Source organism: Streptomyces misionensis (assembly GCF_007896895.1).
Taxonomy (GTDB): domain Bacteria; phylum Actinomycetota; class Actinomycetes; order Streptomycetales; family Streptomycetaceae; genus Streptomyces; species Streptomyces misionensis_A.
In genome coordinates this window covers 20425-77570 of sequence record NZ_VOGW01000187.1, presented here as the reverse complement: position 1 = coordinate 77570, position 57146 = coordinate 20425, and the positions used below count along the sequence as shown (strand labels likewise).

Genomic DNA, 57146 nt, shown 5'->3' with positions numbered 1-57146 from the left:
CTCGTTCCGCTGTCGCTGCGGCACTATCTGGACGGCAATATCGAGGGCGTACGGGCCATGCACGCTCCCGATCTGGGGTAGCGAGTCGTCTGCGGCCGGCCATGGCGAGACGATGTTTCACGTGAAACACTCCCGGTCGGCCGCGTGCCGCCAGGCTGTCCGCGGACTGTACGTACGGCTACGACATGACCAAAAGCGCGTGCGTCCGCATCGAAACGGGTGGACGCCGGGGGTCTGCTTCGGACAGCCTGACGTGCGTGCCAACTCCTTCCCTCGACGCTCTGCCCATTCGCCGTCTGACGCTTCGCGATCTCACCGCCTGCGCCGACCTGTCCGAGGACCGGGGGTGGCCACGCGAGGAACACAAGTGGGGCTTCCTCCTCACGGCAGGACGGGGCTTCGGCATCGATGACCCCCAGGGCGGCCTCGTCGCCGCCTGCGTCCTCACCGAGTACGGAACCTGGGAGCGGCCGGAACTCGGCGCCGTCGGCATGGTCCTGGTCGCCGAGCGTCATGCTCGCCGCGGCGTCGGACGCCGCTTGATGCGGCATGTGCTGTCGGTCATGGACGGAACGCCGCTGACCTTGTACGCCACGGAGAACGGCCGCCCGCTCTACGAGGAGCTGGGCTTCAAGGTGACGGGACGGGCGGAGATGCTCATGGGCCGCTTCACTCCCGGCGGGCCGGAGCCGGAGGTGCCGACACGTGCCGCCACCGCGGAGGACCTGGCCGGGATTTTGCGGCTGGACGAGGAGGTGTTCGGCGCCGACCGGACGCCCCTCATCGCCCGGCTGCCCGCCTTCGCGGACCAGCTCCGGGTGGCGGAGGTGGACGGCCGGATCATCGGTTACGCGGCCGCGTGGCCGAACATGGACACCCATGTCGTCGGCCCGCTGATCGCCCGGGACACGGAGACCGCCCGGGCGCTCATCGCCTCCCTGGCGGCCGATACGGATCGTCCGCTGCGTACCGACATCGACGTACGCCATGAGGAGCTGCTGTCGTGGGCCGGGGCGCGGGGCCTGGCGTCCGTGGCGTCCAACTCGGTGATGACGTACGGCATCACCGAACTGCCCGGTGACTGGACGCGCCGGTTCGCCCCGCTGACGGTGGCCGCCGGCTGAACCCCTGTGGGACATGGACAGGCCCCGCCGCTGGGAGCGGCGGGGCCTGTGATCGTCCGGGACGTGCGATCAGGCGAGGGCCCGCACGGCCGCGGTGGCGAAGCCGTGGTCCTGCTCGGGTGCCCCGCCACCGACGCCGACCGCGCCGATCAGCCGGCCGTCCCGGTGGACGGGGACGCCGCCCGCGATGAACAGCAGCGGCCGGTCGAGGGCCGTGGGCAGCGTGTGGAAGAGGCCGCCCGGCTGGACGGCGCCGACCAGGTCGGCGGTGGGGGCGTTCAGCTGGAGCGCGGTGTAGGCCTTGCGCGTGCTGGTCTCGCCGGAGATCAGCACGGCCCGGTCGTCCCGGCGGAAGGCGAGCAGGTGACCGCCCGCGTCGAGAACGGTGACGCTGACGGTGACGCCCGCCTCCTCGGCCGCACGGCGGGCCGTGGCGACCAGCAGCTCGGCGTCCTCGATGGTGAGCGGGGCGACGGCGGTGGTGGTCATGGACGTGTCTCCTCGGGTGGTGCGATGGGGGCCGCACCGGGGTCGGCGCGGGTGACGGTGGGTGGCTCAGTGGCGGGCGGCGGCGTGTCGGCCGCTGGGGGTGCTGGAGGCGGCCACGGCGCCCCGGGCGGTGTCCCGGCGCTCCAGGACGGCCGAGAGGACGGCGAGGACCAGGGCGGCCGCGGCGAGCACGGCACCGACCCAGTTGGGGGCGGTGTAGCCGAAGCCGGCCGAGATCACCAGGCCACCGAGCCAGGCGGAGAGCGCGTTGCCCAGGTTGAAGGCGCCGATGTTCACCGCCGAGGCGAGCGTGGGCGCGCCGTGCGCCTGGTCGAGGACGCGCTTCTGCAGCGGCGGAACGGTGGCGAAGCCGAGGGCGCCGATGAGGGCGATGGTCACGGCGGCCGCGATCTTGTTGTGGGCGGTCAGCGTGAACAGGGCGAGGACGATGGCCAGGGCGCCCAGCGAGACGTACAGCATCGGCATCAGGGCGCGGTCGGCGAACTTGCCGCCGACGAGGTTGCCACCGACCATGCCGAGGCCGAACAGGACCAGCAGCCAGGTGACCGAGCCGTCGGCGAAGCCGGCGATGTGGGTCATCATCGGCGCGATGTAGGTGATGGCCGCGAAGACACCGCCGAAACCGAGGACGGTCATCGCCATGGCGAGCAGGACCTGGGCGTTCTTGAACGCGGCCAGCTCGTGCCGCAGGTGCACGCCCTCGGGGCGGGGCAGCTCGGGCACCAGCTTGGCGACGCCCGCGAGGCCGATCACGCCGAGCGCGGCAACGATCGCGAAGGTGACGCGCCAGCCGACGTGCTGGCCGATCAGGGTGCCCAGCGGGACTCCGACGACATTGGCGACCGTCAGACCGGTGAACATCATGGCGATGGCGCCGGCCTTCTTCTGGGGTGCGACCAGTTCGGCCGCCACCACCGAGCCGATGCCGAAGAAGGCTCCGTGGGCGAGCGAGGCGACCACGCGGCCGATCAGCATGACCGCGAAGACGGGGGCCAGCGCGGACAGCAGGTTGCCGGCGATGAAGAGGCCCATCAGCAGCATCAGCATCCGCTTGCGCGGGACCTTGGTGCCCAGCACGGTCATCAGCGGGGCGCCGATGACCACGCCGAGCGCGTAGCCGGTCACCAGCAGGCCGGCCGTGGGGATGGAGACCCCGAAATCGCCCGCGACCTCGGGCAGCAAACCCATGATCACGAACTCGGTGGTGCCGATTCCGAAGGCCCCGATCGCGAGGGCCAGAAGCGCGAGAGGCATGTGGGGGTACACCTTCCCAGTCGGTTGCATGAGCGCTTTGCGTTCCATCACGATAATTGCAGACGCTGGCTAAATGCAAGAGCGGGCAATCACGGCATTGGGCTATCCTTGAGGCAGCCGCTCCGGGACGGAGGAACACGCCAATGACAGCGACGGACCCCGCGCTCACCGCCCTCGCTCAGGGCTGGTGCGCCCTCTCTGCGCTGCACGGGAAGATCGAGGCGCACATCGAGCGCGCCCTCCAGGCGCAGCACGACCTCAGCGTGCGCGAGTACTCACTGCTCGATGTACTGAGCCGACAGCACGACGGCGAGGGCGGGCATCTCCAGATGAAGCAGGTCGCCGACGCGGTCGTGCTCAGCCAGAGCGCCACCACCCGTCTGGTGACCCGCCTGGAGGACCGCGGCCTGTTGGAGCGCTATCTGTGCCCCACCGACCGGCGCGGCATCTACACCAATGTCACCGAGGCCGGCCTGCGGCTGCTGGAGAAGGCGCGCCCCACCAATGACGCCGCCCTGCGTGAGGCCCTGGACAAGGCCTCGGAGAACCCTCAACTGGCCCCGCTGGTGAAGGTCGTGGAGTCGCTGAACGTGCCCGCGTAGGGTGCGGGCATGGGAGATCTTGAGATACGGGCGGCGACCGCCGACGACCTTCCGGCGATCATCGGCATGCTCGCCGACGATCCGCTGGGCGCGCAGCGGGAGTCGCCCGACGATCCCGCGCCGTACCAGGCGGCGCTGAAGCGGCTGGATGCGGATCCGAACCAGCATCTTGTCGTCGCCGTGCGCGACGGCCGGGTGATCGGGACCCTCCAGCTCACCACCATCCCCGGTCTTTCCCACCGGGGTGCGACGCGTGGGCTCATCGAGGCCGTGCGCATCCATGCCGATGAACGCGGCAGCGGTCTGGGCACCGAGTTGATCCAGTGGGCCGTCGACACGGCCCGGCGGCTCGACTGCCGGATGGTGCAGCTGACGTCCGACAAGTCCCGCCCCGACGCCCACCGCTTCTACGAGCGGCTCGGGTTCACCGCCTCGCACGAAGGCTTCAAGCTGCGCCTGTGACGGCTTTCGCCCCGCTCGGAGCGGAGAGGGGCCCCGCGTTTCACGTGAAACGCGGGGCCCCTCTGCGCCGACGGGTCAGTCGAGGCCCCGCCAGCCCTCCGGGTCCACGCCGCCGGGCACCGGGGCCTCGGGGTCGTACGGCTGCCGGGTGAACACGAACGAGCCGAGGTCGAGATGGCTCAGGGAGCCGTCCGGCCGCCGCACGGGCCGCAGGAGCTCACCGGCGTAGTAGTCCTCGAGTCCTGTCCAGGTGCCGTCGCCGTTCGGGCGGAAGCGGGAGCCGCGGCCGCCGCCGGTCAGAGGAGCGAGCGAGAGAAGACCATCGGCCGTCACCCGCAGCCCGAAGGCACCGGTCCCCCAGTACCACTGTCCGGCCAGTTCCAGAGCCGCCGGGTCGACCTCACGCAGCGGGCGCCAGGGCTCGGGGATCCTCGGCTCCGCCTCGGCGACGATCCGCAGGAGATCGGCGCCCACCGTCCCCAGCGACGGCCCGCTGGTGCAGTTGGTGAGCACCACCGCGGCCAGGTCGTCCTCCACGCTGATGGTGAGGTTGGCCAGGAAGCCGGGCAGCGAACCGGAGTGGCCGACCAGCAGCCGCCCGTCGCGGGTGGTGAGCTGCATACCGAGGCCGTAACTGACCCCGTCCACCACATCGGGGGCCTCGGCCGGCGCCGCCGGGGTCCGCATCTCCAGCACCGACTCCGCACTCAGCACCCGCTCGTCCCCATGGGCGAGAAAGACCGCGAACCGCGCCAGGTCCCCCGTGGTCGACCACAGCTGTCCGGCGGACGCCATGCGGCCGAGGTCCTCCGCCGGCTCCGGCAGCAGCGCGTCGGCCCACGGATGCACCGCCCAGCCGCCCGCGTGCGGGGCCTGCGGCTGAGCACTGGTGCGGTGCAGGCCCAGCGGTTCGAGGATCTCCCGGCGCAGCACCTCCTCCCAGGGGGCGCCACGCAGCTCCTCCACCAGCGCGCCGAGCAGCGTGTAGCCGGTGTTGGAGTAGTGGTGCAGCCGGCCCGCGGGGTGCAGCAGGGGCTGCTCGCCGAGTACGTCGCTCAGCTCGGGCCGCAGTGAGCCCGGCGTCCGCTCCCACCAGGGCCCGGGGGACTCGGCCGCCACCCCGGCCGTGTGCGCGAGCAGCTGGGCGATCGTGGCCTCTCCCACGGCGGTGCCCGGCAGATGCTTCTCCAGCGGATCACCGAGGTCGAGCACGCCCTCGTCGCGCAGTCGCATCACCAGCACGGCCGTGAAGGTCTTGGTGATGGACCCGATCCGGTACTGCACGTTCTCGTCCGGCGCGTGCCCCTCCACCGAGCTGCGCGCCCCGTGCCATACGGTCCGCCCGTCGCGCACCACGGCGGCGACCAGCGACGGCGTCCGCCCTTCGCGCTGGGCGACGGCGATCCTGTGCAGCAATGCGCGCTGCGTCCCCGGGAGCAGCGCGTCCTGTGAACTCGTCATCCCCCCAGTCCATCTGCTGGAACGCCGTGCGTCGAATTCATTTCCGGCGCGGAGGCACCGGGGGCATGGAGTCCGGTCAGGTCTGCGCCATGTCCACGAAGCGGGAGTAGTGGCCCTGGAAGGCCACCGTGATGGTGGCCGTGGGTCCATTTCGGTGCTTGGCGACGATCAGGTCGGCCTCGCCCGCACGCGGTGACTCCTTCTCGTAGGCGTCCTCGCGGTGCAGCAGGATGACCATGTCGGCGTCCTGCTCGATGGAGCCGGACTCACGCAGGTCGGAGACCATCGGCTTCTTGTCGGTGCGCTGCTCGGGACCACGGTTGAGCTGAGACAGCGCGATGACCGGGATCTCCAGTTCCTTGGCGAGCAGCTTGAGGTTACGGGACATGTCCGAGACCTCCTGCTGACGGCTCTCGGCGCGCTTGGAACCGCCGGACTGCATCAGCTGGAGGTAGTCGATGACGACGAGCTTCAGGTCGTTGCGCTGCTTGAGCCGGCGGCACTTGGCCCGGATCTCCATCATCGACAGGTTCGGGGAGTCGTCGATGTAGAGCGGGGCGGCCGAGACGTCCGGCATACGGCGGGCGAGCCGGGTCCAGTCCTCGTCGGTCATCGTGCCGGAGCGCATGTGGTGCAGGGCCACCCTGGCCTCGGCGGACAGCAGACGCATCGCGATCTCGTTGCGGCCCATCTCGAGCGAGAAGATGACGCTCGGCAGGTTGTGCTTGATGGCCGCGGCCCGCGCGAAGTCCAGCGCGAGCGTCGACTTGCCCATGGCGGGACGGGCCGCGATGACGATCATCTGACCGGGGTGCAGGCCGTTGGTGAGCGAGTCGAAGTCGGTGAAGCCGGTGGGCACGCCCGTCATCTCGCCGCTGCGCGAACCGATCGCCTCGATCTCGTCGAGGGCGCCCTCCATGATGTCGCCCAGCGGCAGGTAGTCCTCGCTGGTGCGCTGCTCGGTGACGGCGTAGATCTCGGCCTGGGCGCTGTTGACGATCTCGTCCACGTCACCGTCGGCCGCGTATCCCATCTGGGTGATGCGCGTCCCGGCCTCGACCAGACGGCGCAGGACCGCGCGCTCGTGGACGATCTCCGCGTAGTACTCGGCGTTGGCCGCCGTCGGCACGGTCTGGACCAGGCTGTGCAGATACGCGGCGCCGCCGACCTTGTTGATCTCACCGCGCTTGGTGAGCTCGGCGGCGATGGTGATCGGGTCGGCCGGCTCGCCCTTGGCGTAGACGTCCAGGATCGCCTGGTAGATCGTCTCGTGCGCGGGCTTGTAGAAGTCGTGTCCCTTGAGGATCTCCACGACGTCGGCGATGGCGTCCTTGGACAGCAGCATGCCGCCCAGCACCGACTGCTCGGCGTCGAGGTCCTGCGGGGGCACCCGCTCGAAGGCGGAGCCGCCGCCGTCCCAGGAAGCGTTGTCCCGGCCCCGGTCGTGCTGCTCGTCACGGCCCCGGCCGCCGTCGGGACGCCGACGGGAGGCCGGCAGACGATCACTGGGCCCGCTGTCCGCCCACGGATCGTCCAAGGGCTCGGAAATACTCACCGAGCCACCTCCTCCCGTCCGCGCGGCGGACCTCGCCGTGGCCTCTGTTCTACGGCACGACACTGACAAATCGAGAGGCCCGACTCCGCTTCTGGCGCGTCGGTTCATGCCGGTTCCCGGGCCTCGGAGAGAACGGCTTCCGGGTCCGGGAGAAGGAGCGGGCGCCGGACCACGGTAGGCCCGTCGGCAGCGTCAGCCAATCTGGTTATCCACAGGCCATGTGGACGACCGGCCCGATGCTGTGGAGAACTCGCCGAAACCTGTGCACGACCCGGTGGACAGCCCTGTGAACAAGCCCTCGCCCTCGACAGCAACACCTCTCTGACCTGCGAGTTCGACATCCACCGGCTGTGCAGAAGAAAAAGTTTCCCGGTCGGGCCAAGATCGCTTCGAACGGTGCGCGAAACGAAGGGAGTCGAGATCACAAGTAAGGGGCAATCGACAATTGCATCTCTTACCTGTGGACGATTACATTAGCGCCCATGACCCAGGCTCCCGAGATCCCCGAGGCCACCCGACGACGGCACGACCGAGAGATCGTCGCGCTGGCCGTCCCGGCCTTCGGCGCCCTCGTCGCCGAGCCGCTCTTCGTCATGGTAGACAGCGCGATCGTCGGCCATCTCGGCACCGCTCAGCTCGCCGGTCTCGGCGTCGCCTCCGCCCTGCTCACCACCGCCGTGAGCGTGTTCGTCTTCCTCGCCTACGCCACCACGGCGGCCGTGGCCCGCCGCACGGGCGCGGGTGACCTCCAGGGTGCCATCCGCCAAGGCATGGACGGCATCTGGCTGGCGCTGCTGCTCGGGAGCGCCGTCATCGCCGTCGTTTTTCCCCTGGCCCCCGGCATCTTGGATCTCTTCGGCGCCTCCTCCACAGCCGCCCCGTACGCGACGACGTATCTGCGCATCTCCTCCCTGGGTATCCCGGCCATGCTCATGGTGCTCGCCGCCACCGGAGTGCTGCGCGGCCTCCAGGACACCAGGACCCCGCTCTATGTCGCCGTCGCCGGCTTCATCGCCAATGCCGTTCTCAACGCGAGCCTGGTCTACGGCGCCGGGCTGGGCATCGCCGGCTCGGCCTGGGGCACGGTCATCGCGCAGTGCGGGATGGCGGCCGTCTATCTGGCCGTGGTCGTGCGCGGCGCCCGTCGGCACGGGGCCTCGCTCCGCCCGGACGCGGCCGGTATCCGCGCCTCGGCGCAGGCCGGCGTACCGCTGCTGGTCCGCACCCTCTCGCTGCGCGCCATCCTCATGATCGCCACCGCGGTCGCGGCCCGACTCGGGGATGCCGACATAGCCGCCCACCAGATCATCCTGTCCTTGTGGAATCTGCTCGCCTTCGCACTGGACGCGATCGCCATCGCGGGGCAGGCCATCATCGGCCGTTACCTCGGTGCGAGCGATGCGGAGGGTGCCGGTGAGGCCTGCCGGCGGATGGTCCGGTGGGGCATCGCGACCGGGGTCGTACTCGGGCTGCTCGTGGTGGCCACGCGGCCGCTCTTCCTCCCGCTGTTCACCGGCGATGCGGTGGTCAAGGACGCGGCGCTGCCCGCTCTGCTGATGGTGGCGCTGTCCCAGCCCATCTGCGGAATCGTCTTCGTCCTGGACGGAGTCCTGATGGGCGCGGGCGACGGGCCCTATCTGGCCTGGGCCATGCTGCTGACTCTGGCCGTGTTCGTGCCGGTGGCCCTGCTCGTCCCGGCGCTCGGTGGCGGACTGACCGCGCTGTGGGCCGCGATGACGCTGATGATGACCACCCGCATGGCGACCCTGTGGTGGCGCAGCCGCTCGGGCCGCTGGATCGTGACGGGCGCGACCCGCTGACCGTTTCACGTGAAACATCGCCCTCGCGCCCTTCGCTCGAGGACATCACGCAAAGGAGAAGGGCCGCACCCGCGATGGGTACGGCCCCTCTCTCAGCTGCTCAGACCGAGCACGGCGGTCAGCCCGCGACGACCTCGATGTTGACCTTGGCGGCCACCTCGGGGTGCAGACGCACGGACGTCTCGTGGGCGCCCAGGGTCTTGATCGGAGCGGACAGCTCCACACGGCGCTTGTCGACCTCGGGGCCACCGGAAGCCTTGATCGCGGACGCGATGTCGGCCGGGGTGACGGAACCGAAGAGACGGCCGGAGTCGCCGGAGCGAACGGCCAGGCGGACCTTCACGCCTTCGAGCTGGGCCTTGATCTGGTTGGCCTGCTCGATGGTCTGAATCTCGTGGATCTTGCGAGCACGACGGATCTGCTCGACGTCCTTCTCGCCACCCTTGGTCCAGCGGATAGCGAACTTCCGCGGGATCAGGTAGTTGCGAGCGTAGCCGTCCTTGACGTCGACAACGTCGCCGGCGGCACCGAGGCCGGACACCTCGTGGGTGAGGATGATCTTCATGAGTCGGTCACCCTTCCCTTAGCGCGCGGTGGACGTGTAGGGCAGCAGCGCCATCTCACGGCTGTTCTTCACGGCCGTGGCGACGTCACGCTGGTGCTGAGTGCAGTTGCCGGTCACGCGGCGGGCACGGATCTTGCCACGGTCGGAAATGAACTTCCGCAGCATGTTCGTGTCCTTGTAGTCCACGTACGTGACCTTGTCCTTGCAGAAAGCGCAGACCTTCTTCTTCGGCTTGCGCACAGGCGGCTTCGCCATGGTGTTTCTCCTGTGTGATCAAGAAGTGTGGATACGAGCCCTAGAAGGGAGGCTCGTCCGAGTAGCCGCCACCGCCGCCGTAACCGCCCTGGCCACCGCGGCCGCCACCACCGGAGGTCTTGGTGACCTTGGCCGTGGCATTGCGCAGGCTGGGGCCGACCTCGTCGACGTCCAGCTCGTAGACCGTGCGCTTGACGCCCTCACGGTCCTCGTAGGACCGCTGCTTCAGCCGGCCCTGCACGATCACGCGCATGCCTCGCTGGAGCGACTCGGCGACGTTCTCCGCCGCCTGGCGCCAGACCGAGCAGGTCAGGAAGAGGCTCTCGCCGTCCTTCCACTCGTTGGTCTGACGGTCGAAGGTGCGGGGAGTGGACGCGACACGGAACTTCGCGACCGCCGCACCGGACGGGGTGAAGCGCAGCTCGGGGTCGTCGACAAGATTGCCGATGACCGTGATGACGGTCTCGCCTGCCATGGGGGAACCTCTCGGCGGGTTTGCTGCTGGCTGCTTGCTGCTACTCGAATCCCGGGATCAGCCGAGCGAAAGCTCAGTGGGTCTCGGGACGGAGGACCTTGGTCCGGAGGACCGACTCGTTCAGGTTCATCTGCCGGTCGAGCTCCTTGACGACCGCAGGCTCGGCCTGCAGGTCGATGACCGAGTAGATGCCCTCGGGCTTCTTCTTGATCTCGTAGGCGAGACGACGACGGCCCCAGGTGTCGACCTTCTCCACCTTGCCGCCGCCATCACGGACGACGGACATGAAGTTCTCGATCAGCGGGGAGACCGCACGCTCCTCGAGATCGGGGTCGAGGATGACCATCACCTCGTAGTGACGCATGTGGAACCCACCTCCTTTGGACTCAGCGGCCACGGTCGTTCCGTGGCAGGAGGGTCGTAATGCGTTCGCAACGGTATCGGCCGCCACTGACAATCAGGGGTTTCCACTGACGATCAGACGACGATCACGGGTCGGGAGGATTCCCCGCCGTGGATCCGGGCAGACACCGGTGCAGACGGTACAGACTACCCGCACACCCGCTTCCGGTTGAAATCCGGCTGGGAGGGCCGTCAATCTGTACACCTCGGGTGTGTACGGCGCTACGATGCGCCGCCTTCCGCAGGAGGTGCCCCATGGCAGAGGCCTTTCAGCCGAACACCGCCGGATCCCTCTTCGCCAGCGACGGCAAGACCCATCCGCTCCCGGACACCCTGATGGCCGTGACGCTGGTGCTCGGCCTGCTGTCCTTCATCACCGCGTTCTTCCCCGGCCTGCATCTGCTGACGTCCTGGGCCGGCCTGGTGGGGATCCTCACCGGCGCGTACGGGCAGTGGGTCTCGGTGACCACCCGCGAGCGCTTCGGGCTCGTCCTGGGTCTCGGCGCCGCCGGAATCGGCCTGCTGATCGGCATGTCGAACGGCGGTCTGTTCGGCGGGCTCTTCTGACCCGTCCCCTTGCGGGCGGATCCTTCTGAGCCGTCCGCCCGGTCGGGGCGCTCACCCGGGCAGTAGGCTTCGGCGCGAGAGCCGGAGCCCCTGTACCCATGGGGACACACCAGCCCGAGGAGCGCCCCGACATGAGCCTGACCCTGAGGACCATCAGCCGCGAGCAACATCTGGCCTACATCCAGAGCCTGCCGTCGGCGAGTCACATGCAGGTCCCGGCCTGGGCAGACGTGAAGGCGGAGTGGCGTTCGGAGAACCTCGGCTGGTTCGACGAGCGCACCGGTCAGCTGGTCGGCGTGGGCCTGGTCCTCTACCGCCAGCTGCCCAAGATCAAGCGCTACCTCGCCTATCTGCCCGAGGGCCCGGTCATCAACTGGTACGCGCCGAACCTGGACGACTGGATCCAGCCGATGCTGGCGCACCTGAAGCAGCAGGGCGCCTTCTCCGTGAAGATGGGCCCGCCGGTGATCATCCGGCGCTGGAACGCCGAGACGATCAAGAAGGGCATCCAGGACCAGGACGTCAAGCGCCTGCGCGACCTGGAGGCCGACTACATCGAGCCGCGCGCCTTCGAGGTGGCCGACAAGCTGCGCCGCATGGGCTGGCAGCAGGGCGAGGACGGCGGCGCCGGCTTCGGCGACGTGCAGCCCCGCTACGTCTACCAGGTGCCGCTGGCGAACCGTTCCCTGGAAGAGGTCCACAAGAACTTCAACCAGCTGTGGCGGCGCAACATCAAGAAGGCCGAGAAGGCCGGCGTCGAGGTCGTCCAGGGCGGTTACCAGGACCTCGCCGAGTGGCAGCGGCTGTACGAGATCACGGCCGTGCGCGACCACTTCCGGCCGCGCCCGCTGTCGTACTTCCAGCGCATGTGGACGGCCCTCAACACCGAGGACCCCAACCGCATGCGGCTGTACTTCGCCCGGCACAACGGCGTGAACCTCTCCGCGGCGACGATGCTGATCGTCGGCGGCCACGTCTGGTACTCCTACGGCGCCTCCGACAACATCGGCCGCGAGGTCCGCCCGTCGAACGCGATGCAGTGGCGGATGCTGCGCGACGCCTACGCGCTCGGCGCCACCGTCTACGACCTGCGCGGCATCTCCGACTCGCTGGACGAGTCGGACCACCTGTTCGGCCTGATCCAGTTCAAGGTCGGCACGGGCGGGCAGGCCGCGGAGTACCTCGGCGAATGGGACTTCCCGCTGAACAAGCTGCTCCACAAGGCGCTCGACATCTACATGTCGCGCCGCTGAGCCGCCGGCGTTTGATTCCATAGGGTTCACAGCACTCACACCACCGATACACCTCAGCCACGAGAAAGGGTCCGGGTCCGGCCATGGCGCTCACGCTCTACGTCGACACCGCGCGCTGGCGGGCGCACCACAAGCATGTGCAGGAGCAGTTCCCGGGCCTGGTACCGGTCTGCAAGGGCAACGGCTACGGCTTCGGGCACGAACGGCTGTCGGAAGAGGCCACGCGGCTCGGCTCGGACCTGCTCGCCGTCGGCACGACGTACGAGGCCGCGCGCATCAAGGATTTCTTCAGTGGTGACCTGCTGGTGCTGACGCCCTACCGGCGCGGCGAGGAGCCCGTGCCGCTGCCCGACCGGGTCGTGCGTTCGGTCTCCTCGATCGACGGCGTGTACGGCCTGGTGGGTGCCCGGGTCGTCATCGAGGTGATGTCCTCGATGAAGCGGCACGGCATCAGCGAGCAGGACCTGCCGCAGCTGCACCAGGCCATAGAGAACGTCCGCCTCGAAGGCTTCGCCATCCATCTGCCGCTGGACCGCACCGACGGCTCGGACGCCGTCGAGGAGGTCATCGGCTGGATGGACCGGTTGCGCGCGGCCCGGCTGCCGCTGCACACGATGTTCGTCAGCCACCTCAAGGCCGACGAACTGGCCCGGCTCCAGCAGCAGTTCCCGCAGACCCGGTTCCGCGCCCGCATCGGCACACGGCTGTGGCTGGGGGACCACGAGGCGACCGAGTACCGCGGTGCCGTCCTGGACGTCACGCGGGTGGCCAAGGGCGACCGGTTCGGCTACCGGCAGCAGAAGGCGGCCTCCGACGGCTTCCTGGTGGTCGTGGCGGGCGGTACGTCGCACGGGGTGGGCCTGGAGGCCCCGAAGGCCCTGCACGGCGTCATGCCGCGCGCCAAGGGCGTCGCCCGCGCCGGTCTCGCCACGGTCAACCGGAACCTCTCGCCGTTCGTCTGGGACGGCAAGCAGCGCTGGTTCGCCGAGCCGCCGCACATGCAGGTGTCGATCCTGTTCGTCCCCTCGGACGCAGCGGAGCCCAAGGTCGGCGACGAGCTGGTGGCCCATCTGCGCCACACCACGACGCAGTTCGACCGCATCGTGGACCGCTGAGGCACGAGTTCGCGAGAAGGCCGTACACGGCGCTCCGTGTACGGCCTTCTTCATGCCCTGGAGGAGCGTTCGCTCAGAGCGAACCACCCTGCTGGGACGGCGATTCCGGCCTGCCCCAGTCCACCTGCGGCGCCTCGTGGTGAACGGCGTGCCGGGGCGGACGGGCCGCCGCGCCCAGGACGAAGACGTCATCCGCCCCGTCGAGCACCCCGCCCGAGGGGTCGTCGTCCCCGGACCTGCGCACCACGTCCCGCTCCGGCTTCAGGATGTCGCGGACGACGACGGCGCACAGGTACAGCGTGCCCAGCAGGTGCAGCACGATCGCCCAGTGGTAGCCGTGCGTCGGCAGGCCCTTGTGGGCGTCCCCGCTGGTCGTGTACGCGAGGTACATCCAGATGCCGAGGAAGTACGCCACCTCGCACGCCTGCCAGATCAGGAAGTCCCGCCACTTGGGCCGGGCGAGGGCCGCCAGCGGTACGAGCCACAGCACGTACTGCGGCGAGTAGACCTTGTTGGTGAGGACGAAGACCGCGACGATCAGGAAGGCCAGCTGGGCGAAGCGCGGCCGGCGCGGGGCGGTGAAGGTGAGCACGGCGATACCGAGGGCGCACAGCACCACCAGCGCCGTCGCGGCGGTGTTCACGAAGCCGGTACCGGGCGGGTTGCTGGAGTTCTGGGACCAGATCAGCCAGAACGAGCCGAAGTCGACGCCCCGGTCCTGGCTGAACGTGTAGAACTTCGACCAGCCCGGGAAGGCGAACAGCATCACCGGCAGGTTCACCACCAGCCAGGCGACCGCCGCGCCGGCCACGGCCTGCCCGTACTCCCGCCATTTGCCGGCCCGCCAGCACAGCACGAGCAGGGGGCCGAGCAGGAAGACGGGGTAGAGCTTGGCGGCCGTGGCGAGCCCCAGGAGGACGCCGAAGGCGACCGGACGACGGCGGGACCACATCAGCATCGCGGCGGCCGTCAGTGCCACCGCCAGCAGGTCCCAGTTGATGGTGGCCGTCAGCACCGCGGCGGGTGCCAGGGCGACCAGGAGGCCGTCCCAGGGGCGTCGGCGGTGGGTGCGGGCCACGCAGACGGCGAGGACGGCCGTGCAGACCATCAACATGGCGGCGTTGACGAACCAGTACCACTGCTCCTGGTCCTGGATGCTGCCGCTGTGCGGGGTCAGCCAGGAGGCCACCTGCATGAAGACCCCGGTCAGCACCGGGTATTCGAGGTAGCCCATGCCGCCGGAGAGATCGTCCGGGAGCTTGTCGAAATAGGGCACGAGGTGGTCGGCGAAGCCACGGCCCTGGTAGAGGTGCGGAATGTCCGAGTAGCAGGCCTTCGTGTACTGGGAGCTCGCGCCGAAGAACCAGGCACTGTGGTAGCACGGTGCCTTCTGGACCAGGCCGAGGGCGAACATGCCGATCGCCACCAGTGCGACGACCCGGACGGGCGTCCACCAGGAGGTCCTCAGCCGGGCGTAGCGCCCGATGGGGCCGCCGATCAGCTCACTGCCGACCGCTGCGACCTCGTCCTCCCTGGTCGGCCGCACCGGCTCCGAGGGGGCGGATCGCTCCGGCTCGGGCTCGCGCACGCCCGCGGGTGTCATCTCTGCACTGGGCATGGACCACATCCTGCCGTACCCGTCCAGGAAAACGCGGAGGGCCGCCGCACCTCGCGGTGCGGCGGCCCATGTTTCACGTGAAACGCATATGGCGGGCGATATGACCGCCAATCGGCCGGACGGCCGGGTCAGCCCGTCGGGTCTCCCCAGAAGCCTCCCGGGCCGGTGCCCCGGTTGTCTCCGTTGGGATCGGTGGCCGACGTCGAGGGAGACGGACCACCGCCCCCGCCGGGGCCGCCGTTGCCGTTGCCGTTGCCCCCGCCGTTGCCATTGCCATTGCCCCCGCCGTTGCCATTGCCGTTGCCGCCGTCGCTGCAGCCGAAGAAGCCGCAGGTCTGGCTGTTCGACGGGCTCGGGGAGGGCCCGCTGTCGCTCGGCGACGGGCTCGTGCTCGGGCTGGAGGACGGGCTCTGCGTGATCGACGGGGACGGCGTCGGAGTCGGCTCGGGGTTGACGACCATGCCGATGGGCTGGGGCGCCGGGAAGGTCAGCGCCGGCTGGCCCTGGAGCGCCTCGGCCATGTAGTCGTGCCAGATCTCCGCCGGGAACGAGGCACCGTGGATCTTCTTCTGGCCGCCCGTTCCGTACATCTCCAGGAACGTCCGCTGCTTGTTGTTCGCGTTGTCGTCCAGACGGAACATGCTGATCGCGGTGGACAGCTGCGGGGTGTAGCCGACGAACCAGGCCGACTTGTTGCCGTCGGTGGTACCGGTCTTGCCGGCCACCTCACGCCCGGGCAGCCGGGCGCTGGTACCCGTGCCCTTGTCGACCACGGTCCGCAGGACGTCGGTGACGTTGTTCGCCACGTTCGGGTCGAAGGCGTCCTTCGGCGCCGCCTTGTGCGTGAAGACGACCCCGTCCTTGTTCTCGACCCTGTCGACCGAGTACGGATCGTTCTGCTTCCCGCTGGCGGCGAAGGTGCCGTAGGCCCCGGCCATGCGGATGGCGCTCGGGTCGGAGGTACCGATCGAGAAGGACGGGTAGTTGGCGCTGGCCAGGCTGCTCTCCAGCACACCCGCGTCGAGCGCGGACTGCTTCACCTTGTCCAGGCCCACGTCCATGCCGAGCTGCACATAGGCGGAGTTCACCGAGAACTGCATCGCCTCGCGGAGGTCGATCTTGTAGTCCGGCGGGTTGCCGACGTTGTCATCGCCGTCGTTGGTCTGGAGCCACTCCTTGCCGTCCTTGTCGGTCCAGACCGTGTGGTCGTACTTCTCGATCTTCAGCTTGTTCTTGCCGCTGTACAGGCTCTTGGGGGAGACGATCGTGCGCTGGTCGGACCCCTGGTCCGGCGGGCCGTGCGGGTCCCGGACACCCCACTTCATCGCGGCCGCCAGCACGAAGGGCTTGAACGTCGAACCCACCTGGGCACCGGTCGAGTCGGCGTTGTCGGTGAAGTGCTTGGTCGCGTCCTCACCGCCGTAGATGGCCTTGATGGCACCCGACGCCGGGTCCACCGAGGCACCGCCGAACTGGACGTGGGTGTCCGTATCCGGGCGCTGCTTGGGCTTGATGTTGGCGTCCCGGACGTTCTTGACGGCGGCTTCCAGCGCGTTGACCTTCTTCTTGTCGAAGGTCGTGTAGATCCGGTAGCCGCCCTTCTGCAGATCGTCCGCGGTGACGTGGGTCTTGTCGCTGTTGTTGATCAGGTAGGACTTGGCGAGGTCGACCAGGTAACCGACCTGACCGCTGAGCCGGCTGTTGGACCGCGGGTTCTGCCAGTGCGGCAGCGTGCGGTACTTGTCGCGCTCGGCGGCGCTGAGGTGGCCGTACTTGACCATCTTGTCGAGGGTGTCCTGCATCTGCCCCAGGGCGCGCTTCTGGTTCGCCTGCGCCGTGGCGTTGGGGTCGAGGGACGTCGCGCCGGCCGGATCGTAGTAGGTGGCGCCCTTCAGCATCGCCGACAGGAAGGCGCACTGGCCCGGGTTGAGGTCCTTGGCGTCGACGTTGAAGTAGGCACGGGCGGCCGCCTGGATGCCGTAGGCGCCGCGGCCGAAGTACGCCGAGTTCAGATAGCCGGCCATGATCTTCGGCTTGGGGACGGTGGCGCCCACCTTGATCGCGACGAAGATCTCCTTGAACTTGCGGGAGAGGGTCTGCGACTGGTCGTCCAGCATGGCGTTCTTCACGTACTGCTGGGTGATCGTCGAACCGCCCTGGGTCTGACCGCCCCGGGCCATGTTGAAGATCGCGCGCCCGATGCCCGCCGGGTCGACACCGCTGTCCGTCTCGAAGGTCTTGTTCTCCTGGGAGATGACGGCGTAGCGCATCTCCCTGGGGATGTCCTCGTAGTTGATGATCTGGCGGTTGGTCTCACCGCCGGTGGCGACCATCACCGATTTGTCGGACCAGTAGTAGACGTTGTTCTGGGCCGTCGCCGTCTTGGCCACGTCGGGGACGCTCACCATCGCGTACCCGATGCCGGCCACGGCCACCAGGCAGCCGACGAAGCCGATGAACATGCCCGACACGAGCTTCCAGGACGGCACCCAGCGGCGCCATCCGTACTTGTTCGCGCGGGGATAGTCGATGATCCGCTTCTTGCCGGGCGGTGCCGTACGTCCCCGGCCGCGCCCTGGTCCGGTGGGCCCGCCCGGGCCGCCGCGGCGGCCCCCGGGTTCGGCCCTGCGGCGTCCGCCGCCGTTTCTCTGGGCCGCGCGCCGGGCCTCGGCGCGGCCGCCGAGCGGCCGCTCCGTGTCTCCCGGAGAGTCGGCAGGCGATCCGCTGGCGCCTCGCGGTGCCGCGCGGCGGCCGGGGGACGAGCCGGGCTGGCCACGTCGGGCCGCGGCACGTCCGCCTCCCTGCGGCTGCGGCGGTTTGCGACGGTGCTCGCTCATCGAACGATTACTCCTCGGGCAGGCGCACCCGTGCGCGCCTGGAACGGCGGCTGGTTTCCGGTCCCCCCGGCGTACGGATGCGGTCGGTCACGCATTCACCCGTACTGCACCGGGGACGACGACGCTCCCCAGGCGTCGCATGGTTCCCGGTGGTCTGCATGCCGCACAGACTACGCACCGCCAAAACCCGCCGAGCCCCGAAGTTCACCGCAAACCAGGCAAGTTGCCTCCTACGAATCGGTTATGTGATCCCGTTCACCACCGCCCCCCTTGTCCCCTGGGATACGCCGTTCTATCGTCGGGATGTATCGAGTCGATACATCAGCGCGAGATAAAGACGCGTTGAGAGGCACGGAGAGACCCGCGGAGGAAACCGCGGGCCGAGAGGAGGCGACGATGAGCCGGCGCTCCGGCATCCTTGAGTTCGCCGTGCTCGGCCTGCTGCGCGAGTCCCCCATGCACGGCTATGAGCTGCGTAAACGACTCAATACGTCCCTGGGTGTGTTCCGTGCGTTCAGCTACGGGACCTTGTATCCCTGCCTCAAGACGTTGCTCGCCAACGGCTGGTTGACCGAGGAACCCGGCAACACCCACGAGGACGCCCTCGCCGCTCCCCTCGCCGGACGCCGCGCCAAGATCGTCTACCGGTTGACGGCGGAAGGTAAGGAGCACTTCGAGGACCTGCTTTCGCAGACCGGCCCCGACGCGTACGAGGACGAGCACTTCGCCGCACGGTTCGCCTTCTTCGGGCAGACCTCGCGCGATGTGCGCATGCGCGTGCTGGAGGGCCGGCGCAGCCGCCTGGAGGAGCGCTTGGAGAAGATGCGCGCCTCCCTGGCTCGTACGCGGGAGCGGCTGGACGACTACACACTTGAGCTCCAGCGCCACGGAATGGAGTCCGTGGAGCGCGAAGTGCGCTGGCTGAACGAGCTCATCGAGAGCGAGCGAGCCGGACGGGACCTGAGGGGTTCCGCGTCCGGGGGGTCCGCTCAACAGGACACCACCACTGGATCGACGGGCGGCCTGCCCCGTCCGGGGGACACCTCCCGGACGGATACGCCCGACGACACCGCCACGTGAGTCCCAGTCAGGGCCTCACTCGTACACACAGGGAGCAACCGGAATGGGTTCGGTTCGCGTAGCCATCGTCGGCGTGGGCAACTGCGCCGCGTCGCTGGTGCAGGGAGTCGAGTACTACAAGGACGCCGACCCGGCGGCCAAGGTCCCCGGTCTGATGCACGTGCAGTTCGGTGACTACCACGTGCGTGACATCGAGTTCGTGGCCGCGTTCGACGTGGACGCCAAGAAGGTCGGCCTCGACCTGGCGGACGCCATCGGCGCCTCCGAGAACAACACCATCAAGATCTGCGACGTGCCGAACACCGGCATCACCGTGCAGCGCGGCCACACCCTCGACGGCCTCGGCAAGTACTACCGCGCCACCATCGAGGAGTCGGACGCCGAGCCGGTCGACGTCGTCCAGATCCTGAAGGACAAGCAGGTCGACGTCCTGGTCTGCTACCTGCCGGTCGGCTCCGAGGACGCGGCGAAGTTCTACGCCCAGTGCGCCATCGACGCCAAGGTCGCCTTCGTCAACGCCCTTCCGGTCTTCATCGCCGGTACCAAGGAGTGGGCGGACAAGTTCACCGAGGCCGGTGTCCCGATCGTCGGTGACGACATCAAGTCCCAGGTCGGCGCCACCATCACGCACCGCGTCATGGCCAAGCTGTTCGAGGACCGCGGTGTCATCCTGGACCGCACGATGCAGCTGAACGTCGGCGGCAACATGGACTTCAAGAACATGCTCGAGCGCGAGCGTCTCGAGTCCAAGAAGATCTCCAAGACGCAGGCCGTCACCTCCCAGATCCCCGACCGGGACCTCGGCGAGAAGAACGTCCACATCGGCCCGTCCGACTACGTGGCCTGGCTGGACGACCGCAAGTGGGCGTACGTCCGCCTCGAGGGCCGCGCCTTCGGTGACGTTCCGCTGAACCTGGAGTACAAGCTCGAAGTCTGGGACTCCCCGAACTCCGCCGGTGTCATCATCGACGCCCTGCGCGCCGCGAAGATCGCCAAGGACCGCGGCATCGGTGGCCCCGTGCTCTCCGCGTCCTCCTACTTCATGAAGTCCCCGCCGGTCCAGTACTTCGACGACGAGGCCCGCGAGAACGTCGAGAAGTTCATCCGCGGCGAGGTCGAGCGCTAACTCGGCCCAGCGCGGCGCGCTGGCGGCGCGTGACGCGACGCGCCCCGGCGTGGAACCGCTCGCACAAAAATCGCTCCTGCCAGGGCTGTGAAGGTCCCCGGGTCCTCCGACCCGGGGACCTTCCGCATATGTGAGGCTGTGCCCCATGCCCGTCGTCCGTGACCTGCGCGTCCTGCTGCGCCTGCGGTACTTCCGGCGTCTGCTGTACGTCCGTCTGCTGTCCCAGGGCGCCGACGGTGTCTACCAGATCGCGCTCGCCGCCTATGTCGTCTTCTCCCCCGAGAAACAGACCTCGCCCGCCGCGATCGCCTCTGCGATGGCGGTGCTGCTGCTCCCCTACTCGCTCATCGGCCCCTTCGCGGGCGTCCTGCTGGACCGCTGGCGGCGCCGTCAGGTGTTCGTCCACGGCAATCTGCTGCGCGCGCTGCTGGCTGCCGGCACCGCCCTGCTGATGGCGGGCCACGTACCGGCCTGGCTCTTCTACGCCTCCGCGCTGTGTGTCACGGCCGTCAACCGCTTCATCCTGGCCGGGCTGTCCGCAGCCCTGCCCCGGGTGGTCGACACCGATCGACTGGTGATCGCCAACTCCCTGTCCCCGACGGCCGGCACGCTCGCCGCGACGGTCGGCGGCGGACTCGCCTTCGGGGTACGGCTGCTCTCCTCGGGGTCCGATGCCGCCGTGGTGCTGCTGGGCGCCTTTCTGTATCTGTGCGCGGCAGCCGTCTCCCTGAGCATGGCCCCCACCCTCCTCGGCCCCGACCGGCAGCAGCTGCAACCGCATCTGACGACCGCGCTCGCCGACACGGCGCGCGATCTGTTCGCGGCCATGAGGCACCTGGCCACCCCGGGACGCAGGGGCGCGGCCTGGGCGCTGGGCTCGATGACGCTGATGCGCTTCTGCTACGGCGCGCTCCTCGTCCTGCTGCTCATGCTCTGCCGCTACTCCCTCGCGGCCACACCCGAGGAGGGACTGCGGCTGCTCGGCCTGGCGCTGGCCCTCTCCGGCGCGGGATTCTTCGTGGCGGCCGTGGTGACACCCTGGGCGGCGGGACGGCTGGGACCGATCCGCTGGATCGTGGTGTGCTCGGCGGCGGCCGCGCTGCTGGAACCCGCGCTCGGTCTGCCCTTCGCCACCGCACCGCTGCTCGTCGCGGTGTTCGTGCTCGGGCTGATCACCCAGGGCGCCAAGATCGCCACCGACACCATCGTCCAGGCCGGCGTGGACGACGGCTTCCGGGGGCGGGTCTTCTCGGTCTACGACGTGCTCTTCAACGTGGCCTTCGTCGGTGCGGCCGGGGTGGCGGCCCTGATACTCCCGCCGGATGGCAGATCACCGGCACTGGTCGCCCTGGTGGCCGCGATCTACGCGGTCGTGGCCGTCTTCTTGGCGCACTTCGAGCGGCTGCGCGGGGCAGAGACACGGAAAGAGGGTCGATGTTTCACGTGAAACATCGACCCTCGGCACGGTCGGCCCGAAGGATGTTTCACGTGAAACACCGGCCGGGCCCCTGCGCTCACTCCTGCCCGGCCCACCACTCCTTGAGCGCGGCCACCGCGGCATCGCGCTCCATCGGACCGTTCTCCAGCCGCAGCTCCAGCAGGTGCTTGTACGCCTTGCCGATCACCGGGCCGGGACCGACGCCCAGGATCTCCATGATCTGGTTGCCGTCGAGGTCCGGGCGGATCGCGTCCAGCTCCTCCTGCTCCTGCAACTGGGCGATGCGCTCCTCCAGGCCGTCATAGGCCCGGGACAGCGCGGTCGCCTTCCTCTTGTTGCGGGTGGTGCAATCGGAGCGGGTCAGCTTGTGCAGGCGTTCCAGCAGGGGGCCCGCGTCACGGACGTAGCGGCGGACCGCCGAGTCCGTCCACTCCCCGGTGCCGTAGCCGTGGAAGCGCAGATGGAGCTCGACCAGCCGCGAGACGTCCTTCACCAGCTCGTTGGAGTACTTCAGGGCGGTCATGCGCTTCTTGGTCATCTTGGCGCCGACCACCTCGTGGTGGTGGAAGGAGACCCGGCCGTCCTTCTCGAAGCGGCGGGTGCGCGGCTTGCCGATGTCATGCAGCAGCGCGGCCAGCCGCAGCGTGAGGTCGGGGCCGTTCTCCTCCAGCGCGATCGCCTGCTCCAGGACGATCAGCGTGTGCTCGTAGACGTCCTTGTGCCGGTGGTGCTCGTCACGCTCCAGACGCAGCGCCGGCAGCTCGGGCAGCACATGATCGGCGAGCCCGCTGTCGACGAGCAGGGTCAGCCCCTTGCGCGGGTGCTCGGAGAGAACCAGCTTGTTCAGCTCGTCCCGGACCCGTTCCGCCGAGACGATCTCGATGCGCCCCGCCATGTCCGCCATGGCGGTGACGACCTCGGGCGCGACCTCGAAGTCCAGCTGGGCGGCGAAGCGCGCGGCGCGCATCATCCGCAGCGGGTCGTCCGAGAAGGACTCCTCCGGTGTGCCCGGCGTCCGCAGCACCCGTGCCGCGAGGTCCTCCAGGCCACCGTGCGGATCGATGAACTCCTTCGCCGGCAGTGCCACGGCCATCGCGTTGACCGTGAAGTCCCGGCGGACCAGGTCCTCCTCGATGGAGTCGCCGTAGGACACCTCGGGCTTGCGCGAGGTGCGGTCGTACGCCTCCGACCGGTAGGTGGTGACCTCGATCTGATAGCCGTCCTTCTGGGCGCCTACGGTGCCGAAGGCGATCCCCACCTCCCAGACGGCGTCCGCCCAAGGCCGGACGATCTTCAGTACGTCCTCGGGGCGGGCATCGGTGGTGAAGTCCAGATCGTTGCCGAGCCGGCCGAGCAGTGCGTCGCGCACCGACCCGCCGACCAGGGCGAGGGAGAACCCGGCCTCCTGGAATCGGCGGGCGAGATCGTCGGCGACCGGCGCCACCCGCAGCAGCTCGGTGACCGCGCGCTGCTGCGCCTGGCTCAGGGCGGAGGGAGTGTCTTCGTTGGGGTTCGGCACAACAGAAGAGGGTACGTGGCCCGGGCCCTCCGGGGCTCCCCCATAAGGCGCGGGCCGTCCCGCCGGGGCGGGGTGCGGACAGCTCCCGGCATACCCGTGCAAGCGCTGCCCTTGCGGCGTACGACCTCTCTCCCCTCGATACTGGATATAGAGGACAGGTCGTCGCCGCTCGGCGATCTTGTGACGAGACCGCGGCACTTCCGCTCCGCGCGCATCGTTACCATGCGGGGACGCACATTCCGACGACCACTGACGACGACGAGGGACGGGCGAGCGCGTGGCCGAGGCGGCTGACTTCCAGGGGACCAGTGCCTCACCTGCGCGCCGCTGGCTGCGGCGCACCGGAGCGCTGCTCGCCGGGGCGCCACTGCTGGCCGGACTGCTCCAGCTGCCCGCCGCCGCGCCCGCCCAGGCCGCGTCCGGGGATCCGGTGTCGGTCTCCCTGGACTCGCTGAGCCCAGGCGCCCCCACCGACGGCGACACCCTGACCGTCTCCGGCACGGTGACCAACAACGGCAAGCAGACCGTCACCGGCGCCCATGTGGGCCTGCGGGTCGGGCCGATGCTGAACACCCGCTCGGAGATCAGCTCGGTGGCCCGCCACCCCGACGATCTCCAGGGCGCCGGCGGCACCGAGATCGGCGGCAAGTACGAGCAGAAGTTCGCCAAGCTGGCGCCGGGCATCGCCGAGCACTTCAGCATCTCCGTCCCGGTGGACAAGCTGGACCTCGGCGCGGACGGCGTCTATGAATTCGGGGTCGCGCTGTCCGGGCAGACCTCCGCGCAGCCCTGGCAGCAGCTGCTCGGCGTGCAGCGGACGTTCCTGCCGTGGCAGCCGTCCGACGCCGGCACCAAGACGCGGACGACGGTCCTGTGGCCGCTGCTGTCGACCGTCCACATGACGGCCAGAACCGGCGCCGGCGAGCTGCAGACGCCCGAGTTCCTCAACGACGACCTGGCCAAGGAGCTGGCGCCGGGCGGCCGTCTGGCCCAGATGGTCGACCTGGGCAAGGACCTGGACGTCACCTGGGTGATCGACCCGGACCTGCTGGCCTCCGTGGACGCCATGGCATCGGGCAACTACCAGCTGCCGGGAGACGGCGGCACCACCACGCCCGGCCCCAAGGATCACCAGGCGCTCGCCAAGCAGTGGCTGGCGGATCTCCAGAAGGCGGTCGTGGGCAAGGAGGTCGTCGCACTGCCCTTCGCCGACCCGGATCTCGCCTCCCTCGCCCACCGCGGCACCAGCGTCACCGGCTCCCTGAGCCACCTCAAGGACGCCACCGACGTCGCCGCCACCACCGTGAAGACCGTGCTCCATGTCACACCGAGCACGGACTACGCGTGGCCCGTGGACGGCGCCGTCGACCCGTCGATCATGAGGGTCGCGACCTCGGCCGGCGCCGACCGGGTGATCGCCCGCAGCGACAGCCTCCAGGAGACCGACGGGCTGTCGTACACGCCCTCGGCGGCCCGTCCGGTCGGCGGCGGCACCACGGCGATCGTCGCCGACGCCAAGCTGTCCACGGCCTTCGAGGGCGACCTGACGAAGGCCGGCCCGGCCACACTCGCCGTCCAGCAGTTCCTGGCCCAGAGCCTGGAGATCAACGCCCAGACGGACCAGCAGCGCAGCATCGTCGTCGCGCCGCAGCGCATGCCCACCGCGGCCCAGGTCCAGGCGATGGCCACGGCGGTGAAGGCGCTCCAAGGCGGTACCTGGTCCCAGGCCCAGGACCTGACCGCGGCGGCCAAGGCCAAGCCCGACCCGAACGCCACCACGCGCATCCCCTCGACCTCCGCCTACCCCTCCGCCCTGCGCCGGCAGGAGCTGCCGGTCTCGGCCTTCGGGCAGATCGCCAGCACCCAGGACAAGCTCGACAACTTCCAGGTGATCCTCTCCGACCAGTCCCGCGTGGTGACGCCGTTCGGGCGGGCCATAAACCGCGGGATGTCCACGTCGTGGCGCGGCCGGGAAGAGGCGGGTGACAGCTACCGCAGCGGGGTCGAGTCGTGGCTCGACGATCTGTCCCGGCAGGTCAAGCTGATCGACAAGTCGGAGACCAAGCTCTCCGGACGCAGCGCGACCATCCCGGTGACCGTCCAGAACAACCTGGTCCAGCCGGTCGGCCATCTGGTGCTGCGCCTCAGCTCGACCATGCCGACCCGTCTGAAGATCGGCGGCAAGGCCTACTCGGAGCAGCGCGTCGACATCGCCGGCGGCCACGCCCAGTCGGTGAAGTTCAGCACGTCGGCCAACGCCAACGGCCGGGCGACGGTGACCGCCCAGCTGTACACCGAGGACGGCCAGGAGTACGGCGCCCCCGTCACCTTCGATGTGAAGGTCACCGAGGTCACGCCCACGGTGATGCTGGTCATCGGCGGCGGTGTGCTGCTCCTCGTCCTCGCCGGCTTCCGGATGTACACCCAGCGCAAGCGCGCGGCCGCCCGCCAGGCCGGGGAGGGCGGACCGGGCGAGGCGGGGGAGCACTCCGACGAGCCGGGGAACCCCGACGGGCCCGGGGACCGTCTCCCGGGGGAGTCCGACTCCGCCTCCGGGGCAGACGACCCGGAGCAGCCGAGTGACCCTGCGCCGGACACCGCACCGGAAAGCACCGACCCGTCCGGGACGGGTGAGAGAGTGGACCGTTGAGCGATGTCGTGGCCGGTGGGCCCGGGACGATGAGGTGGGGTAAGGCATGAACGCGCCGTACGACGGTGACCGCGGCCAGGGCGCGGCCGGCTCGGGCTACCCCGAGACGCCGCCCGACCCCGGCCAGGTGCCGCCGCAGCAAGCGGCGGACATGTACCTCCAGGACGCCTACGAGCAGGACCCCTACCGGGCGCACGACCTGACCGCCCAGGACCCGGTCGCCGAGGCGCTCTACGACCGTGCCGCGCACCCCCCGCCGCCCCCGGACGGCCACGAGCAGCCGCTGTACGGCCGGCCCGCCCAGTCGCCCTACGCACCCGATCCGCGGGTGTGGGCGCAGACCCCGGCCCCGGAGCCCGACGGCGCGGCGCCCTACCTGCCCTACGGCGACGATCCGCGCACCACCCAGTTCGTGGGGGTGGACGACCTGGTCTCGCACTCCGGCGAGGAGTACCACGAGCCGGACGCCTTCGCCCATCTCTTCAAGGACCAGCAGCACAGCGGCGGCCATCTGCCGATGGACTCCGCGGGCGTCCCGGGTCCCGCCGCGGCGCCGGGCAACGGTCAGGGGGCCGGTGGGCAGTACCCGCCGGACTACGGTCAGCACCCGCAGCAGCCGAACCCGTACGCGGGCGCCGGATACCAGTCCGCGCCGTACGCCGCCCACAACCCGATGCAGCCCCCGGTGCCGGCTCCGGCCGGGGCCGCCGAGCCAGCGGGTCCGGCGGGCCCCGCGGCCGAGGCGGCCATGGCACCCGCGGCCTCCGTCGCGACCGCCGCTCCCGCCCCCGCGAAGAAGGGCGGCAAGGCCGGCGGGCTGCTGAAGTCCAGCGCCGTCATGGCGGCGGGCACCCTGGTCTCCCGGCTCACCGGCTTCGTCCGGTCCGCGCTGATCGTCTCCGCGCTCGGCCTCGGCTTCCTCGGCGACTCCTTCCAGGTCGCCTACCAGCTGCCGACCATGATCTACATCCTCACCGTGGGCGGCGGCCTCAACTCGGTCTTCGTGCCGCAGCTGGTCCGCTCGATGAAGGAGGACGAGGACGGCGGCGAGGCCTTCGCCAACCGGCTGCTGACCCTCGTCATGGTGGCGCTGGCCGCGCTGACCGCCCTCGCGATGTTCGCGGCCCCCCTGCTGGTCCGCATGCTGTCCAACCCGGTCGCCAGCAACCCGGCGGCCAATGAGGTCGCGGTCACCTTCACCCGCTACTTCCTGCCCTCGATCTTCTTCATGGGCATCCACGTGGTGATGGGTCAGGTCCTCAACGCCCGCGGCAAGTTCGGCGCGATGATGTGGACCCCGGTCCTGAACAACATCGTCATCATCGTGACGCTGGGCATGTTCATCTGGGTCTACGGCACCGCCGCGCACTCCCACATGACGGTCACGAACATTCCGCCGCAGGGTCAGCGCCTGCTCGGCGTCGGCGTGCTGCTCGGCCTGGTCGTGCAGGCGCTGGCGATGATCCCCTATCTGCGCGAGACCGGGTTCCGGATCCGGCCGCGGTTCGACTGGCGCGGCCACGGTCTGGGCAAGGCGGCGGCGCTCGCCAAGTGGACGTTCCTGTTCGTGCTCGCCAACCAGGCCGGCGCCATGATCGTCACCCAGCTGTCCACCGCGGCCGGCAAGGAATCCGGCGTCTCCGGCACCGGCTTCGCCGCCTACGCCAACGCCCAGCTGATCTGGGGCCTGCCCCAGGCCATCATCACGGTCTCCCTGATGGCCGCCCTGCTGCCGCGCATCTCCCGCTCGGCCGCCGAGGGCGATGGCGGCGCCGTACGCGACGACATCTCGCAGGGCCTGCGGACCACCGCGGTCGCCATCGTCCCGGTCGCCTTCGGCTTCGTGTCGCTGGGCATCCCGATGTGCACCCTGATCTTCGGCAGCTCTGGCACCAGCTCGGCCACCAACATGGGCTACATGCTGATGGCCTTCGGTCTCGGCCTGATCCCGTTCTCGGTGCAGTACGTCGTCCTGCGTGCCTTCTACGCCTACGAGGACACCCGCACTCCCTTCTACAACACCGTCATCGTCGCCGCGGTCAACGCGGGCGCTTCGGCGCTGTGCTTCTTCCTGCTGCCGGCCCGCTGGGCGGTCGCCGGCATGGCCGCCGCGTACGGCGTCGCCTACGCGATCGGTGTGGTCGTCGCCTGGCGTCGGCTGCGCAAGCGGCTGGGCGGCGACCTGGACGGCGCCCGGGTGCTGCGGACATACGCGCGGCTGTGCATCGCCTCCGTACCGGCTGCCCTGCTCAGCGGCGCGGCCTGCTACGGCATCGGGCACAGCCTCGGCCAGGGCGTCATCGGCTCCTTCGCGGCGCTGGTCGTCGGCGGAGCCGTTCTGCTGGGTGTCTTCTTCGTCGCCGCGCGCCGGATGCGGATCGACGAACTCAACTCGCTCGTGGGAATGGTGCGCGGGCGTCTGGGTCGCTGAGGCGGGGGTAGGGGCACAACCATCGTCCGCCCCCGCGTGTCGTGCATAGCGGCGGACTGTGGGCACAATTGGTTTCGGCGTCGGACAGCGTGCAACGGATGGGGAGGCAGGGACGACGGTGGCGGAACGGAGCACGGCTGCCGTCGACGTGGCAGACAACAGCGGCGAGCAGCCGCTGACCGCGAAGGCGGACCAGTCCACGGCCGACGGGGTGGCCAAGAACCCGGAGCGGGACACGGACGGTGACGGGGCGCAGGGGAGTGACGCGAAGGGTTCCTTGAAGCAGGCCTCGCCTCCGGAACTGCACAGCGGTCACAAACTCGCCAGACGCTACCGGCTGGAGGAGTGCGTCACCCGACTGGACGGGTTCAGCAGCTGGCGTGCCGTCGACGAGAAGCTTCGTCGGGCGGTCGGTGTCCATGTGCTGCCTGCGGATCATACGCGGGCTCGGTCCGTGCTCGCCGCCGCACGGTCCTCCGCGCTGCTCGGCGACCCGCGCTTCGTCCAGGTCCTCGACGCCGTCGAGGAGAACGACCTCGTCTACGTCGTGCACGAATGGCTGCCCGACGCCACCGAGCTGTCCACGCTGCTCACGGCCGGCCCGCTGGAACCGCACGACGCCTACCAGATGGTCAGTCAGGTGGCCTCCGCCATGGCCGCCGCGCACCGCGAGGGCCTTGCCCATCTGCGGCTGAACCCCAACGCCGTGCTGCGCACCTCGACCGGGCAGTGGCGCATCCGCGGCCTCGCCGTGAACGCCGCGCTGCGCGGCATCAGCTCCGACACCCCGCAGCGCACGGACACCGAGGCCATCGGCGCCCTGCTGTACGCGGCGCTGACCCAGCGCTGGCCCTACGAGAACGACGCCTACGGCCTGTCCGGCCTCCCGAAGGACGTCGGCCTCATCGCACCGGACCAGGTGCGGGCCGGTATCCACCGCGGTCTGTCCGAACTGGCCATGCGGGCCCTCGTCAACGACGGTGCCACCGCGTCCCGGCACGAAGCGGCGTGCACCACTCCCGAGGAGCTGGTGAAGGCGATCAGCGAGATGCCCCGCATCCGCCCGCCGGAGCCGACGTTCACGGCACCGCCGGAGTACCAGCGCACCACGTACCAGCAGGGCACCTACGGCCGCCCCGCAGTGCACCCCGGCGCCACCCAGCCGATCGCGCCACCGCCGCCCCCGTTGCAGAGCCGCACCGGAAAGGCCCTGAAGTGGGCGGTCTCCGCCCTCCTCATCGCCGCACTCGGTCTCGGCAGCTGGCAGCTGGCCGATGCCCTGATGGACCAGGGCGGCAAGTCGAACGACACCAACAAGAGCCAGACCACGGACGACGGCGACAAGACCGCCGGCCGGCCGCAGACGACGCCGATAAAGATCCAGGGCGGCCAGGAGTTCGTCGCCAAGGGCGACGCCCAGAGCGCCGGTGATGTCGCCAAGACGTACGACGGCAATCCGTCGACCTACTGGAAGACGAAGTCCTTCAACGAGGGGCCGTCCATCGCGCCGTACAAGCCGGGTGTCGGCATCGTCTACGACCTCGGCTCGGCCACGCAGCTCGGCACCGCCACCCTCGATCTGCGCTACGGCGGCGACCACACCACGGTGGAGCTGTACGCGGCGGACTCGCTGAACCCGGCGTCGCTGGACTCGATGACCCGGATCGGCAGTGCCACCACCACCGGCACCACCGCTACGGTGAAGGTCGCCAAGCAGCTGAAGACGCGGTACGTCCTCGTCTGGTTGACGGCCGTGCCGAACTCCGGCTACGACTCCCAGCTGTACGCCAGCGCCGGTTACAAGCAGGCCATCGGCGAAGTGAAGTTCACGGGCTGACGTCTCACCCGGACCGGAGGGGACAGATGGCAGAGGGCGCCGAGTACGGCGGTGTGAGCGACCACGACCTGCTCGCCCGCCATGTGCAGGGCGACCCCGATGCCTTCGGCGAGATCGTACGGCGGCACCGGGACCGGCTCTGGGCGGTCGCGCTGAGGACGCTGGGCGACCGCGAGGAGGCCGCCGACGCGGTGCAGGACGCCCTGGTGTCGGCCTACCGGGCCGCGCACACCTTCCGGGGGCAGTCGGCGGTGACGACCTGGCTGCACCGGATCACGGTCAACGCCTGCCTGGACCGCGCCCGCAAGGCGGCCTCCCGCAAGACCGCCCCGGTGGACGACACCGAACGGCTGGAGCAACTGCTGGAGCCGCACGAGTCCGCCTCCGCGCCGGCCGAGCGCAACGATCTGCACCGCCAGCTCATCGAGGCGCTCGGCACTCTGCCGCCGGAGCAGCGGGCCGCGCTGGTCCTCGTGGACATGCAGGGCTATCCGGTCGCCGAGGCGGCGCGGATCCTCGATGTGCCGACGGGGACGGTGAAGAGCCGCTGCGCCCGGGGCAGAGCCCGGCTGCTGCCGCTGCTCACCCATCTGCGTCCCAGCCGCGGGGGAGCCCCCCGGCCCGAATCGTCCGGCGGGGAAGAGAGCGGCCGGGGACGGAACCGGGGGCAAGGGGCTTCCGTCCCATCCGCAACGGAGCCCTCCGACGGAGGGCTCCGGGACCCGGGACCGACCGATTCAGCCGTAGTGAAGGGCGGAGGTGGGCGAGCGTGACAGCGACGACCGACGCGGCCGGGCACCCGGACGTCACGGAGATCTCCGACCTCGCCGAAGGCCTGCTCCCCGCCGGGCGAGGCACGGACGTACGGCGTCATCTGGGCGCCTGTGAGCTGTGCGCGGACATCTACGCCTCGTTGGAGGAGATCCGGGGGCTACTGGGGTCCTCCCCGGCGGACGAGCCGATGCCGGCCGACGTGGCGCAGCGGATCGATGCCGCCCTTGCCGCCGAGGCTCTGCTCCATGCCTCTGCCCCTGAGGAGGAGCCCGCAGGTGATGTTTCACGTGAAACATCGGCCCCGGCGGATCGTGCGGCCCCGGCGGATCGTGCGGTCTCGGCTCCGGTCGGCCGTCCCGGCGGTCGGCCGCATGCGGCGACCGGGCCGGGGCGGAAGCCGGGCAGGGAAAGGAGCGGGCGGCGGCGCCGGGCCGTGGTGCTGGGTGGTGTGCTGACCGCCGCCGTTCTGGGTGCCGGTGCGCTGGTGCTCCAGTCGCTCGGCGGCGGAACGTCCACCACGGCCCACGGCAAGCCGAGCGCGTCCGCGGAGAGTTTCTCCGGCGCCAGCGTCCAGAACCAGGTGCGGGAGCTGCTGGGAGCGAAGAAGGGCCTTCAGCGAAGCCCGGCCACCCAGCAGCCGCGATCGGGCAGCGGCGTCCAGCCGAACACCCCGCAGTCGACCGAGAGCGCGAACACGCTCCTCCAGCCGCAGGTTCCGGTTCCGGACTGCGTGCGGCAGGCGATTCCCCGAGGGGAGCAGGCACTGGCGGCGAAGAACGGCTCCTACGCCGGGAAGAGCGCCTATCTCGTGGTCCTGCCCGATCCTCAGAACAGTGCGCGCGTCACCGCCTATGTGGTCGACGCCGCCTGTGTGGGGCAGCCGTCCACCACCGTCGGCAAGGTTCTTCTGAAGCAGCCCGTCGCCCGTCCCTGAGCCGGGTCCCGGTCCGGCGTGGCGTCCCCGTTCGCTCCGTCGTGTGCCGCACGCGTGTGCCCGGACACAGCGGGAATGCGCGCCCCGTAGGATCCGTTGGGTGGGGTGAGAGCTCCGAAAGGGGCATCCACCGGTCACTGACGCAGACCAGAGACGAGGAATCAAGCCGTGAGCGACGTCCGTAACGTGATCATCATCGGCTCCGGGCCCGCAGGCTATACGTCGGCGCTGTACACCGCCCGTGCGTCGCTGAAGCCGCTGGTGTTCGAAGGCGCCGTCACCGCCGGTGGTGCGCTGATGAACACCACCGAGGTGGAGAACTTCCCGGGCTTCCGCGACGGCATCATGGGCCCCGACCTCATGGACAACATGCGGGCGCAGGCCGAGCGCTTCGGCGCCGAGCTGATCCCCGACGACATCGTCTCGGTCGATCTGACCGGTGAGATCAAGACCGTCACCGACACCTCGGGCACGGTCCACAAGGCGAAGGCCGTCATCGTCACCACGGGCTCCCAGCACCGCAAGCTCGGCCTCCCGAACGAGGACGCGCTCTCCGGACGCGGCGTCTCCTGGTGCGCCACCTGTGACGGGTTCTTCTTCAAGGACCAGGACATCGCCGTGATCGGCGGCGGCGACACCGCGATGGAGGAGGCCACCTTCCTCTCGCGCTTCGCCAAGTCCGTCACGATCGTCCACCGCCGGGACACGCTGCGTGCTTCCAAGGCGATGCAGGAGCGCGCCTTCGGCGACCCGAAGATCAAGTTCGTCTGGGACAGCGAGGTCGCCGAGATCCAGGGCGACCAGAAGCTCTCCGGGCTGAAGCTGCGCAACGTCAAGACCGGTGAGCTGTCCGAGCTGCCCGTGACGGGGCTGTTCATCGCGATCGGCCACGACCCGCGCACCGAGCTGTTCAAGGGCCAGCTGGACCTCGACGAGGAGGGCTACCTGAAGGTCGCCGCCCCGTCCACCCGCACCAATGTGACCGGTGTCTTCGCCGCCGGTGACGTGGTCGACCACACCTACCGACAGGCGATCACCGCGGCCGGCACCGGCTGCTCCGCCGCTCTGGACGCCGAGCGCTTCCTCGCCGCCCTGGCGGACGAGGACAAGGCCGAGCCCGAGAAGACCGCCGCGGTCTGAGCCTTCCTCTCAGCTTTCCTTCCCCGCCTACCCCACGACCAAGGTAAGGAGCCCAGAGTGGCCGCCCTGAAGAACGTGACCGACGCCTCCTTCGAGGAGGACGTCCTCAAGAACGACAAGCCCGTGCTGGTGGACTTCTGGGCCGCCTGGTGCGGTCCGTGCCGCCAGATCGCCCCTTCCCTTGAGGCGATCGCCGCCGAGCACGGGGACAAGATCGAGATCGTCAAGCTCAACATCGACGAGAACCCGGCCACGGCCGCCAAGTACGGCGTCATGTCCATCCCGACTCTGAACGTCTACCAGGGTGGCGAGGTCGCCAAGACCATCGTCGGCGCCAAGCCCAAGGCCGCGATCGTGCGCGACCTCGAGGACTTCATCGCCGAGTGATGTTTCACGTGAAACACGAATGGGCCAACCCCCGAGGGTTGGCCCATTCGCTTATGTCCCTCCGGCGAGCGCCGGCTAGAGCGGCCTCAGCGCGGGTTCCTTCTGGACGGCGCCCAGCAGCCGGTCGATCGCCATCTCGACGTCCTCCTTCCAGGAGAGGGTGGAACGCAGCTCCAGCCGCAGCCGAGGATGCGTGGGGTGCTGTCGTACCGTCTTGAAGCCCACGGCCAGCAGATGGTCGGCCGGCAGCAGACAGGCGGGCTCCTTCCAGCGGGCGTCTCCGAAGGCCTCTATGGCCTTGAAGCCCCGGCGGAGCAGATCCTTGGCGACCGTCTGCACCAGCACCCGTCCGAGGCCCTGACCCTGGTATCCGGGCTTGATGAAGGACGTGATCAGCTGGACGGCGTCGGGAGAGATCGGGCTCGTGGGGAAAGCCGCCGAGCGGGGGACGTAGGCGGGAGGGGCGTAGAGCACAAAGCCCACCGGTGCGTCATCGACGTAGACCACGCGTCCGCACGAGCCCCAGTCGAGCAGCACAGCGGAGATCCAGGACTCCTTCTCCACGGCGGCCGTGCCGCCCTTGACCGCCGCCTCGCCGCTGACGGGGTCCAGTTCCCAGAAGACACATGAGCGACAGCGTTGGGGAAGGTCCTGAAGATTGTCCAGAGTGAGCGGCACAAGCCGACGCCCCATGAAAGCCGTTCCTCGCTTCCGTCACCGACCACCACAGCGCGGGCGGTCGTCAGAGCACTGCGCTTCCTGATCGGCATCGTATCCACGAAGCGATTCGCTCGATACTGCCCCAAAGCAAAGAGCGGGCCGTGTTCCGGTACACACCGGACACGGCCCGCTCGATGCCCGGACCCAACCGTCCGGGGCGCCCCGGATCAGTCGTCCTGGTCGTCGTCGGCATTCTCCTGAAGGTCCTTGGGAAGGACCGGGCCCTCGCCCGGTGCCAGGGTGCCGAGAATCCGCTGGAGGTCCTCCACGGAGGCGAACTCCACGGTGATCTTGCCCTTCTTCTGCCCGAGGTCGACCTTCACCCGGGTCTCGAAGCGGTCGGACAACCGGGTCGCCAGCTCGTTCAGCGCCGGGGAGAGCCGGGAGCCGGCCCTCGGCCCCTTGGGCCGCTGCGGCTTCTGAGGCCGCGAGCCCATCAGGGTGACGATCTCCTCGACGGCCCGCACCGACAGCCCCTCGGCCACGATGCGGTGGGCCAGCCGGTCCTGCTCCTCCGAGTCCGCCACGGACAGCAACGCCCGGGCATGGCCGGCGGAGAGGACCCCGGCGGCGACCCTCTTCTGGACCGTCGGCGAAAGCTTCAGCAGCCGCAATGTGTTGGAGACCTGCGGCCTGGAGCGTCCGATCCGGTCGGCCAGCTGGTCGTGGGTGCAGTTGAAGTCCTTCAGCAACTGGTCGTAGGCGGCGGCCTCTTCCAGCGGGTTCAGCTGCGCGCGGTGCAGGTTCTCCAGCAGCGCGTCCAGGAGGAGCTTCTCGTCCTCCGTGGCCCGGACGATGGCCGGGATGGCCTCCAGGCCGGCCTCACGGCAGGCGCGCCAGCGGCGCTCGCCCATGATCAGCTCATAGCGGCCGGGGCCCAACTGCCGTACGACGACCGGCTGGAGCAGACCGACTTCCTTGATGGAGGTGACCAGCTCGTGCAGGGCGTCCTCGTCGAAGACCTCGCGCGGCTGGCGCGGGTTCGGCGTGATGGCGTCGAGGGGGATCTCGGCGAAGTGGGCGCCCATCGGCGGCGTGGGCGTCTCCTTGGCGGGGCTCGCCGACGGCTCCTCGGTTTCCCGTGAAACGGGCGGCAGCGAGGCCACCTTCGCCGCGGCCACTCCGCGGTCCGTCGTCATGACCGGCCCCGCGGCGGAAGAGACGGACGGTCCCCCTCCCAACGCGGTCGGGACCGGGTTCTTCTCGACCGGTGCGGCAGGGATCAGCGCGCCTAGTCCTCGGCCGAGCCCCCTCCGTCGCTCACTCACTGGATCCCCTCCACCATGCTCGGGTCGCTCTGGGCGCCGACGTGGGCCTGGCTCGCGTCATAGCTGATGCCAATGCCCCGCAGCGCGATTTCTCGGGCCGCCTCAAGATACGAGAGGGCACCGCTCGATCCAGGATCGTAAGTCAGCACCGTCTGCCCGTAGCTCGGCGCCTCGGAGATACGGACCGAGCGGGGAATGCTCGTCCGCAGCACCTCGTCACCGAAGTGGCTGCGCACCTCTTCCGCGACCTGGGAGGCGAGACGCGTCCGGCCGTCGTACATGGTGAGCAGGATGGTCGATACATGCAGGCCGGGGTTGAGGTGCCCCCGCACCAGATCGACATTGCGCAGCAGCTGACCCAGGCCCTCCAGCGCGTAGTACTCGCACTGGATCGGAATGAGCACCTCCTGGCCCGCGACCAGGGCGTTGACCGTCAACAGGCCGAGCGAGGGCGGACAGTCGATGAGGATGTAGTCCAGCGGCTGTTCATACGCCTGGATCGCGCGCTCCAGCCGGCTTTCCCGTGCCACCAGGGACACCAACTCGATCTCCGCACCGGCGAGATCGATGGTGGCCGGGGCGCAGAAGAGTCCCTCGACGTCCGGAACGGGCTGGACGACCTCGGCGAGCGGCTTGCTCTCCACCAACACGTCATAGATGGAGGGAACCTCGGCGTGGTGGTCGATCCCGAGTGCCGTGGACGCGTTGCCCTGCGGGTCCAGGTCGATCACCAGGACCCGGGCACCGTGCAGAGCCAGTGAGGCGGCAAGGTTGACGGTCGTCGTCGTCTTGCCCACGCCACCCTTCTGGTTGGCGACCACCATGACACGGGTCTGCTCCGGGCGTGGCAGGCCTTCGCCGGCGCGGCCGATGGCCTCCACCGCCAGTTGGGCCGCACGACCGATGGGGGTGTCGTCCATCGGAGGCGGTGTTTCACGTGAAACATCCGCCCCCATCGACTCGGTACGGGGACCGGGGACCGGATCGGTCATCGGTCCCGCGATGTTGGCGTCGGACCGCAAGGATTCACTCTCCTCGACTTCAGGCTCGCAATGAACAGAGCCTCCCATGCCTTCGGGGTCGTGAACCAGTGAGGTCCGGTCTTCTGTGGAGAAATCCACCTCTGTGGACAACTCCGTGCCCCCGGAGGGGGACGGAGCTGCCCGGACAGTGGGATCGGGGCCCTCTCCCAGGGAACCGAGAGGCTTCCGGTCGCGGGGTTCGGCCGCAGCGCGGCCGCGACTGATGATGCCGTGCAGCAGTGAGCGACGTTTCACGTGAAACACGATGCAGCGCCCCGGCGATCGGGACTCCGCGACACTCCGACCGCACGGGCTCGGCAGCTTGTGTGGAGTACGCCGGTCGGCTCAGCGACGTCGGCGGGCGCGACCCGTGCGGGCGGCCTTCGCCCGCTTGGCGGCGAAGCGAACACCGCCGGGGCTCTCCCCTACCTCCACCCGGACCACTGTCGACATCGGATCGACGATGCCCTCGCCCACATGGAGGATCGAGGTCTCCACCGCACCGAGCTTGCTGAGCGCGGTGGCCGCCGCCTTCAGCTCCTCCTCCGCCGTGTCGCCCTTGAGGGCCAGCATCTCGCCGTACGGGCGCAGCAGCGGGATGCCCCACGTGGCCAGACGGTCCAGCGGGGCCACGGCCCGGGCGGTCACCACATGGACCGGCGGCAGCTTGCCGAGGACCTCCTCGGCGCGCCCCCGCACCACGGTGACATGGTCCAGGCCGAGCAGCTCGACCACCTCGGTGAGGAAATTGGTGCGCCGCAGCAGGGGCTCCAGCAGGGTGATGTTGAGGTCGTCGCGGACCAGCGCCAGCGGGATGCCCGGCAGACCGGCGCCGGAGCCGACGTCGCAGACCGTCACCCCCTCGGGAACGGCCTCGGAGAGCACCGCACAGTTCAGAATGTGCCGCTCCCACAGGCGGGGCACTTCCCGCGGGCCGATCAGGCCGCGCTGCACGCCCGCCTCGGCGAGCAGTTCCGCGTAGCGCACCGCATCGGCGAAGCGATCACCGAACACTTCGCGCGCCTGCTCGGGCGCGGGGGGAAGCTCCGCTGCCTCCGTCACGGGGACCGTCCTTCCGTACAGCGCCGGTGCTTCGCGCACCGGCCACCAGAACTACCAGGCTGACAAAGTTCGGCCCCGCCTGCTCAACAGACGGGGCCGGTGTAACAAGGGGACCGATCAGGCGGGCAGCACGACGACGAAGCGCTGCGGCTCCTCGCCCTCGGACTCGCTGCGCAGTCCGGCGGCCTTGACCGCGTCGTGCACGACCTTGCGCTCGAACGGGGTCATGGGCCGGAGCTTCACGGGCTCGCCGGAGCTCTTCACATCGGCGGCGGCCTGAGCGCCCAGCTCGGACAGCTCGGCCCGCTTCTGGGCCCGGTACCCGGCGATGTCCAGCATCAGCCGGCTGCGGTCACCGGTCTCCCGGTGCACGGCCAGACGCGTCAGCTCCTGCAGCGCCTCCAGCACCTCGCCGTCGCGACCGACCAGCTTCTGCAGATCACGGCTGCCGCTGTCGCTGATGATCGACACGGAGGCACGATCGGCCTCGACGTCCATGTCGATGTCGCCGTCGAGGTCGGCGATGTCCAGCAGACCCTCCAGGTAGTCCGCCGCGATCTCGCCCTCCTGCTCCAGGCGGGTGAGGGCGTCTACACCCTCGGCAGCGGCGGAGGTGGTGCCTTCCGTCACGGGCTGGGCTCCTTCTTACTTCTTGGACGGGGACTTGGGCCGCTGCGAGCCGCCCTTGCGCTGGCCGCTCTGGGCCTTGCTGCGGGCGCCCGTGCCGGGCTTCGAGGCCTGCCGGGCAGCGGCGGGCTTGCTGTCCTGCGGCTGGTCGGAATTCTCCTGCGACTCTTCCTCGTCGGACTTCTCCGACGAAGAGGAGTCGCCCGCCGGCTTGGCCGCGCCGGACTGGCGCTGGGCCTTGGTCTGGCGCTTGGGCTGCTGGCGCCGGGCGGGGGTGCCCGTGGCGGTGGTGGTCGTACCGTCCTCGGTCTGCGCCTCGGCCTGGGCCACGCTCTTCGTCACGGTGCCGTCCGCCTGGGCGGCGAGGCCGGCCTTGTTCAGGGCGTTGATGAACTTGCGCTCGAACTCGTTGCGCTCGCGGCCCTTGGCGACGATGGCCTTGATGATCGCCTTCTCGCTGCGGCGGCCGACCTTGCCGTGGTGCGTGACGTGCTTGGTCAGGCGCTCCAGGTAGGCGGCCTGGGCCTTGGAGCCCGGGGTCGGGTTGTTGCGGATGACGTACATCTGCTGACCCATGGTCCACACGTTGGTGGTCAGCCAGTAGATGAGGACACCGACCGGGAAGCGGATGCCGAAGAAGGCGAACATGATCGGGAAGACGTACATCAGCATCTTCTGCTGCTGCATGAACGGCGTCTTCACCGTGGTGTCGACGTTCTTCGTCATCAGCTGGCGCTGCGTGTAGAACTGCGACGCCGACATCAGGACGATCATGACCGCGGTGACGACACGGACGTCGGTGAGCGAGGCACCGAGCTTCTGCACCGTGTCGGCGCCGTCGAGGAACTTCGCGGCCAGCGGGGCCCCGAAGATGTGTGCCTTACGGGCGCTGGCCAGCAGGTCGGCGTTGATGTAGCCGATCTTGGTGCCGGACGCGATGCCGTTGAGCACGTGGTACAGGGCGAAGAAGAACGGGGACTGCGCCAGGATGGGAAGGCACGAGGAGAGCGGGTTGGTGCCCGCCTCCTTGTACAGCTTCATCATCTCTTCGGACTGACGCTGCTTGTCGTTCTTGTAGCGCTCCTGGATCTTCTTCATCTCCGGCTGGAGCGTCTGCATCGCGCGTGTCGCCTTGATCTGCTTCACGAAAAGCGGGATCAGGCAGATGCGGATCAGAATCACCAGGGACACGATGGACAGGCCCCAGGCCCACCCGGTGTCAGGTCCGAAGATCGCTCCGTACACCGTGTGGAACTGAACGATGACCCAGGAGACGGGCCAGGTGATGAAACTGAACAGGCTGGCAATCGTGTCCACTAATCATGCTCCTTGGGCATGGGACGAGGTCTCTGCGGCCGGGCTTGGAGGAAGGTCGGAGAGGGAATTCTCCGGCCTCTCTTCGGTGGCCGGTTCGGCGGCGGAGGACCCGCCCCTGCGTGTGCGCCAGGCGTCGCGCAACATTTCGTGCCACCGCGGACGCTTGCGCGGCGGAACATGGTCCACCCCGCCCAGCGACCACGGATTGCACCGGAGGATGCGCCAGGCGGTGAGTGCCGTGCCCTTGATCGCACCATGCCGGTCGATGGCCGTGTAGCCGTAATGGGAGCACGACGGGTAGTACTTGCACACCGGCCCCAGCAGTGGACTGATCGTCCACTGGTACAGCTTGATCAGAGCCAGCAGCGGGTACTTCATCGCGTGCCCCCTCCCAGCAGCCGCCCTACGGCGGCGTCCAGGTCTTGGGCCAGCTGTGCATGGTCGGCGTCGCCCGCTCCGGGCAGCGCTCGTACGACTACCAGGCTACCGGGGGGAAACAGGTCGACTCGGTCACGCATCAGATGACGCAGTCTGCGCTTCACTTTGTTGCGCACGACCGCGCCACCCACGGCCTTGCTCACGACGAAACCCGCACGCGTCGGAGGAGCGCTCTCCCCAGGCGCGTGCGGGTCCGTGGCACCGCTACGAAGGTGGACGACGAGGGTCGGGCGGCCTGCCCGGCGCCCCCGTCGTACCGCGGTCGCGAAGTCCTCGCGCCGCCTCAGCCGGTTCTCGGTGGGCAGCACGATGTCATGACCTGACCGGGATCAGGCGGACAGACGGGCGCGACCCTTGCTACGGCGGGACGCGAGAATCGCGCGGCCGGCACGGGTGCGCATACGCAGCCGGAAGCCGTGGGTCTTCGCGCGACGACGGTTGTTCGGCTGGAAGGTGCGCTTGCTCACTCGGGGGCTCCAGAAAGAATCGGTAGTTGGCGGGGTGCCGTCCTGGCTGTCACCGTGCGCCCACGAGTAGCTCGCTTCACGCCCGAGTGCACCGCTTCCCGATCACCTGACGTGATCTGTGCCCATCGGAGGCAGGCGGCAGCAGCCATCGACAACTCGACCTGGTTACGGTACGCGGGGCTACGCCATTCGGTCAAACCGGGGGCGCCGGGGGACACTGTCCACAGGCTGGGGACAACAACTTGAACCGTACCGGCCACGCTGACTACCGTGGCTGGACTCCGATTCGTTCTTTTGTCCCCCGCCCCGGCGGGTTTGCCCCGCCGACCACCCGACATTCACCCCGACCCGTCCCGCGATCACACTTTCGTGGGACCTGCGAGAGAGCGTGCCCTGTGGCTGACGTACCTGCCGATCTTGCCGCAGTGTGGCCACGCGTACTGGAGCAGCTCCTCGGAGAGGGCCGCGGACAGGGTGTGGAGGCGAAGGACGAGCACTGGATCCGGCGCTGCCAGCCGCTCGCGCTGGTCGCGGACACCGCCCTGCTCGCCGTGCCGAACGAATTCGCGAAGGGCGTACTGGAGGGCCGTCTCGCGCCGGTCGTCAGCGAGACGCTGAGCCGGGAGTGCGGCCGCCCCATCCGCATCGCGATCACCGTGGACGACTCCGCGGGCGAGCCGCCGGCCCCGGCCGCGCCGCCCGCCCAGCAGCCGTCCCCGCCGCGCTACGAGGAGCCGGAGCTGCCCTCCGGACCGCCGTCCTACGAGGGCTACGGCCGGCACCGCGCGGACCAGCACCCGGGCGGCGAGCCGCCGTCCCGCGCCGACCAGCTGCCCACCGTGCGGCCCGCCTACCCCTCCGAGTACCAGCGCCCCGAACCCGGCGCCTGGCCGCGCGGCGGGCAGGACGAGTACGGCTGGCAGCAGCAGCGGCTCGGCTTCCCCGAGCGCGACCCGTACGCCTCGCCGTCCTCCCAGGACCCCTACGGGACCGGCCACGACTACCGCTCGCCGGGCATGGACCGCCCGTCGTACGACCAGCAGCGCGGGGAGTACGAGCCGTCCCGCCCGGACCGCGACGCCCCGCGGACCGAGTACGGCAAGCCGCGCTCCGAGTACGACCGTTCCGACTACGACCGTTCCGAGTACGACCGCGCGGACTACGACGCCCCGCGGACCGAGTACGACCAGCGCGACCCCGTCCGCCGGGAGCCGCCCGAGCGGCCGATGGGCGGCGACGCGGGGCACCGGGGCGGACCCGGACGGCCGGACGGCGCATCGACGGGCGCGCCCGGACCGCTGGCCGCGAAGCCCGCGCCCGCGAGCGGCCCCGGGGAGCCGACGGCACGGCTGAACCCGAAGTACCTCTTCGACACGTTCGTCATCGGCGCCTCCAACCGGTTCGCGCACGCGGCCGCGGTGGCGGTCGCCGAGGCGCCGGCGAAGGCGTACAACCCGCTGTTCATCTACGGGGAGTCGGGGCTCGGCAAGACCCATCTGCTGCACGCCATCGGGCACTACGCGCGCAGTCTCTACCCGGGCACGCGCGTGCGGTACGTCAGCTCGGAGGAGTTCACCAACGAGTTCATCAACTCGATCCGGGACGGCAAGGGCGACAGTTTCCGCAAGCGCTACCGCGAGATGGACATCCTGCTCGTCGACGACATCCAGTTCCTGGCGGACAAGGAGTCGACGCAGGAGGAGTTCTTCCACACCTTCAACACGCTCCACAACGCCAACAAGCAGATCGTGCTGTCCAGCGACCGGCCGCCCAAGCAGCTGGTCACGCTGGAGGACCGGCTGCGCAACCGCTTCGAGTGGGGCCTGATCACCGACGTGCAGCCGCCCGAACTGGAGACGCGGATCGCGATCCTGCGCAAGAAGGCGGTGCAGGAGCAGCTCAACGCGCCGCCGGAGGTGCTGGAGTTCATCGCGTCCCGGATCTCGCGGAACATCCGTGAGCTGGAGGGCGCGCTGATCCGGGTGACGGCGTTCGCCTCGCTCAACCGGCAGCCGGTGGACCTGGGGCTCACCGAGATCGTGCTCAAGGACCTGATCCCGGGCGGGGAGGACTCCGCGCCCGAGATCACGGCCACGGCGATCATGGCGGCCACGGCGGACTACTTCGGGCTGACCGTGGAGGACCTGTGCGGGACCTCCCGGGGGCGGGCACTGGTGACCGCCCGGCAGATCGCGATGTACCTGTGCCGGGAGCTGACGGACCTGTCGCTGCCGAAGATCGGCGCGCAGTTCGGGGGCCGGGACCACACGACCGTCATGCACGCCGACCGGAAGATTCGGGCGCTGATGGCGGAGCGGCGGTCCATCTACAACCAGGTGACGGAGCTGACCAACCGCATCAAGAACGGCTAGCGGCCGCCGGCGCCGGTCCTGACCGGCTTTCGAGGGCGTCTCCGGGACGGTTGTCCCGGACACGCCCTTCGGCATGTACGGGCCCGATCCGGGGCCTGGTGCGGTGTGCTGCGGGCCTGGTGCGGCTTCGTGGGCGCCCGGCTGCGCTCCGCGGGCGTCGACGGGACCCGTGGGCGTCGATGCCCTGCCTCGGGCGCCTGGGTGCCGTCGTCGGCCGGGGGCGGAGACGCCCGATCGGCGCCGGCGGAGAGCCTGCACGGCCCGGCGCGCGCCTTTGGCCGGTGGACCCGGCGTCGGCCCGTGTTCGATTTGAGGGCCGGGTTACGGCCTGTCTCCACAGATTCGGCGACTTTCTCTCTTCCACATCCTGGGGACCGCGAAGTTGTCCCGAGGTGTGTCCACAGGGAGGCTGGGGGTTGTGCGTCCTCGCAGCTCAGAGGGTTGTGGATTCGTGGACGAAAGAGATCCACAGGCTGTGGACGAAGCGGGGATCCACAGGCTGTGCAGAAAGTTGTCCACCGGCAACCCACAGGCTGGGGGCGGTTGTCCCCAGTCTCGCGCCGCTTCTCCACATGGCTGTCCACTGTTCGGCAACCCGCCCCACCCTCTCACCGCGTCGAGTGAAAGCCGTCACACGAAGCTGCCGGGTTGGGGTGTGGGAAACCTGGGTATTCCTGGGGACACAGCTGGGGAGAACTGCCCTCAGCCTGTGGGCGGTGTGTGCAGAACTTTCCGTTCTCCACAGCCGGCCCCGGTTGTCCACCGCCTCCACCCACAGGGTCGGTGGACAAAAAACCCGCGCTGAGCTGGGCGAATGTGGTTATCCACGGTATCCACAGGCCCTACTACTACTCCCGACTAGAGAGAGCTCGGCAATCGTTTTGAAGCGGGGCCTGTGCACAACTCGCCGTCTCGGGCCCGGCTGCCTCCCGGAGCGACTTGACCCCGACGGGCACCTGCTGTCACTGCGGTGCGTCAGACTGGTCCCCGGTGTCCTGCCCTTCGCAGTGGGCGGTGACACCGAGTCGGAGGACTCAGAAGCAACAAGCAGGAGGCGGCTTACGGTGAAGATCCGGGTGGAACGCGACGTACTCGCGGAGGCAGTGGCCTGGGCGGCACGCAGCCTCCCGGCCCGTCCGCCGGCGCCTGTCCTCGCCGGCCTGCTGCTGAAGGCCGAGGACGGCCAGCTGAGCCTGTCGAGCTTCGACTACGAGGTGTCCGCTCGGGTGAGCGTCGACGCCGAGGTCGAGGAGGACGGCACCGTCCTGGTCTCCGGCCGGCTGCTCGCCGACATCTCCCGCGCGCTCCCCAACCGGCCGGTGGAGATTTCCACAGACGGTGTACGGGCGACCGTGGTCTGTGGATCGTCCCGGTTCACGCTGCACACCCTCCCGGTGGAGGAGTACCCGGCGCTGCCGCAGATGCCGAACGCGACCGGCACCGTCCCGGGCGAGGTCTTCGCGGCCGCCGTCTCCCAGGTGGCCATCGCCGCCGGCCGCGACGACACGCTGCCCGTGCTCACCGGTGTGCGCATCGAGATCGAGGGCGACACCGTCACCCTGGCCTCCACCGACCGCTACCGGTTCGCCGTCCGCGAGTTCCTGTGGAAGCCGGAGAACCCGGACGCGTCCGCGGTCGCCCTGGTGCCCGCCAAGACGCTGCTGGACACCGCGAAGTCGCTCGGCGCCGGGGACAGCGTGACGCTGGCCCTCTCGGGCTCCGGCGCCGGTGAGGGCCTGATCGGTTTCGAGGGCGCGGGCCGACGCACGACCACGCGGCTGCTCGAGGGCGACCTGCCGAAGTACCGGACGCTGTTCCCGACCGAGTTCAACTCGGTCGCGGTGATCGAGACGGCGCCGTTCGTGGAGGCCGTGAAGCGTGTGGCGCTGGTGGCCGAGCGGAACACCCCGGTGCGCCTGAGCTTCGAGCAGGGCGTGCTGATCCTGGAGGCCGGCTCCAGCGACGACGCACAGGCCGTGGAGCGGGTCGACGCGCAGCTGGAGGGCGACGACATCTCGATCGCCTTCAACCCGACGTTCCTGCTGGACGGCCTGAGCGCGATCGACTCCCCGGTGGCGCAGCTGTCGTTCACCACGTCCACGAAGCCGGCGCTGCTCAGCGGCAAGCCCGCGGTGGACGCGGAGGCCGACGAGGCGTACAAGTACCTGATCATGCCGGTGCGGCTCAGCGGCTGACGGTTTTCCACAGCTGTGCACGGTGCCGGGCGCCTTCTGTGGGCGCCCGGCACCGCGGCCGGATTGGGGTATTGCCGCACGTGGCGGGCGGTCGCAGCGGCCGTCGCCGGATGAGCGCCCGAGCCCACAGCTGTGCGCCGAAGGGTCGGTTTAGGCTCTGGGCGGCACGTCCCGTGCCCCTCACGCCACCAGCGACCCTAAGGAACACAACTGATGGAGCTCGGTCTCGTCGGCCTCGGCAAGATGGGCGGCAACATGCGCGAGCGGATCCGCCGCGCGGGCCACACCGTCATCGGATACGACCGCAACCCCGATCTCGCGGACGTCCACAGCCTGGAAGAGCTGGTGGGCAAGCTCAGCGGTCCGCGGGTGGTCTGGGTGATGGTCCCGGCCGGCGCGCCCACCCAGTCGACCATCGACCGGCTCGCCGAGCTGCTGGATCCGGGCGACGTGGTCGTGGACGGCGGCAACTCCCGCTGGACGGACGACGAGAAGCACGCCGCGGAGCTGGCCGCCAAGGGCATAGGCTTCGTGGACTGCGGCGTCTCCGGCGGCGTCTGGGGCCTGGAGAACGGGTACGCGCTGATGTACGGCGGCGACGCCGAGCACGTCGCCCGTGTGCAGCCGGTGTTCGACGCGCTCAAGCCGGAGGGCGACTTCGGTTCGGTGCACGCCGGCAAGGTCGGCGCGGGCCATTTCGCGAAGATGGTCCACAACGGCATCGAGTACGCCATGATGCAGGCCTACGCCGAGGGCTGGGAGCTGCTGGAGAAGGTGGACTCCGTCACGGACGTCCGCGAGGTCTTCCGCTCCTGGCAGGAGGGCACCGTCATCCGCTCCTGGCTGCTCGACCTCGCGGTCAACGCGCTGGACGAGGACGAGCACCTGGACGGCCTGCGCGGTTACGCCCAGGACTCCGGTGAGGGACGCTGGACCGTGGAGGCCGCGATCGACAACGCGGTGCCGCTGCCCGCGATCACCGCATCGCTGTTCGCGCGGTTCGCCTCCCGCCAGGAGGACTCGCCGCAGATGAAGATGATCGCCGCGCTGCGCAACCAGTTCGGCGGCCACGCCGTAGAGAAGAAGTCCTGAAAGAAGCAGGGAGGAGGTCGGCGCACGGTCATGCACGTCACGCATCTTTCGCTCGCCGACTTCCGCTCGTACGCCCGGGCCGAGGTGCCGCTCGACCCGGGCGTCACCGCCTTCGTCGGGCCCAACGGGCAGGGCAAGACCAACCTGGTGGAGGCGGTCGGCTATCTGGCGACGCTCGGCAGCCACCGCGTCGCCTCGGACGCGCCGCTGGTGCGGATGGGCGCCGAGCGGGCCGTGATCCGGGCGCAGGTCCGCCAGGGCGACCGGCAGCAGCTGATCGAGCTGGAGCTGAACCCGGGACGCGCCAACCGCGCCCGCATCAACCGGTCGTCGCAGGTCAGACCCCGCGATGTGCTGGGCGTCGTACGGACCGTGCTGTTCGCGCCCGAGGACCTCGCCCTGGTGAAGGGCGATCCGGGCGAGCGGCGCCGGTTCCTCGACGAGCTGATCACCGCGCGCTCGCCGCGGATGGCGGGCGTGCGCTCCGACTACGAGCGGGTGCTCAAGCAGCGCAACACGCTGCTGAAGTCCGCCGCGCTGGCCCGGCGGCACGGCGGGCGCTCCATGGACCTGTCCACGCTGGACGTGTGGGACCAGCATCTGGCGCGCGCCGGTGCCGAACTGCTCGCCCAGCGGCTCGACCTGATCGGCGCACTGCGGCCGCTGGCCGACAAGGCGTACGAGCAGCTGGCCCCCGGCGGCGGTCCCCTCGCGCTGGAGTACAAGCCGTCCGCGCCCGGCGAGGCCCACACCCGCGAGGACCTGTACGCCCAGCTGCTGGCCGCCCTGGCCGAGGCGCGCAAGCAGGAGATCGAGCGGGGTGTCACCCTGGTCGGCCCGCACCGGGACGACCTGATCCTGAAACTCGGTGAGCTGCCCGCCAAGGGGTACGCCTCGCACGGCGAGTCCTGGTCGTACGCCCTCGCCCTGCGCCTGGCCTCCTACGACCTGCTGCGCGCCGAGGGCAACGAGCCGGTGCTCGTCCTGGACGACGTCTTCGCCGAACTGGACGCCCGCCGCCGCGAGCGGCTGGCCGAGCTGGTGGCGCCCGGGGAGCAGGTGCTGGTCACCGCCGCGGTGGACGACGACGTGCCGCACGTGCTGACCGGGGCGCGCTACGCCGTCTCCGGCGGGGCGGTGGAACGCGTATGAGCGCCGAGCAGCACCCGCCCCGCAAGGGTGCCGAGCCCTCCGGTGTGGACCTCGCGCGCGTCGCGCTGCGCGCGGCCAAGGAGCAGGCCCGCGCGCGCGGTGACGCGGCGCGGCAGAAGAAGCAGGCCCGGCGGGGCGGCGGCCTGCGGTCCGGGGCGCGCGCCGACGGCCGTGACCCGATGGCGCTCGGCGCGGCGATCAACCGGCTGATCACCGAGCGCGGCTGGGAGACCCCGGCGGCGGTGGGCGGGGTGATGGGCCGCTGGCCGCAGATCGTCGGCGAGGACCTGGCCAAGCACTGTGTGCCGCAGCGTTACGACGAGGACGAGCGGGTGCTCACCGTGGGCTGCGACTCGACGGCCTGGGCGACCCAGCTGCGGCTGCTCGCGCCGGCGCTGGTCGCGCGGCTCAACCAGGACCTCGGCCATGGCGCGGTCCGGCTGATCAAGGTGCACGGCCCCGGCGGCCAGGCCCGCCGCTACGGCCCGCTGCGGGCCCCGGGAAGCACCGGGCCCGGCGATACCTACGGGTGATCCCGGGGTGACGTACCTCACGTCACCTGACTCTTCGTACCCCCTTTGGCCTGCGGGTTCACCGCCCGTGGGACCTTCCGTACGCAAGTGCGAGCGGCGTACTGACCCTGGAGTAGCCAAGGGTTGACGGCTCGAAGCTCTGAGTGCCGCTGTGAAGCTCTTGGAGCCCCCATCCGCATATCGGGACCCGGCCGAGACCGGTTCAGGGCGGCACATGGGGACTCAGGTACCGGCAAACCCCCATCGATGTCAGCGCTACCGGTAGACTGGAAGCCAATCCCGCCCCAACGTGGGGACCGCCCGGGAAAAGCTGAGCAACGCTGATCAAGGCTTACCAACGCAACATGCCGCAGCCGCTCCGGCAACCTGCCGACGAGCCCGGCTCGTGCTGTGCCAGAAAGGGCGCTTCGTGGCCGATTCCGGCAACCCCAACGAGAACATCCCGTCCACCGACGCCGGCGTGTCCGCCGAGGCCCCGGCTTCGGCAGCCTCGTACGACGCCAGCGCCATCACCGTGCTCGAAGGGCTGGACGCGGTCCGCAAGCGGCCCGGCATGTACATCGGCTCCACGGGCGAGCGCGGCCTGCACCACCTGGTGTACGAAGTCGTCGACAACTCGGTCGACGAGGCGCTGGCGGGTTACGCGACCTTCATCGACGTGACGATCCTCGCCGACGGCGGCGTCCGCGTCGTCGACAACGGCCGCGGCATCCCGGTCGGCATCGTGCCCTCCGAGGGCAAGCCGGCCCTGGAGGTCGTGCTGACCGTGCTGCACGCGGGCGGCAAGTTCGGCGGCGGCGGCTACGCCGTCTCCGGCGGTCTGCACGGCGTCGGCGTGTCCGTCGTGAACGCCCTGTCCGGCAAGGTCTCCGTCGAGGTCAAGACCGACGGGTACCGGTGGACGCAGGACTACAAGATGGGCGTGCCCACCGCCCCGCTGGCCCGGCACGAGCCCACCGAGGAGACCGGCACGTCGGTCACCTTCTGGGCCGACCCGGAGATCTTCGAGACCACCGAGTACTCCTTCGAGACGCTGTCCCGGCGCTTCCAGGAGATGGCCTTCCTCAACAAGGGCCTGAACATCAGGCTCACCGACGAGCGCGAGTCGGCGAAGGCCACCAGCGGCGCGGACGAGGCGGGCGCGGACGAGAAGGCCGAGGTCAAGTCGGTCACGTACCACTACGAGGGCGGCATCGTCGACTTCGTGAAGTACCTCAACTCCCGCAAGGGAGAGGTGGTGCACCCCACCATCATCGACCTGGAGGCGGAGGACAAGGACAAGAGCCTGTCCCTCGAGGTCGCGATGCAGTGGAACAGCGGCTACAGCGAGGGCGTGTACTCCTTCGCCAACATCATCCACACGCATGAGGGCGGCACCCACGAGGAGGGCTTCCGCGCCGCGCTGACGTCGCTGATCAACAAGTACGCGCGCGACAAGAAGCTGCTGCGCGACAAGGACGACAACCTCACCGGTGACGACATCCGCGAGGGCCTGACCGCGATCATCTCGGTCAAGCTCAGCGAGCCGCAGTTCGAGGGCCAGACCAAGACCAAGCTGGGCAACACGGAGGCCAAGACCTTCGTGCAGAAGGCGGTCTACGAGCACCTCAACGACTGGCTGGACCGCAACCCGAACGAGGCCGCGGACATCATCCGCAAGGGCATCCAGGCGGCCACCGCGCGCGTCGCGGCCCGCAAGGCGCGCGACCTCACCCGCCGCAAGGGCCTGCTGGAGACCGCGTCGCTGCCGGGCAAGCTGGCCGACTGCCAGTCCAACGACCCGGCCAAGTGCGAGATCTTCATCGTCGAGGGTGACTCCGCCGGCGGCTCGGCCAAGTCCGGCCGCAACCCGCAGTACCAGGCGATCCTCCCGATCCGCGGCAAGATCCTCAATGTCGAGAAGGCCCGGATCGACAAGATCCTGCAGAACCAGGAGATCCAGGCGCTGATCTCCGCCTTCGGCACCGGTGTGCACGAGGACTTCGACATCGAGAAGCTCCGCTATCACAAGATCATCCTGATGGCGGACGCCGACGTCGACGGCCAGCACATCAGCACCCTGCTGCTGACCTTCCTGTTCCGCTTCATGCGGCCGCTGGTCGAGGCCGGGCACGTGTACCTCTCCCGCCCGCCGCTCTACAAGATCAAGTGGGGCCGGGACGACGTCGAGTACGCGTACTCGGACCGCGAGCGCGACGCGCTGATCGAGATGGGGCGCCAGCGCGGCAAGCGCGTCCGCGAGGACTCCATCCAGCGCTTCAAGGGTCTCGGCGAGATGAACGCCGAGGAGCTGCGCGTGACCACCATGGACCAGGAGCATCGCGTGCTCGGTCAGGTCACCCTGGACGACGCCGCCCAGGCCGACGACCTGTTCTCGGTGCTGATGGGCGAGGACGTCGAGGCGCGCCGCCAGTTCATCCAGCGCAACGCCAAGGACGTCCGCTTCCTCGACATCTGAGTCGGTCTCAGCTGACCGCACAGGGAAGGATCTTCACCAGCAATGGCCGACGAGAACACTCCAGTCACCCCCGAAGAGGGCGGCGAACTCGCCATGCGTGTCGAGCCCGTCGGGCTCGAGACCGAGATGCAGCGCTCGTACCTGGACTACGCGATGTCCGTCATCGTGTCCCGTGCGCTGCCCGACGTCCGGGACGGCCTCAAGCCCGTCCACCGTCGTGTGCTCTACGCGATGTACGACGGCGGCTACCGCCCCGATCGCGGCTTCTACAAGTGCGCCCGTGTCGTCGGTGACGTCATGGGCAACTACCACCCGCACGGCGACTCCTCCATCTACGACGCCCTGGTGCGCCTCGCCCAGCCGTGGTCGATGCGGATGCCGCTGGTGGACTCCAACGGCAACTTCGGCTCGCCGGGCAACGACCCGGCGGCGGCGATGCGCTACACCGAGTGCAAGATGGCGCCGCTGTCGATGGAGATGGTCCGCGACATCGACGAGGAGACCGTCGACTTCACGGACAACTACGACGGCCGCTCCCAGGAGCCGACCGTCCTGCCGTCCCGCTTCCCGAACCTGCTGATCAACGGCTCGGCCGGCATCGCGGTCGGCATGGCGACCAACATCCCGCCGCACAACCTGCGCGAGGTCGCGGCCGGCGCCCAGTGGTACCTGGAGAACCCCGACGCCTCGCACGAGGAGCTGCTGGATGCGCTCATGGAGCGCATCAAGGGCCCCGACTTCCCGACCGGCGCGCTGGTGGTGGGCCGCAAGGGCATCGAGGAGGCGTACCGCACCGGGCGCGGCTCGATCACGATGCGCGCGGTGGTCGAGGTCGAGGAGATCCAGGGCCGCCAGTGCCTGGTGGTGACCGAGCTGCCGTACCAGGTGAACCCGGACAACCTGGCGCAGAAGATCGCCGACCTGGTGAAGGACGGCAGGATCGGCGGCATCGCGGACGTCCGCGACGAGACGTCCTCGCGCACCGGTCAGCGGCTGGTCATCGTCCTCAAGCGGGACGCGGTCGCCAAGGTCGTGCTGAACAACCTGTACAAGCACACCGACCTCCAGACGAACTTCGGCGCCAACATGCTGGCGCTGGTCGACGGCGTGCCGCGCACGCTGTCCCTGGACGCGTTCATCCGGCACTGGGTGACGCACCAGATCGAGGTCATCGTGCGCCGGACCCGGTTCCGGCTGCGCAAGGCCGAGGAGCGCGCGCACATCCTGCGCGGCCTGCTGAAGGCGCTGGACGCGATCGACGAGGTCATCGCGCTGATCCGGCGCAGCGAGACCGTCGACGTCGCGCGCACGGGCCTGATGGGCCTGCTGGAGATCGACGAGATCCAGGCGAACGCCATCCTCGAGATGCAGCTGCGGCGCCTGGCGGCCCTGGAGCGGCAGAAGATCGTCCAGGAGCACGACGAGCTCCAGGCGAAGATCAACGAGTACAACGCGATCCTGGCCTCCCCGGTGCGCCAGCGCGGCATCGTCGGCGAGGAGCTGGCCGCGATCGTCGAGAAGTACGGCGACGACCGCAAGACCAAGCTGATCCCGTACGAGGGCGACATGTCCATCGAGGACCTGATCGCCGAGGAGGACATCGTCGTCACCGTCACCCGCGGCGGTTACGTCAAGCGGACCAAGACGGACGACTACCGGGCGCAGAAGCGCGGCGGCAAGGGTGTGCGCGGCACGAAGCTGAAGGAAGACGACATCGTCGACCACTTCTTCGTCTCCACCACGCACCACTGGCTGCTGTTCTTCACCAACAAGGGCCGGGTGTACCGGGCCAAGGCGTACGAGCTGCCCGAGGCCGGCCGCGAGGCGCGCGGTCAGCACGTGGCGAACCTGCTGGCCTTCCAGCCGGACGAGGCGATCGCCGAGATCCTCGCCATCCGGGACTACGAGGCGGCGCCGTACCTGGTGCTGGCCACCAAGTCCGGTCTGGTCAAGAAGACGCCTCTGAAGGATTACGATTCGCCTCGCTCCGGCGGCGTGATCGCGATCAATCTGCGGGAGCGCGAGGACGGCGGCGACGACGAGCTGATCGGTGCCGAGCTGGTCTCCGCCGACGACGATCTGCTGCTGATCAGCAAGAAGGCACAGTCGATCCGGTTCACCGCCACGGACGAGTCCCTTCGCCCGATGGGCCGCGCCACCTCCGGCGTCAAGGGGATGAGTTTCCGCGAGGGCGACGAGCTTCTCTCGATGAATGTGGTGCGACCCGGTACGTTCGTGTTCACTGCCACGGACGGTGGGTACGCGAAGCGGACCGTCGTGGACGAGTACCGCGTCCAGGGCCGCGGTGGCCTCGGCATCAAGGCCGCCAAGATCGTGGAGGACCGCGGTTCGCTCGTCGGGGCGCTGGTCGTGGAGGAGACCGACGAGATCCTCGCGATCACCCTGTCCGGCGGTGTGATTCGCACGCGAGTCAACGAGGTCAGGGAGACGGGCCGTGACACCATGGGCGTCCAACTGATCAACCTGGGCAAGCGCGATGCCGTGGTCGGCATCGCACGTAACGCCGAGGCGGGGCGCGAGGCGGAGGAGGTCGACGGCGACGACGCCGCCGACATCGCCGCCGAGGACGTCCAGGCCACCGGCACGGACGAGGGTGAGGCGCCCTCGGCCGAGTAGGCACGAGGAGTGAGTCATCGTGAGCGGAGCCACGGGCGCCGGATCGGCCGGTACCTCCACGGGTACGGAGACGGACGGCGGCGGCCGTGGCTCCGCCGCGCACGGGGCGGGCGGGGAAACCGACCCGCACACGACCAACCTGAAGCCGGTGCGGGCGTCCGCGGCGGACGCCACCGGCTCGTCTGGACCCCAGGGGGGAACTGTGACGGACACCCGTGGCCCGGCCGCGGCCGGTGAGGCGCAGTCGTCGTCTCCGCTCCCCGGGGAGCGGCGCCCCGAGCAGGCGGGCGGGCCGTACCACCCGCCGCAGGCCTACCCGGCGGAGCCGCCGGCCGGCGCGGTACGACGGCCGCGCACCGGGGTGCGCACGGCACCGCGCACCCGCAAGGCGCGGCTGCGGGTGGCGAAGGCCGACCCGTGGTCGGTGATGAAGGTGAGCTTCCTGCTCTCCATCGCGCTCGGCATCTGCACCATCGTCGCCTCGGCGGTGCTGTGGATGGTCATGGACGCGATGGGCGTGTTCTCCACGGTCGGCGGGACGATCTCGGAGGCGACCGGCGCGAACGAGGCCACCGGCTTCGACCTCCAGTCCTTCCTCTCCCTCCCCCACGTCCTGACCTTCACGACGATCATCGCCGCGATCGACGTCGTCCTGGCCACCGCGCTGGCGACGCTCGGCGCCTTCATCTACAACCTCTCCGCGGGCTTCGTGGGCGGCATCGAGCTGACCCTCGCCGAGGACGAGTGAGGCCTGGCGACAACCGATTTTGGGACTGACGTGGTCGTGCGCTAATCTTCAGGAGTCAGCGCGCGGGACACACCCCGCAAAGCGCGGCGGGGCTATAGCTCAGTTGGTTAGAGCGCATCCCTGATAAGGATGAGGCCACAGGTTCAAATCCTGTTAGCCCCACCAGCGAGAAGACCCCCAGTCGATAGCGGCTGGGGGTCTTTGACATCCATGGCTGACATCAGCCGATGAGCGGGTCTTCCAGAAGTTCCGCAAGGAGCGCGACCGCTTCCCGCTCCTCGTCGCCCACCACGTGTGTGTAGACGTCCATGGTCATGCTGATCTGGCTGTGGCGCAGGATGGCTTGGGCGACCTTGGGGTGCACCTTCAGGAAGGCGAGCAGGGTGCCGCAGGTGTGCCGAGCAAGCCGGACCGTGATGCGGCGGACGCCGGCGCGCTTCACGAGGCGGTCGAAGGTCCGCGAGAAGCCCACCGGGTCGATCATGCCGCCGTGCTCCGAGGAGAAGATCAGGTCGTGGTCAGGCTCCTGCGACCAGTGCTCACCGGCGATCTTCCGTTCCAGCTCTTGCAGCTCCCGCCGCTCCTCCAGGGCGCGGGCGCAGAACTCGGGGAGAGGCAGCACCGCCTGTGAGGACTCGGTCTTGAGGTCCTTGAGGACAAGGCCGACGCCCTTGACGCGCTGCACCTGCTTGACCGGGGTGAAGTGGCGAGCGTCGAAGTCGATGTCCTGCCAGCGCAGGCCCAGCACCTCACTGCGACGGAGCCCCAGCACGAGGACCAGGACGCAGGCCGCGTAGAGGCGGTGGGCGCGGGACGCCCGCAGGAAGGCGACAGCCTCACGCGCGCTCCACGCCTTGCCCTTGTCCTTGCTCACCTTGGGCATGTCCACCAGGAGGGCGACGTTCCGCGTCAGGATCTCCTCATGGATGGCCCGGTTGAGGGCGTTGCGCAGCACCCGCAGCACCTCGAAGCGGGTGGCGGCCCCGACCTCCTCACGCTTCAGCGTGGCCATGAACGCACGGAGCTGCGCCGGCGTGAGCTTGGTCAACGGCTTCTTGGCCAGGTGTGGCAGGAGGTACAGCCTGATCTTGGACTCGTACTTGACGTAGGTGTTGTGCTCCCGTTCCGGCTTGACGATGTGCTCCAGCCAGTAGGCCAGCCACTCACCGAGCGTCCAGGCCCGCGAGGGCACCGGGATGCCGTTCCGCTCCTGCTCCTGGAGCTTGCCGAGCTTCTCGTTCGCCTCGTCCCAGGTCGCGCCGTAGACGTACTTCCGGACACGGTTGCCGTCCGTGTCGGTGACGTACGCGGCGCCCTGATAGCGACCGTCCTTGCGCTTGGTGATGGTGCCCCCACCGTTGGGGCGACGCTTGGCCATCAGGCAGCCTCACCGATCTGCCCCGTGATGAAGGCGCGCACCGCATCGGTGGGTATACGGCGGCAGCCGTCGACCTTGATGGACACCAGCCGGCGCGTGCGGATCAGGTCATAGACCTTGGTCCGGCCGACGTTGAGCCGTTCCATGACCTCGGGCACGGTCAGCAGTTCGGGCGTGGCGGTGGTCACTCGGTGACTCCTTCCAAGACGAGCAGGGTGGGTAGTTCCTCGCGGGCGATCTCGCGGTTGTGTTGGATGTCGCGGCGGATGTTGGCGGCGAGCCAGGATTCTCCGGGGGTGTGGCCGTGGCCGGCGTAGGTCCAGTGGGCGAGGGTGAGGGTGGTTGCTTCCTCGTCGTCGGGGTCGGGCAGGCCGAGGGCGGCTCGTTGCTGGGCGGCGCGGTAGTCGGCGCGGGTCTGGCGCAGGGCGCCGAGGGTGGTGGAGTAGCGGCGGGATTTGGTGGAGAAGTGGCCGCGGAAGCCGAGCATGTGGGCCCAGTCGCGGAGCTTGCGGTCCGGGTAGAGCGGGTGTAGGTCGAGGCACGCGGCGATGAGCCGGGCCGGGTGGTCGGGGATGCCGAGCAGGGCCAGGGCCTCTTTGTTGCCGATGCGGCGGTCGACGGTGCCGGTGGTCTCGGCTGCCTTGGTGGCGTACTTGGCGACGTAGGAGGCGACGGCCTGTTCGGTGATCTCCTGACCGTCGCCGAAGGCACGGATCGGCCGAACGTCGAGCTGGTCACCCCAGCGCAGGGTCCGGGCCGGTTGGTCACCGGACGGGGGCACGTCGACGGCGACGCGGGCGGCGGCGGCGCGGATGGCGTCGGTGAGGAGGTCAAGGGTGGCCCAGGCCGGCGGCGGGGTGTCGGGGCCCTCGGGGCCGTCGAAGCGGATCACGGCGTGGAAGTGGACGGCTCCGCGTTTCTGGTACTCGGCGACCTTGCCGAAGGAGATGCGGGAGGCTTCGCGGGCGGCTTTCTGGGTGAGGCCGGCGCGCTTGGCGATCTCTCGGCGCAGGTAGATCGTGAAGTAGCGCCACAGGTCGGAGGCGTGGTTGTTCCACAGCACGGCGCCCGCGTAGTCGTAGGTGTCCGGGTTGAGCGGGGTGCCCAGCTCGGGGGCGTCCTCGGGGTGGTGGGTGCCGCAGCGGCAGGGCCGGTTGCCGGGCCGATTATGGACCGGGCCGAACGACGGGGCGGTGAGGGTGGCGAAGACACGCGGGTGGTCGCGGATCGTGTCGGGGGTGCCTTTGGCGGGGTCGCCGACGAGGCCGGCGCGGATGAGGTGGTAGGTGTCCCCGGCGTAGGTCCAGGCGCAGGAGGGGCAGCGGGATGCCCGCCGGTTGCCGCAGGCCACGCGGAGGACGCCGCCGGGTTCGGTCACGGTGGAATAACAATGCAGCATCACACCACTGGTGGCGTCGCGGGTGACGGTCGAACCTTGCAGGTGGATGGGGTCGGAGCAGCCGCCGGTGCGGCGGATTTGGTCTTGGATGCGGTCGAAGCCGGTGGACCCGGCCAGCCTCAGCAGATCGTTGAGGGTGGCCGGGTCCAGGCCCGCCATGGTGGCGGTGTCGGTCACTTACCGTCCTCCTTGGACGGGTGGCGGTCCATCCACTCCTCGGCACACACCTTGTGGACGGGCTTGCCGCGGTCGGAGCGGAGCGGGGTGGGCTTGGTGCAGATCACGCACGGCTTGTCGCCGCTGTGGTCAAAGTGCTCGGGCGAGCGCCAGTCGAGGAGCGCCATCAGTCACCGCCCGACGTGGGTGAGGCCGGCGGCGGGGACGCGGTGGCCGGTGCCCTTGCAGGTCGGGCAGGTGACGGTGAGGGTGCCGCGGGTGCCGTCGGTGTGGCGGGTGCCGGTGGTGATGGCGGCGGTGGCGAAGCCGTCGCAGTCGCGGCAGACGGGCGTGTTCTGGGCGTGCTGGGGCATGATGGGGTCTCCCTTTCGGGTCCGTTGGATCTGGAATGGGGTGCAGGCGCCCGGAGCGGCGGAAGTTTGGCGACCGAGGCCGCTCCGGGGGCCGTTCAGCGGCGGCGGTTGCGACCGCGCGGGATGGGCGGGATGGAGTCGTAGGACTCCTGGCCGGCGCGGAAGTCGCTCAGGTCCGTGACGTCCTTGTCGTTGCCGACCTGCCGCATGATCCGGTTCATGGCCCTGGTGTCGCGGTGACGGCGGGCGATGGCGTACTCGCGGCCGAGTTCGACCATCTCCTCGTTGCGGGCGGGTTCCGGGGTGTTGCTCTTGCGGCTGAAGATGCCCATGTCAGCGCTTCCTTTCGGCGTTCAGCATCGAGCGGAGGACGACGGCGCACACGGCCACGGAGGTGGCGGTGATGGCGACCGCGAGAAGCATGGAGACCAGGACCGCGCCGACGACCAGGACCACGGCGGTGCCGCCGCCGACGAGGGCGAGCGTGCTGCCGGGGGTGAGCTGGATCGTGGGCCGGTTCGAGGCCGGAGCCGAGGCGAC

General features: G+C 69.6%; 51 protein-coding genes, 1 tRNA gene and 2 pseudogenes (1 of these 54 running past the window's edge). 27 read left to right on the top strand and 27 right to left on the bottom strand.

Annotation, left to right across the window (positions count from 1 at the left end; all coding sequences use genetic code 11):
• Positions 1-81, top strand: the end of a protein-coding gene (locus FRZ03_RS32955; RefSeq protein WP_146468734.1) for an NUDIX domain-containing protein. It extends 402 nt beyond the left edge of the window; only the last 81 of its 483 coding nucleotides appear in the window; its start codon lies beyond the left edge, outside the window; its stop codon occupies positions 79-81.
• Between the two features lie 176 nt (positions 82-257).
• A complete protein-coding gene (locus FRZ03_RS32950; protein ID WP_146468733.1) occupies positions 258-1124 on the top strand; it encodes a GNAT family N-acetyltransferase in 867 nt (288 codons plus the stop codon).
• 69 nt (positions 1125-1193) lie between these two features.
• On the opposite strand, the gene FRZ03_RS32945 is transcribed toward FRZ03_RS32950, so the two are convergent.
• Together FRZ03_RS32945 and FRZ03_RS32940 are read right to left on the bottom strand one after the other, a co-directional pair.
• Positions 1194-1613 (bottom strand): GlcG/HbpS family heme-binding protein, encoded by a 420-nt coding sequence (locus tag FRZ03_RS32945; protein ID WP_146468732.1) that lies wholly within the window; start codon positions 1611-1613, stop codon positions 1194-1196.
• A 66-nt stretch (positions 1614-1679) separates the two neighbouring features.
• Positions 1680-2888: an MFS transporter gene (locus FRZ03_RS32940; RefSeq protein WP_146468731.1), complete on the bottom strand. Its 1209-nt coding sequence runs from the start codon at positions 2886-2888 to the stop codon at positions 1680-1682.
• A 143-nt stretch (positions 2889-3031) separates the two neighbouring features.
• Here FRZ03_RS32940 and FRZ03_RS32935 point away from each other — a divergent pair, with 143 nt between their 5' ends.
• Together FRZ03_RS32935 and FRZ03_RS32930 are read left to right on the top strand one after the other, a co-directional pair.
• On the top strand, positions 3032-3490 hold the full coding sequence (locus FRZ03_RS32935) for a MarR family winged helix-turn-helix transcriptional regulator (RefSeq protein WP_146468730.1): 459 nt from the start codon (positions 3032-3034) through the stop codon (positions 3488-3490).
• A 9-nt stretch (positions 3491-3499) separates the two neighbouring features.
• On the top strand, positions 3500-3952 hold the full coding sequence (locus FRZ03_RS32930; RefSeq protein WP_146468729.1) for a GNAT family N-acetyltransferase: 453 nt from the start codon (positions 3500-3502) through the stop codon (positions 3950-3952).
• A gap of 75 nt (positions 3953-4027) precedes the next feature.
• Here FRZ03_RS32930 and FRZ03_RS32925 read toward each other — a convergent pair whose 3' ends face one another.
• Together FRZ03_RS32925 and dnaB are read right to left on the bottom strand one after the other, a co-directional pair.
• Positions 4028-5413 (bottom strand): serine hydrolase domain-containing protein, encoded by a 1386-nt coding sequence (locus FRZ03_RS32925; RefSeq protein ID WP_146468728.1) that lies wholly within the window; start codon positions 5411-5413, stop codon positions 4028-4030.
• A gap of 76 nt (positions 5414-5489) precedes the next feature.
• A complete protein-coding gene (gene dnaB / locus FRZ03_RS32920; RefSeq protein ID WP_146468727.1) occupies positions 5490-6968 on the bottom strand; it encodes a replicative DNA helicase in 1479 nt (492 codons plus the stop codon).
• 482 nt (positions 6969-7450) lie between these two features.
• Here dnaB and FRZ03_RS32915 point away from each other — a divergent pair, with 482 nt between their 5' ends.
• Positions 7451-8788, top strand: coding sequence for an MATE family efflux transporter (locus FRZ03_RS32915; protein ID WP_146468726.1), 1338 nt, complete (start codon positions 7451-7453; stop codon positions 8786-8788).
• Positions 8789-8906: 118 nt separating this feature from the next.
• Here FRZ03_RS32915 and rplI read toward each other — a convergent pair whose 3' ends face one another.
• The 4 genes and pseudogenes from rplI to rpsF all read right to left on the bottom strand — a co-directional run bounded on the left by rplI (position 8907) and on the right by rpsF (position 10447).
• Positions 8907-9353, bottom strand: a complete 447-nt coding sequence (gene rplI / locus FRZ03_RS32910; RefSeq protein WP_070028829.1) for a 50S ribosomal protein L9 — start codon at positions 9351-9353, stop codon at positions 8907-8909.
• An 18-nt stretch (positions 9354-9371) separates the two neighbouring features.
• Positions 9372-9608: a 30S ribosomal protein S18 gene (rpsR, locus tag FRZ03_RS32905; RefSeq protein ID WP_003949403.1), complete on the bottom strand. Its 237-nt coding sequence runs from the start codon at positions 9606-9608 to the stop codon at positions 9372-9374.
• Between the two features lie 64 nt (positions 9609-9672).
• Positions 9673-10083, bottom strand: a pseudogene (locus FRZ03_RS32900) (single-stranded DNA-binding protein); the annotation flags it as partial.
• A 73-nt stretch (positions 10084-10156) separates the two neighbouring features.
• Complete coding sequence (gene rpsF, locus FRZ03_RS32895) at positions 10157-10447, bottom strand: 30S ribosomal protein S6 (protein WP_070028831.1); 291 nt, start codon at positions 10445-10447, stop codon at positions 10157-10159.
• 293 nt (positions 10448-10740) lie between these two features.
• Between rpsF and FRZ03_RS32890 the strand changes: the two genes are divergently transcribed.
• The 3 genes from FRZ03_RS32890 to FRZ03_RS32880 all read left to right on the top strand — a co-directional run bounded on the left by FRZ03_RS32890 (position 10741) and on the right by FRZ03_RS32880 (position 13420).
• On the top strand, positions 10741-11052 hold the full coding sequence (locus tag FRZ03_RS32890; protein ID WP_146468724.1) for a hypothetical protein: 312 nt from the start codon (positions 10741-10743) through the stop codon (positions 11050-11052).
• Positions 11053-11183: 131 nt separating this feature from the next.
• Positions 11184-12305 (top strand): peptidoglycan bridge formation glycyltransferase FemX, encoded by a 1122-nt coding sequence (gene femX, locus FRZ03_RS32885; RefSeq protein WP_146468723.1) that lies wholly within the window; start codon positions 11184-11186, stop codon positions 12303-12305.
• 83 nt (positions 12306-12388) lie between these two features.
• Positions 12389-13420: an alanine racemase gene (locus tag FRZ03_RS32880; protein WP_070028834.1), complete on the top strand. Its 1032-nt coding sequence runs from the start codon at positions 12389-12391 to the stop codon at positions 13418-13420.
• A 73-nt stretch (positions 13421-13493) separates the two neighbouring features.
• On the opposite strand, the gene FRZ03_RS32875 is transcribed toward FRZ03_RS32880, so the two are convergent.
• Both FRZ03_RS32875 and FRZ03_RS32870 read right to left on the bottom strand, forming a co-directional pair.
• Positions 13494-15038: a glycosyltransferase family 87 protein gene (locus FRZ03_RS32875; RefSeq protein WP_186785750.1), complete on the bottom strand. Its 1545-nt coding sequence runs from the start codon at positions 15036-15038 to the stop codon at positions 13494-13496.
• Between the two features lie 128 nt (positions 15039-15166).
• Positions 15167-17875 carry a transglycosylase domain-containing protein gene (locus FRZ03_RS32870; RefSeq protein ID WP_146468721.1) on the bottom strand — a complete coding sequence of 903 codons (2709 nt, stop codon included), beginning with the start codon at positions 17873-17875 and terminating at the stop codon, positions 15167-15169.
• Between the two features lie 396 nt (positions 17876-18271).
• Here FRZ03_RS32870 and FRZ03_RS32865 point away from each other — a divergent pair, with 396 nt between their 5' ends.
• The 3 genes from FRZ03_RS32865 to FRZ03_RS32855 all read left to right on the top strand — a co-directional run bounded on the left by FRZ03_RS32865 (position 18272) and on the right by FRZ03_RS32855 (position 21528).
• A complete protein-coding gene (locus FRZ03_RS32865; RefSeq protein ID WP_146468720.1) occupies positions 18272-18955 on the top strand; it encodes a PadR family transcriptional regulator in 684 nt (227 codons plus the stop codon).
• Between the two features lie 43 nt (positions 18956-18998).
• Entirely contained in the window at positions 18999-20081 is a 1083-nt protein-coding gene (locus tag FRZ03_RS32860) for an inositol-3-phosphate synthase (protein ID WP_070028837.1), read from the top strand.
• A 145-nt stretch (positions 20082-20226) separates the two neighbouring features.
• On the top strand, positions 20227-21528 hold the full coding sequence (locus FRZ03_RS32855; RefSeq protein ID WP_146468719.1) for an MFS transporter: 1302 nt from the start codon (positions 20227-20229) through the stop codon (positions 21526-21528).
• A 67-nt stretch (positions 21529-21595) separates the two neighbouring features.
• On the opposite strand, the gene FRZ03_RS32850 is transcribed toward FRZ03_RS32855, so the two are convergent.
• Positions 21596-23038, bottom strand: coding sequence for a CCA tRNA nucleotidyltransferase (locus tag FRZ03_RS32850; protein ID WP_146468718.1), 1443 nt, complete (start codon positions 23036-23038; stop codon positions 21596-21598).
• 277 nt (positions 23039-23315) lie between these two features.
• Between FRZ03_RS32850 and FRZ03_RS32845 the strand changes: the two genes are divergently transcribed.
• The 7 genes from FRZ03_RS32845 to trxA all read left to right on the top strand — a co-directional run bounded on the left by FRZ03_RS32845 (position 23316) and on the right by trxA (position 33191).
• A complete protein-coding gene (locus tag FRZ03_RS32845; protein ID WP_146468717.1) occupies positions 23316-25688 on the top strand; it encodes a DUF6049 family protein in 2373 nt (790 codons plus the stop codon).
• Between the two features lie 46 nt (positions 25689-25734).
• Complete coding sequence (murJ, locus tag FRZ03_RS32840) at positions 25735-28119, top strand: murein biosynthesis integral membrane protein MurJ (protein ID WP_146468716.1); 2385 nt, start codon at positions 25735-25737, stop codon at positions 28117-28119.
• Positions 28120-28237: 118 nt separating this feature from the next.
• On the top strand, positions 28238-29956 hold the full coding sequence (locus tag FRZ03_RS32835) for a protein kinase family protein (protein WP_146468715.1): 1719 nt from the start codon (positions 28238-28240) through the stop codon (positions 29954-29956).
• 26 nt (positions 29957-29982) lie between these two features.
• A complete protein-coding gene (gene sigM / locus FRZ03_RS32830) occupies positions 29983-30729 on the top strand; it encodes an RNA polymerase sigma factor SigM (protein WP_146468714.1) in 747 nt (248 codons plus the stop codon).
• On the top strand, positions 30726-31664 hold the full coding sequence (locus tag FRZ03_RS32825; protein WP_146468713.1) for an anti-sigma factor family protein: 939 nt from the start codon (positions 30726-30728) through the stop codon (positions 31662-31664). Before sigM ends, FRZ03_RS32825 begins: the two co-directional genes overlap by 4 nt.
• A 168-nt stretch (positions 31665-31832) precedes the next feature.
• Positions 31833-32804 (top strand): thioredoxin-disulfide reductase, encoded by a 972-nt coding sequence (gene trxB, locus FRZ03_RS32820; protein ID WP_146468712.1) that lies wholly within the window; start codon positions 31833-31835, stop codon positions 32802-32804.
• A 57-nt stretch (positions 32805-32861) separates the two neighbouring features.
• Positions 32862-33191, top strand: a complete 330-nt coding sequence (gene trxA, locus FRZ03_RS32815; protein WP_070028846.1) for a thioredoxin — start codon at positions 32862-32864, stop codon at positions 33189-33191.
• Positions 33192-33266: 75 nt separating this feature from the next.
• Here trxA and FRZ03_RS32810 read toward each other — a convergent pair whose 3' ends face one another.
• From FRZ03_RS32810 to rpmH, 9 genes are all read right to left on the bottom strand, one after another.
• The gene (locus tag FRZ03_RS32810; RefSeq protein WP_146468711.1) at positions 33267-33884 is read right to left on the bottom strand and encodes a GNAT family N-acetyltransferase; all 618 of its coding nucleotides are present in this window, start codon (positions 33882-33884) and stop codon (positions 33267-33269) included.
• 194 nt (positions 33885-34078) lie between these two features.
• On the bottom strand, positions 34079-35179 hold the full coding sequence (locus FRZ03_RS32805) for a ParB/RepB/Spo0J family partition protein (RefSeq protein WP_146468710.1): 1101 nt from the start codon (positions 35177-35179) through the stop codon (positions 34079-34081).
• Positions 35176-36249, bottom strand: coding sequence for a ParA family protein (locus FRZ03_RS32800; protein WP_146468844.1), 1074 nt, complete (start codon positions 36247-36249; stop codon positions 35176-35178). Before FRZ03_RS32800 ends, FRZ03_RS32805 begins: the two co-directional genes overlap by 4 nt.
• A gap of 297 nt (positions 36250-36546) precedes the next feature.
• Positions 36547-37263 (bottom strand): 16S rRNA (guanine(527)-N(7))-methyltransferase RsmG, encoded by a 717-nt coding sequence (gene rsmG, locus FRZ03_RS32795; protein WP_146468709.1) that lies wholly within the window; start codon positions 37261-37263, stop codon positions 36547-36549.
• Between the two features lie 117 nt (positions 37264-37380).
• Positions 37381-37893, bottom strand: a complete 513-nt coding sequence (locus tag FRZ03_RS32790; protein ID WP_146468708.1) for a Jag family protein — start codon at positions 37891-37893, stop codon at positions 37381-37383.
• 15 nt (positions 37894-37908) lie between these two features.
• A complete protein-coding gene (gene yidC / locus FRZ03_RS32785; protein WP_146468707.1) occupies positions 37909-39207 on the bottom strand; it encodes a membrane protein insertase YidC in 1299 nt (432 codons plus the stop codon).
• Positions 39208-39210: 3 nt separating this feature from the next.
• Positions 39211-39585: a membrane protein insertion efficiency factor YidD gene (yidD, locus tag FRZ03_RS32780; protein ID WP_146468706.1), complete on the bottom strand. Its 375-nt coding sequence runs from the start codon at positions 39583-39585 to the stop codon at positions 39211-39213.
• The gene (gene rnpA / locus FRZ03_RS32775; protein WP_071828733.1) at positions 39582-39953 is read right to left on the bottom strand and encodes a ribonuclease P protein component; all 372 of its coding nucleotides are present in this window, start codon (positions 39951-39953) and stop codon (positions 39582-39584) included. The genes yidD and rnpA overlap by 4 nt, the downstream gene beginning before the upstream one ends.
• A 21-nt stretch (positions 39954-39974) precedes the next feature.
• Complete coding sequence (gene rpmH, locus FRZ03_RS32770) at positions 39975-40112, bottom strand: 50S ribosomal protein L34 (RefSeq protein ID WP_003956500.1); 138 nt, start codon at positions 40110-40112, stop codon at positions 39975-39977.
• Between the two features lie 395 nt (positions 40113-40507).
• Between rpmH and dnaA the strand changes: the two genes are divergently transcribed.
• The 9 genes from dnaA to FRZ03_RS32720 all read left to right on the top strand — a co-directional run bounded on the left by dnaA (position 40508) and on the right by FRZ03_RS32720 (position 53464).
• Positions 40508-42484, top strand: a complete 1977-nt coding sequence (gene dnaA / locus FRZ03_RS32765; RefSeq protein ID WP_146468705.1) for a chromosomal replication initiator protein DnaA — start codon at positions 40508-40510, stop codon at positions 42482-42484.
• Positions 42485-43548: 1064 nt separating this feature from the next.
• Positions 43549-44679 (top strand): DNA polymerase III subunit beta, encoded by a 1131-nt coding sequence (dnaN, locus tag FRZ03_RS32755; RefSeq protein WP_070028856.1) that lies wholly within the window; start codon positions 43549-43551, stop codon positions 44677-44679.
• A 213-nt stretch (positions 44680-44892) separates the two neighbouring features.
• Positions 44893-45771, top strand: a complete 879-nt coding sequence (gene gnd / locus FRZ03_RS32750; protein WP_146468703.1) for a phosphogluconate dehydrogenase (NAD(+)-dependent, decarboxylating) — start codon at positions 44893-44895, stop codon at positions 45769-45771.
• A 30-nt stretch (positions 45772-45801) separates the two neighbouring features.
• Positions 45802-46923, top strand: coding sequence for a DNA replication/repair protein RecF (gene recF / locus FRZ03_RS32745; protein ID WP_146468702.1), 1122 nt, complete (start codon positions 45802-45804; stop codon positions 46921-46923).
• Positions 46920-47456, top strand: coding sequence for a DciA family protein (locus FRZ03_RS32740; RefSeq protein ID WP_146468701.1), 537 nt, complete (start codon positions 46920-46922; stop codon positions 47454-47456). Before recF ends, FRZ03_RS32740 begins: the two co-directional genes overlap by 4 nt.
• Positions 47457-47841: 385 nt before the next feature.
• Positions 47842-49914: a DNA topoisomerase (ATP-hydrolyzing) subunit B gene (gene gyrB / locus FRZ03_RS32735; RefSeq protein WP_146468700.1), complete on the top strand. Its 2073-nt coding sequence runs from the start codon at positions 47842-47844 to the stop codon at positions 49912-49914.
• A 42-nt stretch (positions 49915-49956) separates the two neighbouring features.
• The gene (gene gyrA, locus FRZ03_RS32730) at positions 49957-52551 is read left to right on the top strand and encodes a DNA gyrase subunit A (protein ID WP_146468699.1); all 2595 of its coding nucleotides are present in this window, start codon (positions 49957-49959) and stop codon (positions 52549-52551) included.
• 19 nt (positions 52552-52570) lie between these two features.
• Positions 52571-53299 (top strand): DUF3566 domain-containing protein, encoded by a 729-nt coding sequence (locus tag FRZ03_RS32725; RefSeq protein WP_146468698.1) that lies wholly within the window; start codon positions 52571-52573, stop codon positions 53297-53299.
• An 88-nt stretch (positions 53300-53387) separates the two neighbouring features.
• Positions 53388-53464, top strand: a tRNA-Ile gene (locus tag FRZ03_RS32720).
• Between the two features lie 55 nt (positions 53465-53519).
• On the opposite strand, the gene FRZ03_RS32715 is transcribed toward FRZ03_RS32720, so the two are convergent.
• The 7 genes and pseudogenes from FRZ03_RS32715 to FRZ03_RS32690 form a co-directional block, all read right to left on the bottom strand.
• On the bottom strand, positions 53520-54677 hold the full coding sequence (locus FRZ03_RS32715) for a site-specific integrase (RefSeq protein ID WP_146468697.1): 1158 nt from the start codon (positions 54675-54677) through the stop codon (positions 53520-53522).
• Positions 54677-54865, bottom strand: coding sequence for a helix-turn-helix domain-containing protein (locus tag FRZ03_RS32710; RefSeq protein ID WP_070028864.1), 189 nt, complete (start codon positions 54863-54865; stop codon positions 54677-54679). The genes FRZ03_RS32715 and FRZ03_RS32710 overlap by 1 nt, the downstream gene beginning before the upstream one ends.
• A complete protein-coding gene (repSA, locus tag FRZ03_RS32705; RefSeq protein WP_146468696.1) occupies positions 54862-56253 on the bottom strand; it encodes a replication initiator protein RepSA in 1392 nt (463 codons plus the stop codon). The genes FRZ03_RS32710 and repSA overlap by 4 nt, the downstream gene beginning before the upstream one ends.
• Entirely contained in the window at positions 56250-56420 is a 171-nt protein-coding gene (locus tag FRZ03_RS39550) for a hypothetical protein (protein ID WP_186785749.1), read from the bottom strand. Before FRZ03_RS39550 ends, repSA begins: the two co-directional genes overlap by 4 nt.
• Positions 56421-56423: 3 nt before the next feature.
• Positions 56424-56606 (bottom strand): hypothetical protein, encoded by a 183-nt coding sequence (locus tag FRZ03_RS32700; protein WP_146468695.1) that lies wholly within the window; start codon positions 56604-56606, stop codon positions 56424-56426.
• Between the two features lie 95 nt (positions 56607-56701).
• Positions 56702-56938 carry a hypothetical protein gene (locus FRZ03_RS32695; RefSeq protein ID WP_146468694.1) on the bottom strand — a complete coding sequence of 79 codons (237 nt, stop codon included), beginning with the start codon at positions 56936-56938 and terminating at the stop codon, positions 56702-56704.
• A gap of 1 nt (position 56939) precedes the next feature.
• Positions 56940-57146 (bottom strand): annotated as a pseudogene (locus FRZ03_RS32690) (SpdD protein); the annotation flags it as partial.

Excerpts from the sequence above, each read along its gene's own strand:
- FRZ03_RS32940 (WP_146468731.1), bottom strand. The coding sequence starts at position 2,888 with ATGCCTCTCGCGCTTCTGGCCCTCGCGATCGGGGCCTTCGGAATCGGC.
- femX (WP_146468723.1), top strand. The coding sequence starts at position 11,184 with ATGAGCCTGACCCTGAGGACCATCAGCCGCGAGCAACATCTGGCCTAC.
- FRZ03_RS32930 (WP_146468729.1), top strand. The coding sequence starts at position 3,500 with ATGGGAGATCTTGAGATACGGGCGGCGACCGCCGACGACCTTCCGGCG.
- FRZ03_RS32800 (WP_146468844.1), bottom strand. The coding sequence starts at position 36,249 with ATGGGAGGCTCTGTTCATTGCGAGCCTGAAGTCGAGGAGAGTGAATCC.
- FRZ03_RS32865 (WP_146468720.1), top strand. The coding sequence starts at position 18,272 with ATGAGCCGGCGCTCCGGCATCCTTGAGTTCGCCGTGCTCGGCCTGCTG.
- recF (WP_146468702.1), top strand. The coding sequence starts at position 45,802 with ATGCACGTCACGCATCTTTCGCTCGCCGACTTCCGCTCGTACGCCCGG.
- FRZ03_RS32715 (WP_146468697.1), bottom strand. The coding sequence starts at position 54,677 with ATGGCCAAGCGTCGCCCCAACGGTGGGGGCACCATCACCAAGCGCAAG.
- FRZ03_RS32880 (WP_070028834.1), top strand. The coding sequence starts at position 12,389 with ATGGCGCTCACGCTCTACGTCGACACCGCGCGCTGGCGGGCGCACCAC.
- rpsR (WP_003949403.1), bottom strand. The coding sequence starts at position 9,608 with ATGGCGAAGCCGCCTGTGCGCAAGCCGAAGAAGAAGGTCTGCGCTTTC.
- FRZ03_RS32935 (WP_146468730.1), top strand. The coding sequence starts at position 3,032 with ATGACAGCGACGGACCCCGCGCTCACCGCCCTCGCTCAGGGCTGGTGC.
- FRZ03_RS32945 (WP_146468732.1), bottom strand. The coding sequence starts at position 1,613 with ATGACCACCACCGCCGTCGCCCCGCTCACCATCGAGGACGCCGAGCTG.
- FRZ03_RS32915 (WP_146468726.1), top strand. The coding sequence starts at position 7,451 with ATGACCCAGGCTCCCGAGATCCCCGAGGCCACCCGACGACGGCACGAC.
- sigM (WP_146468714.1), top strand. The coding sequence starts at position 29,983 with ATGGCAGAGGGCGCCGAGTACGGCGGTGTGAGCGACCACGACCTGCTC.
- murJ (WP_146468716.1), top strand. The coding sequence starts at position 25,735 with ATGAACGCGCCGTACGACGGTGACCGCGGCCAGGGCGCGGCCGGCTCG.
- rpsF (WP_070028831.1), bottom strand. The coding sequence starts at position 10,447 with ATGCGTCACTACGAGGTGATGGTCATCCTCGACCCCGATCTCGAGGAG.
- FRZ03_RS32855 (WP_146468719.1), top strand. The coding sequence starts at position 20,227 with ATGCCCGTCGTCCGTGACCTGCGCGTCCTGCTGCGCCTGCGGTACTTC.
- gnd (WP_146468703.1), top strand. The coding sequence starts at position 44,893 with ATGGAGCTCGGTCTCGTCGGCCTCGGCAAGATGGGCGGCAACATGCGC.
- FRZ03_RS32890 (WP_146468724.1), top strand. The coding sequence starts at position 10,741 with ATGGCAGAGGCCTTTCAGCCGAACACCGCCGGATCCCTCTTCGCCAGC.
- FRZ03_RS32695 (WP_146468694.1), bottom strand. The coding sequence starts at position 56,938 with ATGGGCATCTTCAGCCGCAAGAGCAACACCCCGGAACCCGCCCGCAAC.
- FRZ03_RS39550 (WP_186785749.1), bottom strand. The coding sequence starts at position 56,420 with ATGGCGCTCCTCGACTGGCGCTCGCCCGAGCACTTTGACCACAGCGGC.
- FRZ03_RS32870 (WP_146468721.1), bottom strand. The coding sequence starts at position 17,875 with ATGAGCGAGCACCGTCGCAAACCGCCGCAGCCGCAGGGAGGCGGACGT.
- yidD (WP_146468706.1), bottom strand. The coding sequence starts at position 39,585 with ATGAAGTACCCGCTGCTGGCTCTGATCAAGCTGTACCAGTGGACGATC.
- FRZ03_RS32700 (WP_146468695.1), bottom strand. The coding sequence starts at position 56,606 with ATGCCCCAGCACGCCCAGAACACGCCCGTCTGCCGCGACTGCGACGGC.
- gyrA (WP_146468699.1), top strand. The coding sequence starts at position 49,957 with ATGGCCGACGAGAACACTCCAGTCACCCCCGAAGAGGGCGGCGAACTC.
- FRZ03_RS32860 (WP_070028837.1), top strand. The coding sequence starts at position 18,999 with ATGGGTTCGGTTCGCGTAGCCATCGTCGGCGTGGGCAACTGCGCCGCG.
- FRZ03_RS32740 (WP_146468701.1), top strand. The coding sequence starts at position 46,920 with ATGAGCGCCGAGCAGCACCCGCCCCGCAAGGGTGCCGAGCCCTCCGGT.
- FRZ03_RS32925 (WP_146468728.1), bottom strand. The coding sequence starts at position 5,413 with ATGACGAGTTCACAGGACGCGCTGCTCCCGGGGACGCAGCGCGCATTG.
- FRZ03_RS32810 (WP_146468711.1), bottom strand. The coding sequence starts at position 33,884 with ATGGGGCGTCGGCTTGTGCCGCTCACTCTGGACAATCTTCAGGACCTT.
- rplI (WP_070028829.1), bottom strand. The coding sequence starts at position 9,353 with ATGAAGATCATCCTCACCCACGAGGTGTCCGGCCTCGGTGCCGCCGGC.
- FRZ03_RS32875 (WP_186785750.1), bottom strand. The coding sequence starts at position 15,038 with ATGCCCAGTGCAGAGATGACACCCGCGGGCGTGCGCGAGCCCGAGCCG.